The organism is Vibrio sp. 10N.286.48.F5 (assembly GCF_041469785.1).
Lineage (GTDB): Bacteria > Pseudomonadota > Gammaproteobacteria > Enterobacterales > Vibrionaceae > Vibrio > Vibrio crassostreae_C.
Genome location: NZ_JBFRLG010000034.1, coordinates 1,353 through 59,023 on the forward strand (window position 1 = coordinate 1,353; position 57,671 = coordinate 59,023).

47 protein-coding genes and 1 tRNA gene are annotated in these 57,671 nt (G+C 44.8%); 28 read left to right on the top strand and 20 right to left on the bottom strand.

Going from position 1 to position 57,671, the window contains the following annotated elements; all coding sequences use genetic code 11:
- The 5 genes from AB4185_RS18085 to AB4185_RS18105 form a co-directional block, all read left to right on the top strand.
- Positions 1–508: LysR substrate-binding domain-containing protein (locus tag AB4185_RS18085; protein WP_372135728.1), on the top strand; the 508-nt coding region annotated here is incomplete at its 5' end.
- Positions 509–709: 201 nt separating this feature from the next.
- The gene (locus AB4185_RS18090) at positions 710–2,518 is read left to right on the top strand and encodes a long-chain fatty acid--CoA ligase (protein WP_017066937.1); all 1,809 of its coding nucleotides are present in this window, start codon (positions 710–712) and stop codon (positions 2,516–2,518) included.
- A 460-nt stretch (positions 2,519–2,978) separates the two neighbouring features.
- Positions 2,979–4,736, top strand: a complete 1,758-nt coding sequence (locus AB4185_RS18095) for an acetolactate synthase 3 large subunit (RefSeq protein ID WP_017062926.1) — start codon at positions 2,979–2,981, stop codon at positions 4,734–4,736.
- 1 nt (position 4,737) lies between these two features.
- Positions 4,738–5,232: an acetolactate synthase small subunit gene (gene ilvN, locus AB4185_RS18100; protein WP_008219984.1), complete on the top strand. Its 495-nt coding sequence runs from the start codon at positions 4,738–4,740 to the stop codon at positions 5,230–5,232.
- 113 nt (positions 5,233–5,345) lie between these two features.
- Positions 5,346–7,229, top strand: coding sequence for a diguanylate cyclase (locus tag AB4185_RS18105; RefSeq protein ID WP_372135729.1), 1,884 nt, complete (start codon positions 5,346–5,348; stop codon positions 7,227–7,229).
- A gap of 582 nt (positions 7,230–7,811) precedes the next feature.
- Here the strand turns inward: AB4185_RS18105 and AB4185_RS18110 are convergent.
- Positions 7,812–8,483 (bottom strand): GntR family transcriptional regulator, encoded by a 672-nt coding sequence (locus AB4185_RS18110; protein ID WP_372135730.1) that lies wholly within the window; start codon positions 8,481–8,483, stop codon positions 7,812–7,814.
- Between the two features lie 176 nt (positions 8,484–8,659).
- Positions 8,660–10,072, bottom strand: a complete 1,413-nt coding sequence (pykF, locus tag AB4185_RS18115; RefSeq protein WP_017061403.1) for a pyruvate kinase PykF — start codon at positions 10,070–10,072, stop codon at positions 8,660–8,662.
- A gap of 429 nt (positions 10,073–10,501) precedes the next feature.
- Here pykF and AB4185_RS18120 point away from each other — a divergent pair, with 429 nt between their 5' ends.
- Positions 10,502–11,272 (top strand): DeoR/GlpR family DNA-binding transcription regulator, encoded by a 771-nt coding sequence (locus tag AB4185_RS18120; RefSeq protein WP_017061404.1) that lies wholly within the window; start codon positions 10,502–10,504, stop codon positions 11,270–11,272.
- A gap of 107 nt (positions 11,273–11,379) precedes the next feature.
- Positions 11,380–13,212 carry a glutamine--fructose-6-phosphate transaminase (isomerizing) gene (glmS, locus tag AB4185_RS18125; protein ID WP_017061405.1) on the top strand — a complete coding sequence of 611 codons (1,833 nt, stop codon included), beginning with the start codon at positions 11,380–11,382 and terminating at the stop codon, positions 13,210–13,212.
- A 102-nt stretch (positions 13,213–13,314) separates the two neighbouring features.
- On the opposite strand, the gene AB4185_RS18130 is transcribed toward glmS, so the two are convergent.
- Positions 13,315–14,583: an O-acetylhomoserine aminocarboxypropyltransferase/cysteine synthase family protein gene (locus tag AB4185_RS18130; protein ID WP_017061406.1), complete on the bottom strand. Its 1,269-nt coding sequence runs from the start codon at positions 14,581–14,583 to the stop codon at positions 13,315–13,317.
- A gap of 779 nt (positions 14,584–15,362) precedes the next feature.
- On the opposite strand from AB4185_RS18130, the gene AB4185_RS18135 reads away from it, so the two are divergent.
- Positions 15,363–15,698 (top strand): hypothetical protein, encoded by a 336-nt coding sequence (locus AB4185_RS18135; protein ID WP_372135731.1) that lies wholly within the window; start codon positions 15,363–15,365, stop codon positions 15,696–15,698.
- A 93-nt stretch (positions 15,699–15,791) separates the two neighbouring features.
- Positions 15,792–16,112 carry a hypothetical protein gene (locus AB4185_RS18140; RefSeq protein WP_372135732.1) on the top strand — a complete coding sequence of 107 codons (321 nt, stop codon included), beginning with the start codon at positions 15,792–15,794 and terminating at the stop codon, positions 16,110–16,112.
- A gap of 88 nt (positions 16,113–16,200) precedes the next feature.
- On the opposite strand, the gene AB4185_RS18145 is transcribed toward AB4185_RS18140, so the two are convergent.
- Entirely contained in the window at positions 16,201–17,379 is a 1,179-nt protein-coding gene (locus AB4185_RS18145) for a tyrosine-type recombinase/integrase (protein WP_372135733.1), read from the bottom strand.
- 9 nt (positions 17,380–17,388) lie between these two features.
- On the bottom strand, positions 17,389–17,751 hold the full coding sequence (locus tag AB4185_RS18150; protein WP_372135734.1) for a hypothetical protein: 363 nt from the start codon (positions 17,749–17,751) through the stop codon (positions 17,389–17,391).
- Between the two features lie 168 nt (positions 17,752–17,919).
- Here AB4185_RS18150 and AB4185_RS18155 point away from each other — a divergent pair, with 168 nt between their 5' ends.
- Complete coding sequence (locus tag AB4185_RS18155) at positions 17,920–18,483, top strand: hypothetical protein (RefSeq protein WP_372135735.1); 564 nt, start codon at positions 17,920–17,922, stop codon at positions 18,481–18,483.
- An 883-nt stretch (positions 18,484–19,366) separates the two neighbouring features.
- Here the strand turns inward: AB4185_RS18155 and AB4185_RS18160 are convergent.
- The 5 genes from AB4185_RS18160 to rpsU all read right to left on the bottom strand — a co-directional run bounded on the left by AB4185_RS18160 (position 19,367) and on the right by rpsU (position 24,105).
- Positions 19,367–19,442: transfer RNA gene (locus AB4185_RS18160), tRNA-Ile, on the bottom strand.
- Between the two features lie 163 nt (positions 19,443–19,605).
- Entirely contained in the window at positions 19,606–21,450 is a 1,845-nt protein-coding gene (gene rpoD, locus AB4185_RS18165) for an RNA polymerase sigma factor RpoD (RefSeq protein ID WP_017061407.1), read from the bottom strand.
- 99 nt (positions 21,451–21,549) lie between these two features.
- Positions 21,550–23,301: a DNA primase gene (gene dnaG, locus AB4185_RS18170; protein WP_017069474.1), complete on the bottom strand. Its 1,752-nt coding sequence runs from the start codon at positions 23,299–23,301 to the stop codon at positions 21,550–21,552.
- 119 nt (positions 23,302–23,420) lie between these two features.
- On the bottom strand, positions 23,421–23,864 hold the full coding sequence (locus AB4185_RS18175) for a GatB/YqeY domain-containing protein (RefSeq protein ID WP_017061409.1): 444 nt from the start codon (positions 23,862–23,864) through the stop codon (positions 23,421–23,423).
- A gap of 25 nt (positions 23,865–23,889) precedes the next feature.
- Complete coding sequence (gene rpsU, locus AB4185_RS18180) at positions 23,890–24,105, bottom strand: 30S ribosomal protein S21 (protein ID WP_004396009.1); 216 nt, start codon at positions 24,103–24,105, stop codon at positions 23,890–23,892.
- A 258-nt stretch (positions 24,106–24,363) separates the two neighbouring features.
- On the opposite strand from rpsU, the gene tsaD reads away from it, so the two are divergent.
- Both tsaD and AB4185_RS18190 read left to right on the top strand, forming a co-directional pair.
- Positions 24,364–25,380: a tRNA (adenosine(37)-N6)-threonylcarbamoyltransferase complex transferase subunit TsaD gene (tsaD, locus tag AB4185_RS18185; protein ID WP_017061410.1), complete on the top strand. Its 1,017-nt coding sequence runs from the start codon at positions 24,364–24,366 to the stop codon at positions 25,378–25,380.
- Positions 25,381–25,486: 106 nt separating this feature from the next.
- A complete protein-coding gene (locus AB4185_RS18190; protein ID WP_372135736.1) occupies positions 25,487–26,302 on the top strand; it encodes an alpha/beta fold hydrolase in 816 nt (271 codons plus the stop codon).
- 43 nt (positions 26,303–26,345) lie between these two features.
- Here the strand turns inward: AB4185_RS18190 and plsY are convergent, their stop codons facing one another.
- A complete protein-coding gene (plsY, locus tag AB4185_RS18195; protein ID WP_004735970.1) occupies positions 26,346–26,942 on the bottom strand; it encodes a glycerol-3-phosphate 1-O-acyltransferase PlsY in 597 nt (198 codons plus the stop codon).
- 138 nt (positions 26,943–27,080) lie between these two features.
- On the opposite strand from plsY, the gene folB reads away from it, so the two are divergent.
- The 3 genes from folB to AB4185_RS18210 are packed head-to-tail and all read left to right on the top strand — an operon-like array spanning position 27,081 to position 28,738.
- The gene (gene folB / locus AB4185_RS18200; RefSeq protein ID WP_372135737.1) at positions 27,081–27,440 is read left to right on the top strand and encodes a dihydroneopterin aldolase; all 360 of its coding nucleotides are present in this window, start codon (positions 27,081–27,083) and stop codon (positions 27,438–27,440) included.
- Entirely contained in the window at positions 27,437–27,919 is a 483-nt protein-coding gene (gene folK / locus AB4185_RS18205; protein WP_017062921.1) for a 2-amino-4-hydroxy-6-hydroxymethyldihydropteridine diphosphokinase, read from the top strand. Before folB ends, folK begins: the two co-directional genes overlap by 4 nt.
- A 15-nt stretch (positions 27,920–27,934) precedes the next feature.
- Positions 27,935–28,738, top strand: a complete 804-nt coding sequence (locus AB4185_RS18210; RefSeq protein WP_010434624.1) for an undecaprenyl-diphosphate phosphatase — start codon at positions 27,935–27,937, stop codon at positions 28,736–28,738.
- 91 nt (positions 28,739–28,829) lie between these two features.
- On the opposite strand, the gene AB4185_RS18215 is transcribed toward AB4185_RS18210, so the two are convergent.
- The gene (locus tag AB4185_RS18215) at positions 28,830–30,146 is read right to left on the bottom strand and encodes a multifunctional CCA addition/repair protein (protein ID WP_102428402.1); all 1,317 of its coding nucleotides are present in this window, start codon (positions 30,144–30,146) and stop codon (positions 28,830–28,832) included.
- 36 nt (positions 30,147–30,182) lie between these two features.
- Here AB4185_RS18215 and AB4185_RS18220 point away from each other — a divergent pair, with 36 nt between their 5' ends.
- Positions 30,183–31,853 carry an ExeA family protein gene (locus AB4185_RS18220; protein ID WP_229647471.1) on the top strand — a complete coding sequence of 557 codons (1,671 nt, stop codon included), beginning with the start codon at positions 30,183–30,185 and terminating at the stop codon, positions 31,851–31,853.
- Positions 31,853–32,845, top strand: a complete 993-nt coding sequence (locus tag AB4185_RS18225; RefSeq protein ID WP_017061416.1) for a general secretion pathway protein GspB — start codon at positions 31,853–31,855, stop codon at positions 32,843–32,845. The genes AB4185_RS18220 and AB4185_RS18225 overlap by 1 nt, the downstream gene beginning before the upstream one ends.
- A 105-nt stretch (positions 32,846–32,950) precedes the next feature.
- On the opposite strand, the gene AB4185_RS18230 is transcribed toward AB4185_RS18225, so the two are convergent.
- The 3 genes from AB4185_RS18230 to AB4185_RS18240 all read right to left on the bottom strand — a co-directional run bounded on the left by AB4185_RS18230 (position 32,951) and on the right by AB4185_RS18240 (position 35,839).
- Complete coding sequence (locus tag AB4185_RS18230; protein ID WP_017062917.1) at positions 32,951–33,562, bottom strand: TIGR04211 family SH3 domain-containing protein; 612 nt, start codon at positions 33,560–33,562, stop codon at positions 32,951–32,953.
- A 205-nt stretch (positions 33,563–33,767) separates the two neighbouring features.
- Entirely contained in the window at positions 33,768–35,030 is a 1,263-nt protein-coding gene (locus tag AB4185_RS18235) for an inorganic phosphate transporter (protein WP_017061418.1), read from the bottom strand.
- A gap of 128 nt (positions 35,031–35,158) precedes the next feature.
- On the bottom strand, positions 35,159–35,839 hold the full coding sequence (locus AB4185_RS18240) for a TIGR00153 family protein (RefSeq protein WP_010434644.1): 681 nt from the start codon (positions 35,837–35,839) through the stop codon (positions 35,159–35,161).
- A gap of 207 nt (positions 35,840–36,046) precedes the next feature.
- Between AB4185_RS18240 and AB4185_RS18245 the strand changes: the two genes are divergently transcribed.
- Positions 36,047–37,564, top strand: a complete 1,518-nt coding sequence (locus AB4185_RS18245) for an inorganic triphosphatase (RefSeq protein ID WP_017062915.1) — start codon at positions 36,047–36,049, stop codon at positions 37,562–37,564.
- Positions 37,565–37,615: 51 nt separating this feature from the next.
- On the opposite strand, the gene AB4185_RS18250 is transcribed toward AB4185_RS18245, so the two are convergent.
- The gene (locus AB4185_RS18250; protein ID WP_017061420.1) at positions 37,616–38,365 is read right to left on the bottom strand and encodes an ion transporter; all 750 of its coding nucleotides are present in this window, start codon (positions 38,363–38,365) and stop codon (positions 37,616–37,618) included.
- A gap of 97 nt (positions 38,366–38,462) precedes the next feature.
- Here AB4185_RS18250 and AB4185_RS18255 point away from each other — a divergent pair, with 97 nt between their 5' ends.
- From AB4185_RS18255 to hldE, 3 genes are all read left to right on the top strand, one after another.
- Positions 38,463–39,719, top strand: coding sequence for a methyl-accepting chemotaxis protein (locus AB4185_RS18255; protein ID WP_017061421.1), 1,257 nt, complete (start codon positions 38,463–38,465; stop codon positions 39,717–39,719).
- A gap of 225 nt (positions 39,720–39,944) precedes the next feature.
- Positions 39,945–42,794: a bifunctional [glutamate--ammonia ligase]-adenylyl-L-tyrosine phosphorylase/[glutamate--ammonia-ligase] adenylyltransferase gene (glnE, locus tag AB4185_RS18260; RefSeq protein WP_372115699.1), complete on the top strand. Its 2,850-nt coding sequence runs from the start codon at positions 39,945–39,947 to the stop codon at positions 42,792–42,794.
- A 121-nt stretch (positions 42,795–42,915) separates the two neighbouring features.
- The gene (gene hldE / locus AB4185_RS18265) at positions 42,916–44,346 is read left to right on the top strand and encodes a bifunctional D-glycero-beta-D-manno-heptose-7-phosphate kinase/D-glycero-beta-D-manno-heptose 1-phosphate adenylyltransferase HldE (RefSeq protein ID WP_017062912.1); all 1,431 of its coding nucleotides are present in this window, start codon (positions 42,916–42,918) and stop codon (positions 44,344–44,346) included.
- 167 nt (positions 44,347–44,513) lie between these two features.
- Here hldE and tolC read toward each other — a convergent pair whose 3' ends face one another.
- Positions 44,514–45,839, bottom strand: coding sequence for an outer membrane channel protein TolC (gene tolC / locus AB4185_RS18270; RefSeq protein WP_017062911.1), 1,326 nt, complete (start codon positions 45,837–45,839; stop codon positions 44,514–44,516).
- A 227-nt stretch (positions 45,840–46,066) separates the two neighbouring features.
- Between tolC and nudF the strand changes: the two genes are divergently transcribed.
- The 6 genes from nudF to parC all read left to right on the top strand — a co-directional run bounded on the left by nudF (position 46,067) and on the right by parC (position 53,045).
- Positions 46,067–46,696 carry an ADP-ribose diphosphatase gene (gene nudF / locus AB4185_RS18275; RefSeq protein ID WP_372057800.1) on the top strand — a complete coding sequence of 210 codons (630 nt, stop codon included), beginning with the start codon at positions 46,067–46,069 and terminating at the stop codon, positions 46,694–46,696.
- Between the two features lie 4 nt (positions 46,697–46,700).
- Positions 46,701–47,141, top strand: coding sequence for a DUF1249 family protein (locus AB4185_RS18280; protein WP_010434670.1), 441 nt, complete (start codon positions 46,701–46,703; stop codon positions 47,139–47,141).
- A gap of 60 nt (positions 47,142–47,201) precedes the next feature.
- Positions 47,202–48,026 carry a 3',5'-cyclic-AMP phosphodiesterase gene (gene cpdA / locus AB4185_RS18285; RefSeq protein WP_010434672.1) on the top strand — a complete coding sequence of 275 codons (825 nt, stop codon included), beginning with the start codon at positions 47,202–47,204 and terminating at the stop codon, positions 48,024–48,026.
- Between the two features lie 31 nt (positions 48,027–48,057).
- Positions 48,058–48,663, top strand: coding sequence for an esterase YqiA (yqiA, locus tag AB4185_RS18290; protein ID WP_102332767.1), 606 nt, complete (start codon positions 48,058–48,060; stop codon positions 48,661–48,663).
- 239 nt (positions 48,664–48,902) lie between these two features.
- Entirely contained in the window at positions 48,903–50,783 is a 1,881-nt protein-coding gene (gene parE / locus AB4185_RS18295; RefSeq protein WP_017061428.1) for a DNA topoisomerase IV subunit B, read from the top strand.
- Positions 50,784–50,786: 3 nt separating this feature from the next.
- Entirely contained in the window at positions 50,787–53,045 is a 2,259-nt protein-coding gene (gene parC / locus AB4185_RS18300; protein ID WP_017067236.1) for a DNA topoisomerase IV subunit A, read from the top strand.
- Between the two features lie 102 nt (positions 53,046–53,147).
- Here the strand turns inward: parC and degS are convergent, their stop codons facing one another.
- From degS to zapG, 3 genes are all read right to left on the bottom strand, one after another.
- Positions 53,148–54,212 (bottom strand): outer membrane-stress sensor serine endopeptidase DegS, encoded by a 1,065-nt coding sequence (degS, locus tag AB4185_RS18305; RefSeq protein ID WP_017061430.1) that lies wholly within the window; start codon positions 54,210–54,212, stop codon positions 53,148–53,150.
- 158 nt (positions 54,213–54,370) lie between these two features.
- Entirely contained in the window at positions 54,371–55,726 is a 1,356-nt protein-coding gene (locus AB4185_RS18310; RefSeq protein ID WP_017061431.1) for a Do family serine endopeptidase, read from the bottom strand.
- A gap of 126 nt (positions 55,727–55,852) precedes the next feature.
- Positions 55,853–56,308 carry a Z-ring associated protein ZapG gene (gene zapG, locus AB4185_RS18315; RefSeq protein ID WP_372135738.1) on the bottom strand — a complete coding sequence of 152 codons (456 nt, stop codon included), beginning with the start codon at positions 56,306–56,308 and terminating at the stop codon, positions 55,853–55,855.
- A gap of 219 nt (positions 56,309–56,527) precedes the next feature.
- Here zapG and zapE point away from each other — a divergent pair, with 219 nt between their 5' ends.
- Positions 56,528–57,631, top strand: a complete 1,104-nt coding sequence (gene zapE, locus AB4185_RS18320) for a cell division protein ZapE (RefSeq protein ID WP_017061433.1) — start codon at positions 56,528–56,530, stop codon at positions 57,629–57,631.
- Positions 57,632–57,671: the final 40 nt, after the last annotated feature.

The following is a 57,671-nucleotide window of genomic DNA, read 5'->3' on the forward strand; positions in this document are numbered from 1 at the left end:
TCGTCAGCTTTCTGAGCGTATGCGCTACCAAGAAATCGACTTCGTGATCGATTACGCTCGCTTTGATGAGCAAGGTTTCTCAAGCACTGAAATCTTCCAAGATGAGTTGGTTGTTGTCGCTTCTGCTTTTCACCCACGCATTAACGGTGAAGTAACAGCGGCAGAGCTGCTTAACGAAAAGCACGCGAAATTGTCTCGCATTCACGGTCAACGTAGCTTCTCTGAGCAAGCTTACCGTGACCTAGACTGCATGCCTTTCTACGAAGGCACGAGCCTAAGCAACGTTCTTTACGTTGTAGGTCAGTCTGAACTAGTAACGATTGCTCCTCGTTGGATGGTAGAACATGCAGCAAACAAAGAGCAGCTTCAGATTCTAGATTTCCCATTTGATAATGCGGCAATTTCAGGCTTCCTAAGCTGGCACGAATCAAGTGAAAAGGACAAAGGACACATTTGGTTACGAGATCAGTTAATGATGATCTGTGGCGAAGTAGTGGCACTTAACTAGACACTAATCCCTATGTTTTATAAGCCCTAAGCTAGGAGTCTGGCTTGGGGCTTTTTTGTACCTGCTATTTTTGTTGATAGAAAACTTAGCGTGAGACGTACTATTACTTATAACTTTGAGCTTCATCAGTTGCCTTTTCCATGATCAGAGGTACACTTGTGCGCTCAAAAAAGCTTACAGGTGTAAGCCAAGGGTAAAGAGATGGCCAATTTAGATTTTCATATCGTAAAAAGACTTCGTGACCAAATTGCCCAAGGCGGCAACCGTACAGCTTTGAAGCACAAAGTAGATAATGTATGGCAAGGTATTAGCTGGCAGCAGTTTGGACAACAAATCGATACGCTTTCATTAGCACTGTTGGCTCAAGGACTGAGAGTTCAGGATAAGATCGGTATCTATTCGAACAATATGCCTCAATGGACCGTGGCAGATTTTGCATCGTTACAAGCACGCCTTGTGACTGTGCCGATTTATCCAACGAATACAGCAGCACAGTCTTCTTACATCATCCAAAATGCAGATGTGAAGATCTTATTCGTTGGTGAGCAAGTTCAATTCGATGCGGCGGTTAGCCTGTTTGAAGAGTGCGAGCAGCTAGAAGTTGTTGTGGCTATGTCTGATGACATCGACCTGCAAGGACACAGCTTTGCCGTATCTTGGAATGACTTCATGGCGCGTGGCGTTGAAGCACAACAAGCTGAACTTGACGTGCGTCTTGCTGATGCAAGCATGGACGACCTGCTGACTCTTATCTATACCTCTGGTACCACAGGTCAGCCAAAAGGCGTAATGCTTGATTACACCAACATTGGCTACCAGTTAGAAGGCCACGATGAGCGCCTTAGCCTGAGCAAAGACGATGTCTCATTGTGTTTCCTACCGTTATCACACGTATTTGAGCGTGCTTGGACGTTCTACGTTCTTTATAAAGGCGCAACCAACTGCTACCTGCAAGATACGATGCAAGTGCGTGATGCGCTAAGTGATGTGAAACCTACTGTAATGTGTGCGGTTCCACGCTTCTACGAGAAGATCTTCTCTGCGATTCACGAGAAGGTATCTAAAGCACCATTTATTCGTAAAGTGCTATTTACTTGGGCGGTGAACATGGGAGCAAAGCTTTCAGTTTGTCACCAAGAAGGTCGTACTCCATCGTTGATGCTGAAGAAGAGCCATGCGCTAGCTGATAAGCTTGTGCTATCTAAACTGCGCGCTCTACTCGGCGGTAACATCAACTTCATGCCATGTGGTGGCGCGAAGCTTGATGAGACGATTGGTCGTTTCTTCCATGCTATCGGCATCAACGTAAAACTTGGCTACGGCATGACAGAAACCACGGCAACAGTATCTTGTTGGGATGATCGCTGTTTTAACCCTGATTCGATTGGTATGTCGATGCCGGGCGCAGAAGTAAAAATTGGTGCTAAGGACGAGATTCTTGTTCGCGGTCCAATGGTGATGCGTGGCTACTACAAGATGCCAGAAGAGACAGCTAAGACATTCGATGAGCACGGTTTCTTGAAAACCGGTGATGCGGGTCATTTTGATGAAAATGGTAACCTGTTCATTACTGATCGTATCAAAGAGCTGATGAAAACTTCTGGTGGTAAGTATATTGCCCCGCAAGTGGTTGAAGGTGCGATTGGTAAAGATCACTTTATCGAACAGATTGCTGTTATCGCTGATACACGCAAATTCGTTTCTGCGCTGATTGTTCCTTGTTATGACTCGCTAGAAGAGTACGCCAAAGAGCTTAATATCAAGTATCACGATCGCGTTGAACTGGTTAAGCACCACCAAATCGTCGAGATGCTAGAAAAGCGTGTGAATGACCTACAGCAAGAACTGGCTAAGTTTGAGCAAGTGAAGAAATTCAAACTGCTACCAAAAGCATTTTCTATGGATGATGGTGAACTGACACCAACTCAAAAATTGCGTCGTAAAGTTATCAACGATAAGTATCAAGACGAAATCGAAGAAATGTACAACGAAAAGCCTAAAGATAAGTAGTTTTCTGCTTAGATAAATTTTCAGTTGTTTAAAAATCCCCCTACGAATGTGATTGCATTTTTAGGGGGATTTTTTGTATCTAATGACACAGCACAATGTGCGAAAGCGCACACCAGCAAGCTCGCGGTTTATCGATAAATAGCGATCTATTAAAATATTAAGTGCTTTTTTTTGTTCGCTAACTAGTGTTTAAACCTAGCGTGGAGGGCTGAGTTGGGTTTTATTTAATGCTTTGAGCTAATAGTTGGTTTTTTGGCATAGTTGCCGAATAACAGGTGTTAGACCAGATGATAATAAAGCGTTAAAGTTGTTTCGTATTACTGTTTGTTGTTATCACGACAGACAGCCATAGCCGAAAAAGTGGAAGTATTTCGAATTAGGCTACGAATAAGCCCTAGACTATGAAAAACCAGCCCAACATGTTCACCAAATATGATTGGAAACTGGTGAGGAGAGCAATATGACAACAAAACCTGAAACAGCCATGTCATCCGGCGCTGAAATGTTATCCGGCGCTGAGATGGTGGTGCAGTCTCTAATTGAAGAGGGTGTAGAACAAATCTTTGGTTACCCAGGTGGTTCTGTACTTGATATCTACGATGCGTTGCATGCTAAAACTGCTGAAATTAAACACGTATTAGTGCGACACGAACAAGCCGCTACCCACATGGCAGATGGCTATACTCGTTCTACCGGTAAACCGGGTGTAGTACTTGTGTGTTCTGGTCCAGGTGCGACCAATACCGTTACTGGTATTGCAACCGCCTACATGGACTCAATCCCAATGATTGTTATTTCTGGTAACGTACCAAATAACCTCATTGGTAATGACGCCTTCCAAGAGTGTGACATCGTGGGTGTATCACGCCCGATCGTTAAACACAGCTTCTTAGTTAAGAAAGCGGAAGATATCCCTGAAGTCGTTAAAAAAGCATTCTATATTTCAACGACAGGGCGTCCCGGTCCTGTGGTTATTGATCTGCCGAAAGATATCTTAAACCCACAAATCAAGCTTCCTTATGAATACCCAGAAACGCTCAAAATGCGTTCGTATAACCCAACGGTTACGGGTCATAAAGGTCAGATCAAAAAGGCGCTAAAAGCCCTTCTTGAAGCGAAGAAGCCGGTACTTTATGTCGGTGGTGGTGCGGTTATTTCTGAGGCAGATAAGCCGCTGTTAAAATTAGCAGAGGCACTGAATTTACCTGTGGTAAGCACCCTAATGGGGCTTGGCGCTTTCCCTGGCACCCATAAGAACTCTTTGGGTATGTTAGGCATGCATGGTTTATATGAAGCCAATATGGCGATGCACAATGCGGATTTGATCTTTGGTATTGGCGTACGTTTCGATGATCGAACGACTAATAACCTAGATAAGTACTGCCCTGATGCGAAGATCATGCACATTGATATCGACCCATCTTCGATCTCTAAGAACGTAAAAGTGGATCTACCGATTGTAGGTTCTGCTGAAAAGGTTCTAGAGAGCATGGTGAACTTGCTCGTTGAGCAAGGCGGCACTAACGATGCAGAAGCGATTGAAAGCTGGTGGAGTGAAATCAAGCAGTGGCAAGAGCGTGACTGCCTAGCTTACGAGAAATCGTCTGAGCGCATCAAACCTCAACAAGTAATTGAAACACTGCATAAAGTAACCAATGGCGATGCCTATGTTGCTTCTGACGTAGGTCAACACCAAATGTTTGCTGCTTTATACTACCCGTTTAACAAGCCACGTCGTTGGATTAACTCTGGTGGTCTAGGCACGATGGGCTTTGGTCTGCCTGCTGGTATGGGCGTTAAGTTTGCAAAACCAGACGAAGAAGTGGTTGTAGTAACCGGTGACGGCAGTATTCAAATGAATATCCAAGAGCTGTCGACTGCGCTGCAATACAATATTCCCGTTAAGATTATTAACCTTAACAACCGTTTCCTAGGCATGGTAAAACAGTGGCAAGACATTGTTTATCAAGGTCGTTACTCTAACTCATATATGGACTCTGTTCCTGATTTTGCTGCTATTGCTGAGGCTTATGGCCACGTTGGTATGCGTATTTCATCTCCGGATGAACTGGAATCAGGTTTGGAAAAAGCACTAGCGATGAAAGACCGTTTGGTATTTGTCGATATTAGTGTGGATGACACTGAGCACGTATACCCAATGCAAATCAAAGGCGAGGGTATGGATAACATGTGGCTAAGCAAAACGGAGAGAACATAATATGAGACACATTATTTCACTACTAATGGAAAACCAACCTGGTGCGCTTTCTCGTGTAGTTGGCTTGTTTTCTCAGCGTGGCTACAACATCGAGTCTTTGAACGTATCGCCAACCGATGATCCGACGCTGTCTCGTCTTAATGTAACCACTAACTCGAGCGAAATGCAGCTTGAGCAGATCCAGAAACAGCTGCATAAGCTAATCGACGTACTAAAAGTGCAAGAAGTGTCTGAACTTGAACACATTGAACGTGAGCTGTTGATGGTAAAAGTACGTGCGAGCGGCTTTGCTCGTGCGGAAGTGAAGCGCACAGCGGATATCTTCCGTGGTCAGATCGTTGATGTTACGGCTTCTCAATATACGGTTCAAATGGCGGGTACTAGCGAGAAACTGGATGCCTTCATTCAGGCGCTGTCTGAAGTGACGGAAGTGCTTGAAGTAGCTCGAAGTGGTGTTGTTGGCATCGCACGAGGCGAACGTGCGTTGAAAGCCTAGACGATAAGTCTTTAAAAAATAACTTTAAAGCCGCTTTTTTAAGCGGCTTTTATTTTGTTAATTTTTTAGAGTGCTATAATCCCGCGCTGCACTTCCATTCATCTGAGTTAGCAATGCGAAATAAAAAATCAATAATTACATTGCTGATTATCTCTATCATATTGTCTTCTGCAGTATGTCTGTATTATTTGCAGCGCTACAAAGAAGTAAAACAGCAGAGCTTTGACTACTCAGCTAAGCAAGCCGTTCATCAGTTAGTGTATGCCAAGCGAGATTATGATCTTCTCAAGACTCAGTTAGTCTCGGTCATGGAGCTACTCAGTCATAGCCAGAGCTTGGTTAACTTTGCTTCCTCTCCCTCAGACCAAACCAAACATCTACTTGAAGAGGTCTGGCAATCTGTTCTCGTGAACCAGAAGTGGTATACACAAATCCATCTGTTAGATGTCACTGGCAAAGAATTGGTGCGTGTTAACTACTCCTCTGATACCGGTAGAGTGACGTTTCCTCAACAGCTGCAAGATAGGTCGGATTCTAACTACTTCCAATACGCTCAAAAACTAGAAGCCGAACAGATTGGCGGTTGGGGTATTGAGCTTGAAACTGAGCATGGTGAAGTCACCTTCCCTTATTCGCCGGTAATCCGTGTCTTTACCCCAGTAGAAACCCCTGACGAAAGAGTAGGCTACCTCGTCATCAATCTTGATGTATGGGGCTTATCGTCGCGTCTGAGCTTTTCACCAGATAACGATCTTAGAGCAGAAGTTCTCAATGACGCGGGTTACTTCATCGCGAGTAACAACAGCGGTAAGTTGTTCGGAGACTCTATTCCTGAAAGAAAAGGCTATAACCTGAAAAATATCGCGCCGAAGACGTGGGATGCGATCTCCAATGATCAGGTGGGATACGTTTTTGAAGATGGTAATTTGTTTGCCTTTAACACGGTTATGCTCGCGAACAGTCAAAAGGTCCATTTACTGATTCAACTTAATCAAAAGCAACTGATGGATCGGGCTGAGCGTGATCTAGATGATTTGGCCCATGAAGAGATCATTGTTCTGATTACGGTGCTGATATTCGCTTTCCCGTTTGCTTACCTGGTGACGCACTGCCGACGCCGAAGCCTAGAGAGTAAATTGGCACGCGCCGCATTGAATGGTATGTCGGCAGTGATGATCTCTGACAAGCAGCACCGCACAATGATGATCAACAACGAATTTGAGAACATGACTGGGTACTGCAAAAAACAGGTGATCGGTCAAAATGCATTGCAGTTGCTGCTTGAGAATACCGACCAAGTGCTCTCAAGCTCGGCTATTTGGAGTCATTTAGAGCAAGAAGAAGTATGGGAAGGGGAGGTTCAGTGTAAGAACAAGCTGCGTATTCCTTTTACTGCGATCATGCGAGTGCATGCGGTCAAAAACAATTCAGGCAAAGTCAGTTACTACATCACCTCGTTGGTTGATATTTCCGTAAGGAAGGAGCTTGAGGTGCGTTTGAGGATCTTAAGTGAACGTGACTCTTTGAGTAACCTCTGGAACAGACGAAAGTTCGAAGAGCAGTTGGCCTACTATTCTCGCTTGGTTGAGCGTTACCCGAACGAAACGACCACTTGCTTAGCCTTAGTCGACATCGATAACTTCAAGCGAATCAATGATGAACTTGGCCACGACGAAGGTGACCGTGTGATTGCTGGTGTTGCTAAGCTTCTGCAAGACAGTCTTCGTGGGACGGATTTTGTTGCACGTGTCGGAGGGGAAGAGTTTGCACTCTTGATGCCACACACCTCACTGCCAGAAGCAAAGCGCGTATTGGATCGCTTGCGAATTGAGATTGAGCTAGCTGCCGGAACTAAGATAACGGTGAGTGTTGGCTTTACGGATTTAACCAGTAACAGCACTCGCTCATACAAGTGTGCGGATGTTGCGCTTTACGAATCTAAATCGTCTGGCCGTAATACGGTCTCTATGTGTCCTAGCTACGATGATGTCGCTTAGGTTCGCTTCTATCTAGTCCTGTCTTCTATTTGCTTCACCTCTTCAAGTCGCGCCCCGACTCCTTTTTCCTTTCCCTCTTTTTATTAGGAATCTCACTTTTGAGCGACCTGTGTCACAAAATCTATACAGTTAGACTAAAGTCTAATGTTGGTGGAAATTTGAGCTAAAATTAACAGTAAGTAAACTACTTTGCTTCAGATTACATCGTGTTAAACGATGTAATAAATAGAGTGTTTACCAGATGTAAAAGGATGACACCGTTAACTTAATTCAGCTGGTTAGCTAGCCTTATCAATAACTTGAAAGGCAGCAGTAGAATTAGGTTAGCTGGAGCAAGAGTTTGGGGATCATACAGTCTGTTTAAAAGAGGCGTGGTATGTTTGTCGATTTTTTAGTGAGGTTAACCATAGGCACATTAGCCATTCTTGGCTTTCAATTGAGTGCTTTGTATTTTTTACCTATGGTTGTGCTACTCAATACTCATCACAAAGAGTTTTTTGGGTGGTAGTTCAGTCGTAATACTGGAAACAAAAAACGGAGCCATTGGGCTCCGTTTTTATTTGGTTAGAAGCTACTTTAGCGTTATGCCGCTTCGATAACTTCTTCAATTCGTTTCATTGAACCTAGCAGGTGTTGATCAAGCAGTTCAGTCGCTTGTTCTACATTCTTAGAGAGTACTAGTTTCATGATCATTTCGTGTTCATCAATATTGAACAGATCATCTGATGCGCTTTCTGCAGACATAGCGAGGAAGCGGTAACGTTTCACTTGGTTAATTAGGTCATCAAAGAACTTAAACATGTTCTCTGAATCTGCACCTTCAAGCAGTGCGACATGGAATTGCTGGTGGCGCTCTTCCCATTCTACACAGTCAAACTCTTCAGATACGCACTGTACTCGCGATAGTTTATGGTAAGACGTTAGTACATCCAGTTCCCAGCTCTCATCACCTGCTGCAATCGCTTTTTTAAGCAGAACCGATGATACAACACGAAGGCTTTCGTATAGGTCATTCAGTTCTTTCTTTGATACAGGAGATACCCAGCAGCCTTTTTGTGGCTCTAGCTTTACGTATTTGCTCCAAGATAACTGTACCAAGGCTTCGCGAATAGGGGATGCGCCAACGTTGTAGCGTGCTTTTAGATCAGCAACAACAAGCTTTTGGCCTGGGGTTAACTCACCATTAAGAATATCTTGGCGAATCATCTTTGATACTTTGTCAGTGAGCGTAGGACTAGACATTACAAACCTCATCTATATATGATTTCTAGTCTGCTAATCCGTCTCTTAGAAAGAGTCAGTTGGAGGTTAACAGTACGTAGTTCTATTGTGATTGATAATACAGCGTACTGAAAAGTTAGGCAAGATTTTGTTTCATAAAAAAAGAGGGCCGAAGCCCTCTTTTATATTTTATGCGAATCGGTTCATTCCTATAGAACGTGAACAGATGCCGTGTTTGTAGTACCAGAAGCTACTAGAGCACCAGAAACCATAACTACGATGTCGCCTTTGTTACCTAGGCCAGATTGTAGAGCGATTTCTTTACCGTTGATGTAGAACGCGTCTGTGTTCTCGATAGAGTCAACAAGAACTGGCTTAACACCTTTAGTAAGAACTAGCTGTGCAGCTGTCTTTTCGTTAGTTGTTAGAGCTAGGATGTTTGCAGTTGGGAAGTACTTACGTACTGAACGTGCAGATTTACCGCCTTCAGTTGCAACAACGATTAGAGGAGCAGCTAGCTTCTCTGCTGTGTCTACGGCGCCTTTACATACTGCTTCAGTGATACGTAGACGTGGGCTGTCTAGACGAGAACCTAGCTCAGCTTTAAGAGCTGAATCAGTACGGTTCGCGATTTGAGCCATGATAGTAACAGCTTCAACTGGGTACTTACCTTTAGCAGTTTCACCAGAAAGCATTACTGCATCAGTACCATCCATGATTGCGTTCGCAACGTCACCCGCTTCAGCACGAGTTGGACGTGGGTTGCTGATCATAGAGTCAAGCATTTGAGTTGCAGTGATAACCATCTTACGTGCACGGTTACACTTCTCGATCATCATCTTCTGAGCGAAGATTACTTCTTCAGCTGGGATTTCAACACCTAGGTCACCACGAGCAACCATGATGCCATCAGAAGCTTCAAGGATTGAATCGAAGTTATCTACACCTTCTTGGTTTTCAATCTTAGAAATGATGTGGATGTTCTCGCCGCCGTTAGCGTTTAGAAGCTCACGGATTTCTTTAACGTCTTCTTCTTTACGGATGAAAGAAGCAGCAACGAAATCTACGCCTTGCTCACAACCAAACTTAAGGTCAGCTTTGTCTTTCTCAGAAAGAGCAGGAAGTTGAACAGAAACGCCAGGAAGGTTAACACCTTTGTTTTCGCCTAGAGCACCGTTGTTAAGAACTTTACACTTAACTTCAGTTTCTGTTGTTGCGATAACTTCCATTTCGATTAGGCCGTCATCAACAAGGATAGTGTTACCTGCTGTTAGGTCTTTAGCGAAACCTAGGTAAGTTACTGCTACTACGTCTTTGTTACCAACAACTGTTGCGTCAGTTGTGAAAGTGAACTCTTGACCAGCTACTAGATCTACGTCGTTACCATCTTCAAGTTTGATAGTACGGATTTCTGGACCTTTAGTATCTAGAAGGATAGCAAGTTGCTCACCTTTGTTTTCCATTACTTTACGGAAGTTCGCGATACGAGTGCCGTGCTCTGCGAAATCACCGTGAGAGAAGTTAAGACGCATAACGTTCATGCCAGCATCTACTAGTTCAGTTAGCTTCTCTACAGATTCAGTTTTAGGGCCAATCGTACATACGATTTTGGTCTTTTTCATGGAAGGTACTCTCCGGTAAGTATTGTTACAATTTGAAATTTATTTAAGTTCTGAAGATTGGTCCGCTACATCAACATTTTGTGCCTGTTGTGTAAAAGCGCGGGACTTCCAATATGTCCTTCAGAGTTGTAAGTCTTTCATCAATTTTAGTCATTTTATGACTAAAAGATTTTGATTCAATATCGGTTTTCTGTGACTTACCCCACTATATAGGGGGTAAGTTGCAAAAAAATAACAGTCAGTTTTGTAATTTTTTTTCTTTTCGGGTGCGGATTCTACCACCTAATGAGTTCAATATCACTGCTTAACAATTGTCTTAGGACAAGGTTTTATCGCTATTTATTAATTTTTTGGATCAAAATAAATGGACTAAATAGTTTCGTTGTAACTATAATATGTTTCATATCGAAACTTAATGGCCTTTTTTAAATGTCGAAACGAAACACCCAGCTCAGAAGGCATGCAATTTCTAACCTAGTGAATGAAAAAGGGGAGGTTAGTGTTGATGAATTATCCGCTAAGTTCGAAACCTCAGAAGTCACTATTAGAAAGGACTTGGCGTCTTTAGAGAAAAACGGTCAGCTTTTACGCCGTTATGGTGGTGCGATTTCGTTACCGAAAGAGGTTGTCAACGAAGAGCTGGGTCAACAAGTTTCGACTCGAAAGATTTCATTGGCAAAAGCCGCTGCAGATTTAATTCGCGACCATAACCGCATCGTGATCGATAGTGGCAGTACGACCGGTGCTCTAATTCAGCAGCTTAATGCTAAGCGTGGCTTGGTTGTTATGACCAACTCATTGCACGTTGCTAATGCGCTTAATGAGCTTGAAAGCGAGCCGACGTTATTAATGACTGGCGGCACTTGGGATACCCATTCGGACTCTTTCCAAGGCAAAGTTGCAGAGTCGGTACTTCGTGCTTACGATTTTGACCAACTATTTATTGGGGCTGATGGTATCGACCTCGATAGAGGCACAACCACGTTTAACGAACTGGTTGGCCTGAGCAAAGTAATGGCTGAAGTGTCACGAGAAGTGATCGTGATGGTTGAGTCGGAAAAGGTGGGACGAAAGATCCCGAACTTAGAGCTGGCATGGGAACACATTGACATCTTAATTACCGATACAGACTTAGGCGAAGAATCCAAAGCAAGTATCGAATCACATGATGTTCGAGTGATCCTGACCGATCCAGCGTAAAAACAAATTTAAGTATTATGCATTTACCTTCCTATAATTGATCTTAATGAAGATTTGGCCTTTGCTTGCTGCCAATAGGAATAAAACAAAATTGATGGAGTGAAACTATGTGTGGAATTGTTGGTGCAGTAGCGCAGCGTGATGTAGCTGAAATTTTAGTAGAAGGCCTTCGTCGTCTAGAATACCGTGGCTACGATTCAGCTGGTGTCGCTGTAGTCGATACTGAATCTAACCTAACTCGTGTACGCCGCCTAGGTAAAGTACAAGAGCTAGCTGACGCAGTAGAAGAGCAACAAGTGATTGGTGGTACAGGTATCGCTCATACACGTTGGGCGACACACGGTGAGCCGTCTGAAGCGAACGCACACCCACACATGTCTGGTGATATTGCCGTTGTACACAATGGCATTATCGAAAACCACGAAGCACTGCGCGCTATGCTGCAAGAGCGTGGTTACGTATTTACTTCACAAACGGATACAGAAGTTATTGCTCACTTAGTTGAGTGGGAACTTCGCACTTCAGCTTCTTTGGTTGAAGCGCTACAGAAAACAGCAAAACAATTAGACGGTGCGTACGGCACGGTTGCGGTTGATCGTAAAGATCCTAGCCGTATCGTTGTAGCTCGTTCTGGTAGCCCGATCGTTATCGGTTTTGGTGTCGGCGAGAACTTCCTTGCTTCTGATCAACTGGCGCTACTGAGCGTAACTCGTCGCTTCATGTACCTAGAAGAAGGTGATGTTGCTGAGGTAACTCGTCGTGATGTTACGGTATTTGATGTAGCGGGTGAGCGTGTTGAGCGTGAAATCGTTGAGTCAAACGCTGAACACGACGCAGGTGACAAAGGTCAATACCGCCACTTCATGCAGAAAGAGATCTTCGAGCAGCCAACAGCGCTGATCAATACAATGGAAGGCCGTATCTCTGACACTTCGGTTATCACTAACGCGATCGGCGTTAAAGCTGAAGAGATCCTAAGCAAGGTTGAACACGTGCAGATCATCGCATGTGGTACGTCTTACAACTCAGGCATGGCAGCGCGTTACTGGTTTGAATCTCTAGCTGGCGTAAGCTGTGACGTAGAGATTGCTTCTGAATTCCGTTACCGTGATTTCGTTGTTCGTCCGAACAGCCTATTGGTGACTCTGTCTCAATCTGGTGAAACGGCGGATACGCTTGCTGCACTTCGTCTTGCAAAAGAGAAGGGTTATATGTCTGCAATGACTATCTGTAACGTTGCGGGTTCTTCACTGGTTCGTGAATCTGATTTTGCCTTCATGACTCGCGCAGGAACAGAGATCGGTGTTGCTTCTACTAAAGCTTTCACAACTCAACTAGCAGCGATGCTGATGATGGTAACGTCAATTGGTCGTCTACAAGGTCGTATCAATGAAGAAAAAGAAGCGGAAATCGTTCAAGCACTTCACCAACTGCCTGCTGATATCGAGAAAGCATTAGCGTTCGATAAAGAGATTGAAGCACTGGCACCTGATTTTGCTGATAAGCATCACACACTGTTCTTGGGTCGTGGTGAGTTCTACCCAATCGCGATGGAAGCGTCTCTTAAACTGAAAGAGATCTCTTACATCCACGCAGAAGCATACGCAGCTGGTGAGCTTAAGCACGGTCCTTTGGCTCTTATCGATGCAGATATGCCTGTAGTCGTTATTGCACCAAGCAACGACTTGCTAGAGAAGCTGAAATCGAACGTTGAAGAAGTGCGTGCTCGTGGCGGTCTACTTTACGTATTCGCTGATGAAGATGCGGGCTTTGAAAGCGATGAGAACATGAAGATCATCAAGATGCCTCACGTAAGTGAAGTAACAGCGCCTATCTACTACACAGTACCGATGCAGCTGCTGTCTTACCATGTCGCACTAATAAAAGGTACCGACGTTGACCAACCTCGTAACCTAGCGAAAGCGGTAACAGTTGAGTAATCGACAGCTTACCTAAGATATAGATAATAAGAAGCCCATCCTGTGATGGGCTTTTTTATGTCTGTTAGTTAACGATCAGTGTTAGAGCTAGCTGTAGCGTCATTAAGCGCTCAGTGCTTGCTCTAGGTCAGCCAAGATATCGTCAATGTGCTCGATACCTACTGATAGGCGAATCATCTCCGGTGATACACCGGCTTGTTTCTGTTCAGCTTCGCTTAGTTGACGGTGTGTCGTCGAAGCTGGGTGACAAGCGAGAGATTTCGCATCGCCAATGTTAACTAAGCGCTTGAAGATTTGCAGTGCATCATAGAAGCGAACACCGGCTTCATAACCGTCTTTTAAACCAAAAGATAGAATGGCCGATGGCTTACCTTGCATGTACTTTTCAGCGAGTGGATAGAATTCTGAATCAGGCAGGCCAGCGTAACTTACCCAACTGACTTTCTCGTGTTGCTTGAGGTATTCCGCTACTTTCAAGGCATTCTCTGTGTGTCGCTCCATGCGTAGCGACAACGTCTCCAAACCTTGCATCAACATGAAAGCATTCATTGGTGACAGTGCTGCACCTGTATTACGTAGGGGAACCGTTCTAGCACGACCAATAAACGCAGCCTCACCAAAGGCCTCGGTATAAACCACGCCATGATAAGAAGGCTCTGGCTGATTAAACACAGGGAAGCGGTCCTTGTGCTGTGCCCATGGGAATTTACCTGAGTCGACAATCACGCCACCTAACGTTGTACCGTGACCACCCACGTATTTAGTTAGTGAGTGCACCACGATGTCAGCACCAAAATCGATAGGTTTACACAGTACAGGCGTCGCCACCGTGTTATCAACAATCACAGGTACACCTTGTGCGTGAGCAAGTTCAGCAACACGCTCTAAGTCGATAATATTACCTGCTGGGTTACCGATACTTTCGCAGTAAACCGCCTTGGTTTTTTCGTCAATCAGTGCCGCTAAGCTTTCTGGTTTATCGTCTTTAGCAAAACGAACTTCGATCCCTTGGTTTGGCAGCATATGAGCAAATAGGGTGTAAGTACCACCGTAAAGCTGAGGTGTTGAAACAATGTTGTCACCGATTTGCGCCAACGTCTGAATCGCATAGTTGATCGCAGCACTGCCCGCACTTACCACTAAGCCTGCGATACCTCCTTCTAAGGCGGCCATGCGTTTTTCTAACACATCATTGGTTGGGTTCATTATGCGAGTGTAGATATTGCCTGGCACCGCAAGGTTGAAGAGGTCGGCGCCGTGTTGTGCGTCATCGAATTCGTACGCGACGGTTTGGTAGATTGGAGTGGCAACCGATTTGGTTGTTGGATCAGTGTCGTAACCGAAGTGAATCGAGAGTGTTTCGTCTTTCATGAGTCTTCCCTGAACTATTGAGCGATTTATGTACTCTCATATTGCCGATTTTTTTATAAAAGAAAAGTATGTTTAGTCACAGAGAGGCAATTGGAATTGTGTGCGGGACGATTCGTTTTTGGTTCGGAAGTGCAGGGTGTGATTGGTACTGAATCAGAAAAGCAAAAAGCCAGAGCAGCATGAACTGTTCTGGCTTTTCTAATTTGGTGGCCCCTCCCAGATTTGAACTGGGGACCGAACGATTATGAGCTAAGCTTCAGCCCTGTAATCAACATAGTAACCCTGCCCCGAATCACTCTGAAATCCACCAGCAAAATCACATCACCTGATTATCCGCATGATTTCTCTGACGTCGACGACGAGGTTGATGGGGTTGATGGGGATGTCGGAGTTGGAAGGGTTAACAGGGTTACTGAGGTTGGTTCTGAAATAGATGATGAATCCGTTCGGCAACTCCCCTAACTCTATCAACCCTAGAATTGAATCGAAAGACCGGATTAGGACCGGACCGACGACGCCGTCAACGAAACCTAGGAAAAGTAATTACTGAAGAAGTCAGCTAGAGCAAGGGCTAGAGAGAGATTACAGGGCCAGTCTAGAGTGACCGACCCAGCGACTTAGGATTTTAGGTTGGGGATGAAAGACAGTGTTTTAATTTTCACAAAGAATTTTTAAACGATCCTGAAAGTGCTTATATCGTAGACAGTTATCTCTGGACAAAGATTGATGAATTTAAGATTAACCAGAATCCAGCTTCAATTTTCGCCCTGTACGATACTTTGCTAAAGGTAAAGGTTAAAGCAAAGAATAAATATGGTGCATATGTTGATACCTTACTCGTTTGCCCCTTAGTTGATGGAAACTTCGATAAGCTTGCTGCTTTAATTTTAAAGTCTGGCGTACCAGAGCAGACCGTAACTACACCTCTAGAAATCACTGAACAGTTAAAAAAAAGTTACCCCAGTTTGTTAAGTAATAAGCTAATAGAACTAGGGTACACTGGTACTGGTTCGGTCAGGTACTTTATAGATAATTTATTTTATAATGATAAATCGATATCACTAAAAGAATATCAGTCATTGGTTCAAATGCTTGAGGAGCATAATATCGATTAATGATAAATTCGTTGATAATTAATGATGACTTTGAACCGGTCCACTTATCGTGCCGACTCCCCTTAACAACTTATGCTTTTAAAGGAGAGCTTTATGAAAAAAACTATAGCTTTGCTTATGATAATATTCTCCCCACACTTGTTTGGTGCTTTAGGTTCAAATGCTGAAGCAATAGATAAGGGAACTATATACGTAGATTTTTTTATGTGCTCTTACTTAGTTGATGACTATATCGTTAGTAAAAAACTGGAAGATATGGCTCAAGATTTACTAGATGAAGCTAATAATAGCAGTGAAAAGTATAGGAGCGTATTTAAAGGTGTCTATGACGAGAAGTTATTACTTTTCGCTTCAGAAACTAATAAAGTTGATTATTGCAAGGATACCTATAAACAAGCAATGAATGCTAAATAGCCACTTCGAAATCAGCTACCATAAATGGGACTTGTAATTAAACAAGTCCCATTTATGCTTAATTTTTAGTACTTTTTTATAGATTTATCTAACTACTCACATCCCCCACCAACTCAGAAACATTAGCACTTACCTCTCTTAGCCTAGAGCTAGCCAAATGAGCATACCTAGTCGACGTTTGAGGGCTCTGATGCCCAAGTAGATGCTGAACATCATAGAGCGTAGCGTTACCACTATTGATTAAAATTGAAGCGAAAGAGTGCCTTAAGTCATGTATACGGAAGTCATCATAGATCCCTGCTGCTTTCTTGATTCGAGCGAATGCCTTCTTTGGATGTGCGATAGGTCTACCGGGTGCATCTCCGGCAAAGATATAGGGGTTCTTACGTATCTGAAATCGTCGTTGGTCATTTATTACCTCCTTAGCTAAATTATTGAGTAAAACCGTCCTTGATAACCCCGATTTTGTGTGGGGAAGAAATAGGCTCCAATTGCCGTCGTCGACGACGGTAAGACAGTCCCACTTAGAGTTAGTAATTTCACCAATTCTCATTCCGGTAAGCAGGGCGAATTTTAAGGCGTTGCCTTGAGTACGATTGGGTTCCTCGTTGCATGCCTTGATGAAAGATGAAACTTCTTTGCGGTTCAGGAATCTGTTTCTTAAATTATTCTCCTTAAGCTTCCTTATGTACTGCCCCGGATTCTTGTCCACGAATCCCCACTCCATCGCTAATCTGAACATTCTAAGGGCTAAGGAACGTAATCTATTCACTGTTGATGGTTTCCTTGTTTCTAGGACCCCATCGAGTAGCTTTTGAATGTCTTGTTGGCTGATATCGGTGATACTTTTCTTGCCCCATTTGGGGTAGAAATGAAGCTTTAAGTTACCAATATCATTCTTAGCAGTGAGTTTGTTCATTCGGGCATAGGGTAAGTAGTGTTCTTCCGCAAACTCGAAGAAGGTTAGTACATTGGATTTTTCATCCCTCATAGCCTTAGGGTCATTACCCAGAGCTATCTCTCGCTTGTGGTCATTAGCTATCTGCCTAGCGGTATTGATATCTAGCGCTGGATATTCGCCAATTTGTAACGATTTTTTTTTGCCAAAATAGGTGTACCTGAATAGGAATCTGCGTCTCCCTTGTCTGTTGATAATTATTTTCAGGCCGCTACAGAGCTCATCCGTATACTCTGTTTCTTTGCTTCGACTTGTCGACGGTAATGAATCAAGTTGGCGTTTATTGAATTTGAATTTACGAGATTGCATCAGTCCCCCTTACTCATCAGAGATTGAGAAATGCTGGTGTAATTCAGTACGGAGTGTCTTAGGCATCAGTAGGTAAATACCCTTGCCGTTATCCTCGACAATGCTTAGGGATATAGAAGCTCCGTAATCTAGTTCATCTTCGAATTCGATATAGGTTAGAGCTCGTTTCAGCAGTTCAATATCGTCGACAACGACAGCGCTTAGGTCAGTAATTGAAGTAAGGAACCAAAGTTCACATTGCAGTTCGTCCCATGCCTGCTGGGTTTCAGTTTCATCGTGGAATGGTTCGGTGAGTATGGCTTTGACTTGTTCTTGTAGGGTAGTAGTGGTTGGTAGGGTTATGATTTGTTGAAGGTTGGTTATTTTGAACACAATTAACTCCTTTATTATCAACATCATAAATTTAATATGAGTCTGACTTTCAAGAAGGTTCGGGTGCAGCCAAAAACATTTTATTGGACAAATCATCAATTAAACATTGAAATCATAATTAAATCATATATGATTGTATTTCTTCCTTTTATGATTTTATGGTGATTTATGAAGATCGATATTTCCCAAAAAACATACGAACGTTTGTCCGAGCTAGCGAAAGGCTTTGACACCCCAGATACTGTGATTAATCGTTTACTGGATTCAGTGTCCAAAACACCTGAACGTAAGCCTGGCATTACCTTTAACCCAAACAATGAGTCGGCTTTTAAAGCTGCTCTACTGGATACTCGGCTGGCTGAAGTCTGTATCACTTACAGTGATAAGCCATCTCTCTTTTTGGTATGGAACGCCGATAAGTTCAAGGAATCATCAAATCTGAAGGCTAACCTGTGGTCAGGATTTCTTAGAGGCTGGAAAGAGAAAGGTATTACCGGAATCACCCTAACTGTTTTGGATTCTAATTCTGATAAAACCGTTTTAGAAATAGGGCATGCATTGGGACTTAGCTATGCGGATGCGGTAATTGTTCAGCCACGATTCCACAGAGAAAATGCAGATACTTATTTGATTTGGTTCGAAAATGAAGATTTTTCTATCATCGATAAAGTGCAGCACAAAGTTAACAATGACATCAATGTGTACTTACCATCTTTCATGCTCGATCTGTAACCATCCCCAACCTAAAATCCTAAGTCGCTGGGTCGGTCTCTCTAGACTGGCCCTGTAATCTCTCTCTAGCCCTTGTTCTACCTGACTTCTTCAGTAATTACTTTCCCTAGGTTTTGTCGACGGCGTCGTCGGTCCGGTCCTAGTCCGGTCTTTCAACCTGATTTTAGAACCCAATGAGTGGACATCAACCCTATTTAAACTTCCTATTTAGGTTTTCTGTCCAGTTTGCTGTCGTCGACGGGATACCCACGCTAGATTTCCATCTGATTCCAGTAGTCCATTCCCTCAACCCAACTTCTCGCCCTAACTCATACGAGATTCGCCCTAGAACCACTCCTAGCGTTGAGATTACCGATTCCAGTATGAATACCAGTCCAGTGATTAATAGCTGCTTCTGGTGCTGAGGTTCACTGCTGCTGACTACTAACCTAAATCACTTAAGAGATATCAGACCAATTACCACTGAGGGTAATTGGTCATCATTGTTCAACAGTCATCTGGTTCTAATCTTCGGTGCTGAGTCTCCTGACTGATCTCAGCTAGAACTCCATTTAGGTATCTCATTTATATCTATTATTAATTAACTTCAGCTAATGGACAGGATGTTGGTTATATTTTTGTTGGTTTAGTCGGGAAGTTTTTCTGGGGTTCTACTCTGGTGTTGAGTGGTATGTATTTAGCGAAGAACCTTGCTGTACAGATGAGAGAGGTTACTGATGGTCGATATCAGCCTGAGATAGATTTACGGGTTCTGTGGTGATTAGGTGGAGTGTTTCACTGGCGCTAATGGAATCGTGCTTACAGGAAGTAATCGAAGACCGGATATGGAAAGGACTAGAAAAGATAAAGGCCCATGAATTTCTTCATGAGCCTTATCGGAATTTGGTGGCCCCTCCCAGATTTGAACTGGGGACCGAACGATTATGAGTCGTGCGCTCTAACCACTGAGCTAAGGGGCCGTAGGGCATAGATTATAGGGGAAGCGTTCAATGGTGTCTAGACACTATAAGGGGCAATTCCGCTTACATCTTAGCCACTTAAATCACACGGATAAAAAAAAGGTGAGCCAACGCTCACCTTTTCTTATTTATGCTTAAAAGCTAACCGCACTAAAGTGTGTGATTACTCGTCTAGGAAGCTACGCAGAGTTTCTGAGCGGCTTGGGTGACGAAGTTTACGCAGTGCTTTTGCTTCGATCTGACGGATACGTTCACGAGTTACGTCGAACTGCTTGCCCACTTCTTCAAGAGTGTGGTCAGTGTTCATGTCGATACCGAAACGCATACGCAGTACTTTAGCTTCACGAGGTGTTAGGCCAGCAAGAACGTCTTTAGTTGCACCGCGTAGGCTTGTTGCCGTTGCAGAGTCTAAAGGTAGTTCTAACGTTGTATCCTCGATGAAATCACCTAGGTGCGAATCTTCGTCGTCACCGATTGGTGTTTCCATTGAGATTGGCTCTTTAGCGATTTTCAGTACTTTACGGATCTTGTCTTCAGGCATTTGCATGCGTTCAGCCAGTTCTTCCGGCAGTGGTTCACGACCCATCTCTTGTAGCATTTGACGAGAGATACGGTTTAGTTTGTTGATCGTTTCGATCATGTGAACCGGAATACGGATAGTACGAGCTTGGTCGGCAATCGAACGAGTGATTGCTTGACGGATCCACCAAGTAGCGTAAGTAGAGAACTTATAACCACGACGGTATTCAAACTTATCTACCGCTTTCATCAGACCGATGTTACCTTCTTGGATTAGATCCAGGAATTGTAGACCACGGTTTGTGTACTTCTTAGCAATCGAGATTACTAGACGTAAGTTCGCTTCAACCATCTCTTTCTTCGCACGACGAGCTTTCGCTTCACCGATAGACATACGACGGCTGATATCTTTGATGCTTTGAACAGTAAGAGACGTTTCACGTTCGATCATATCCAGTTTTTGGATAGAGCGACGGATGTCGTGCTCGTTACGTTTGATCTTTTCTGCGTATGGCTTGTCTGAAGCAAGAACTTCATCCAACCATGCTTCGCTAGATTCGTTACCAGTAAATAGAGCAATGAAAGATTTCTTCGGCATTTTGCCGTACTCAACCGTTTGACGCATGATTAGGCGTTCTTGAGTACGTACGCGATCCATAGAGTTACGCAGTTCGTTTACTAGGTAATCAAACTGTTTTGGTGTTAGACGGAACTCTTTGAATACGTCTTGCATCATTGTCGTTGCAAGCGTTGCTTTCGGGCTTTCATGGCCGTACTCGTTGATCGCTAGTTGACGATTCTGGTAGCTAGTACGAAGCGCTGTGAACTTCTCAAGAGCAAGCTCAGGATCGATACCTGTATCTTCTTCTTCCTCTTCCTCGTCGTCTTCAGCGTCTTCTTTGTCTTCGTCTTCCAGATCAGTTTCAGCAAGTTCTGAACCGATGTGAGTCGCCGTTGGCGCAGCTGTGCCATCGTCGTCTGGGTCAACAAAGCCATTGATTAGGTCTGTTAAGCGAATCTCTTCTGCTTGTACGCGGTCAAACTGTTCCAAGATGTATGGAATAGTGCCTGGGTACTCAGCAACCGATAGTTGAACTGTATTGATACCATCTTCAATACGTTTCGCAATGTCGATTTCGCCTTCACGAGTCAGTAGTTCAACCGTACCCATTTCACGCATGTACATACGAACTGGGTCAGTAGTACGGCCAATCTCGCTTTCTACGCTTGAAAGCGCAGCAGCTGCAGCTTCGGCTGCATCTTCATCTATATTGGCATCGTCATCATTAAGTGCTAGATCATCAGCATCAGGTGCAGTTTCAACTACCTTGATACCCATGTCGTTGATCATTTGAATGATGTCTTCTACCTGTTCAGAATCCACGATTTCTGCAGGTAGGTGGTCGTTTACTTCGGCGTAGGTCAGATAGCCTTGTTCCTTGCCTTTAATAACAAGTAATTTAAGCTGTGACTGCGGATTTTGATCCATAGATGATATCCAACTTCAGGTCTGGTGAAGGACGTTGCATTCTCAAATGCAAACCAATTATGTTAACAAATTTATTAAATGCTGACTAATCAAACAGGGTTACGCTTTTAGATCTAGCATTAAAGCTAGTAGCTCCCTTTTTTCTTCGGCTGATAAACCGACGCTTCTTGCTTTGGCCTGCAGGTTTTCAATTTGTTTTTCAACGCACTGGGCAAGTATGTTGTCCAATGAGTCTAAAAATATGTCTTCTTGATTGTCTTCGTCGAGGGGGATTTCCCAGCTCGCGAGACGAGACAGAAGAGCCTCATGTTTATTGTGTCGCCAATGCTCTAATAATTGGCCTGTGTTGATATGGGGATGCGCGTGGCATTTATCAAGTACTTCGACGAATAAACTTAGCCCAGGCAATTGTAAGCCTTTGACACTTGATAAATCCGGTACCATATCAGCATAGCTCGGATTTTGGATAAGCAAAGCGATAACTTCACGCATTGGAGTGCGTTTCAGCTCTTTATGCGGTTGAGGTGTCGGGTTCTGTGTATGAACACGCGCACGTCGCAATTGATTATCAAATCCAGTTCGCTCATCGAGCAGTTTTTCGAGTAATTCTTGGAAGTAACTGTCTGGAATTTTGTTAATCAAGGCGCTGGCGTGTGCACGCAGTGCCGATTTTCCTTCGGTTGTTCCCAAGTTTAACTTGTGTATTTCAATCAGGTTATCGAACAAATAGGTCGAAAGCGGCGTCGCATTGTGGACCAGTTGTTCAAAAGCGGCTTTGCCATGCTCTCTAATATAGCTGTCTGGGTCTTCACCGTCGGGCAAGAACAGAAACTTAAGCGTGTTACCGGTTTTCAGGTACTCAAGTGCGTTTTCTAGTGCGCGCCATGCGGCCTCTTTACCTGCTCGGTCACCATCGTAACAACAAACCACAGTGCTGGTTTGACGGAACAACATTTGAACATGGTCGCCGGTTGTCGAGGTGCCCAGTGATGCTACTGAGTAATCGACACCATATTGCGCGAGTGCCACGACATCCATGTAACCTTCAACCACAAGTATTTGCGGCGGTTCACGGTAGGCTTGCAGCACTTCATAAAGGCCGTAAAGCTCTTTACCTTTATGGAAGATAGGCGTTTCTGGTGAGTTGAGGTATTTTGGTGTGCCGTCTTCTAATACACGACCACCAAAACCAATCACACGGCCACGACGATCACGAATTGGGAACATTACGCGTCCACGGAATCGGTCGTATCGGTTACCTTTATCGTTCTCAATTAGCATGCCGCCAGTCACGAGCATGTCTTGGGCTTCTTTCTGTTGGCCAAAGTTCTTACGAACTAAGTCCCACTCATCGGCCACATAACCAATACCAAACTTCTGGACGATCTCGCCCGAAAGGCCACGATTCTTTAGGTAATCAATCGCAGGTTTGTTGGCTGATATTTTCAGTTGAGAGCGGTAAAAATTACTGATGCCGCCCATCAAATCGTAGAGGTTACGTTTTTGTTCGCTGTTGGCTCTTGGTGCTGTTGATATCTCGCCGCTGCGCTGTTCTCTAGGAACGTCGAGGCCTAAGAAAGAGGCTAGCTCTTCAATAGCTTCAACAAAATCGAGGCGTTCGAACTCCATAATGAAGTCGATAGCATTACCGTGTACGCCACAACCAAAGCAGTGATAAAACTGTTTTTCTTGGCTTACGCTAAAAGAAGGGGTCTTTTCGTTGTGGAATGGGCAACAAGCACCATAGTTTTTGCCTTTTTTCTTAAGTTTCACGCGTGCGTCCACAATGTCGACAATGTCGAGACGCGCTAGGAGATCATCGATGAAACTACGCGGGATGTGTCCTGCCATAAAACCTTAGAAAAATGCACTAACTGAGAGTGTGGATAATAATAGTTTGAATAGGTTACAGATACAAACAAGCCGTGCGTTCCGAAGGATTGCACGGCTTGTTGCAATTTGATTTGGGATTAAGCGAGTTTAGAACGAACTAAACCACTAACTTTCCCCATATCTGCACGCCCTTGAATTTGTGGTTTCAAGATAGCCATTACTTTACCCATGTCTTGCATGCCCGCTGGTTGAGCTTCGGCGATTGCGCTATCAAGTAGTGCAATAACTTCTTCATCACTTAGCGGTTGAGGCATAAAGCCTTCAAGTACCGTAATTTCTGCTTTTTCCACGTCAGCAAGATCTTGACGATTTGCTGATTCATATTGAGCAACAGAATCGCGACGTTGCTTAACCATTTTAACTAATACAGCAAGAATGTCGTCGTCGTTCAGAGTGATCCGTTCGTCAACTTCACGTTGCTTAATTGCTGAAAGAGCTAAGCGGATAGTGCCAAGGCGCGGTTTGTCCTTGGCTTTCATCGCTAATTTTTGCTCTTCTTTGAGTTGTTCAATAAGAGCCATAACTCAGTCCTTATGGATTAAGTTATTAGTACAGGCGAACGCGACGTGCGTTTTCGCGAGCTAGCTTCTTAGCGTGACGCTTTTGAGCTGCTGCTTTAGCGCGTTTGCGAACTGTAGTTGGCTTTTCGTAGTGCTCGCGACGGCGAACTTCAGAAAGGATACCTGCTTTTTCACAAGAGCGCTTGAAACGACGTAGTGCAACGTCGAACGGTTCGTTTTCACGTACTTTAACTATTGGCATATGCCTTTCACCTCAGGGGTTATTCATTATCGCTGGCTACTCAGTACCAAATCAGAGAAGTTACCCATCGAGCTAACTCTCTATTCGCGTTTGGCCATTAACCAGCTTGATCAAAAATGGTGCGGAATTTTAATCCGATCACAGTGGCTTTGTAAAGCACTTTGTCGATTATAGTCTGTACAATATTTGTTTGAAGAGCTTAGGCAGGGTAATATTGCGCTAATTTCCCATTTTAGACGAAAGCGTGCCGAGAAAATTATGCGCATTATTGGTATTGAAACCTCTTGTGATGAAACAGGAATCGCGATTTATGATGATGAGCAAGGGCTGCTTTCTCATCAATTATATAGCCAAGTAAAGCTGCACGCCGATTACGGTGGTGTGGTACCTGAGCTAGCTTCACGTGACCACGTGAAAAAAACAATTCCTCTTATTAAAGCGGCATTAGCTGAAGCGAACCTAACGTCGAAAGACATTGATGGTGTGGCTTACACGGCTGGCCCTGGTTTAGTGGGTGCACTGCTGGTTGGTGCAACGATTGGTCGCAGTATTGCTTATGCGTGGGGAGTGCCTGCAGTGCCTGTTCACCATATGGAAGGTCACCTTCTTGCGCCAATGCTAGAAGATAACCCACCACCATTCCCATTTGTGGCTCTGCTGGTTTCTGGCGGCCATACCATGATGGTAGAAGTGAAAGGTATTGGTGAATACCGAATCCTTGGTGAATCGATTGATGATGCAGCGGGTGAAGCGTTTGATAAAACCGCGAAACTGATGGGCTTAGATTACCCTGGTGGTCCACTGTTATCTCGTTTGGCGGAAAAAGGCACTCCGGGTCGTTTTAAGTTCCCGCGTCCAATGACCGATCGTCCGGGTTTAGATATGAGCTTTTCTGGTCTGAAGACGTTCGCAGCGAATACCATTCGTGATAACGATAATGATGACCAAACTCGTGCTGATATTGCTTACGCGTTTCAAGAAGCCGTTTGTGCAACCTTAGTAATCAAGTGCAAGCGTGCCTTGGTTGAAACGGGCATGAAACGTATAGTGATTGCTGGCGGTGTAAGTGCCAACAAACAACTGCGCGTTGAGCTTGAGGCGCTTGCTAAGAAAGTCGGTGGTGAGGTGTACTACCCACGCACTGAGTTCTGTACAGATAACGGTGCGATGATCGCTTATGCGGGCATGCAGCGCCTAAAGAATGGCGAAACGGCTGATTTGTCTGTTCATGCCACACCGCGTTGGCCTATTGACCAGCTAGAGCCAATTGCGTAATTGACTATAGTGTTTCGATAAACGGTCGCCTTGTGCGGCCGTTTTTATATCCTAGCTTACCGACTGTATGTCGATAAATAATTGCTGATAGAGATTAGGGAAGAAAATGAACAAGTTCACAGTAGACAATCAATCGATGGCGTACCTAGATGAAGGTCAAGGCCCTGTTGTTGTACTCGGCCACAGCTACCTTTGGGATAGTGCAATGTGGAAGCCGCAGATCGAAGCGTTAAAAACTCAGTATCGCTGTCTTGTTCCAGAGCTTTGGTCTCATGGTGAATCTCAAGCAGCACCCACTTCGATGCGTAACTTGAAAGATTACGCTCAGCACGTTTTGGCTCTGCTTGATCATTTAGAGATCGAAGAATTCTCAGTGGTTGGCTTATCGGTTGGCGGTATGTGGGGGACTGAGTTAGCGGAGCTTGCACCTGCACGTATTAAGTCTTTGGTTCTAATGGATACTTTTGTGGGTTTAGAACCAGAAGTTGCTCACGCAAAGTACTTCAGCATGTTAGATACCATCACTCAAACCAAGACGGTTCCTCAGCCAATTGTTGAAGCGGTTGTTCCACTGTTCTTCGCTAATGATACGCAAACCAACACGCCAGCTTTAGTGGAAGGGTTTACTCAGCAGTTGTCTGCTCTTGAGGGTGACAACGCTGAAGAAGTGGCACGAATTGGTCGAATGGTGTTTGGACGTCGCGATATGATTGAATCGGTAGAGAACTTTGCTCTGCCTGTTTTGATTGCTGTAGGACAAGAAGATAAACCACGTCCGGTACTTGAGTCATACTTAATGCACGATTGCATTACGGGCAGTGAGTTAGTGGTGATTCCTGGCGCAGGTCATATTAGCTCGTTAGAGCAACCAGAGTTTGTGAACACAATGCTGAAGACGTTTTTAGATAAACATCTGCTATAAGCTTTAAATACTGAATATTATGGTTCGGCTTAGACGTGACAGTTTAAGCCGATTTTTTTTGTCCGAGTTTTGGTTCGCTGCCATCGAGTAGGCGGCGGATATTCTGATGGTGACGCAACACGATCAAACAACACAACATGGCTACAGGCAGTGTGTATTGAGGTTTGACTAACCAAGCGTAGAAAGGTGCGAGCAACACAGTAACCAGTGCCGCTAAAGAAGAATAACGAAACAAAAATGCCACAACCAACCAAGTCGCCATGATCATGCCCGTTAGATCAAATCCAATTGGGGCGATGGCTCCGAGTGCCGTTGCGACGCCTTTACCACCTTTAAAGTGGAAGAATATTGGGTACATATGACCAAGGCATGCAGCAATCGCCACGACGCCTAAAATGATCGAGTCGATGTTGAGGTAGTAGCCAAGCCAGACTGGAATGGTGCCTTTAAGCATGTCACAAAGTAGCACGGCTGCAGCGGCGCCTTTACCGCCAACACGCAGGACATTGGTTGCTCCTGGGTTGTTAGAACCTACTGTTCGAGGATCTGGGAGCCTCAAAACTCGGCATATCAAGACCGCACTAGAGATTGAACCTAGTAAGTAGGCAGCAATGATCATGATAAGTGCCAATGGGGTCATGTCTGTCCTTTAACGGTTATACGCCTAACGATGGGAAAATAATGCTCAATCCAAGAGTAATTGATATCATATCTCGAATTACGCAAATAATACGTTTTTTTCCCCAATTTGGGTATCCGACCTCTAAAAGGACAAGTCATGGCACTGGATAAAGTTTTCATTGAGCAGCTAGAAGTAATTACAACGATCGGTGTTTACGATTGGGAGCAAGAGATCAAACAGAAACTGGTGCTTGATATTGAAATGGCTCATGACAACCGCCCAGCAGGCAAGAGTGATGATGTGGTTGATGCTTTGGATTATTCGAAAGTGAGCAGTGCAGTACTTGAGCACATTGCAAATGGCCGTTTTCTACTCGTAGAACGTGTTGCTGAAGAAGTCGCAGAGCTTATTATGACTCAGTTCTCTGTGCCGTGGATTAAAATCCGATTGGCTAAACCTGGCGCAGTGCCACAAGCAAAAGCCGTTGGTGTGATCATCGAACGAGGTCAAGCATGACAGTAGCCTATGTTGGTGTTGGCACGAACATAGACCGCGACAAGCATGCAAGGGTGGCATGGACAGAGCTTCAATCGTTAGGGACTAACCTTAAATGCTCTAAAATCTATCACTGTGAGCCCGTCGGTTTTAATAGCCATCCGTTTTATAACTTTGTGATAGAGCTCGACACGTCACTCTCATTGACTGAATTTTCACAGCAGCTGCGTAAAATTGAGTTTAAATGGGGTCGCTCTCAAGATGCGCACAAACTACAAGATCGAAAACTCGATCTTGATATTGTGCTGTTTGGAGAGGAGGTTTCTGAGTGTGAACCAGAATTACCACGCAGTGATATCTACAAATATCCTTTTGTAACACAGCCGCTTTATGATCTTTGTCCTGCGCGAGTGATCCCGCAAGACGGAAGAACCGTCAGTGAAATATGGCAGAAGATGCAGCAATTAGACTCGCTCTCTGTCGTAGATATAAAACTATAATTTTTAAGGTAAGTAATGAGTTATTTTGAAGCGTTTATATTGGCGTTGGTGCAAGGCTTTACAGAGTTTTTACCTATTTCCAGTTCTGCACACCTAATCCTTCCTTCAGCTGTTTTAGGCTGGGAAGATCAAGGTTTGGCTTTTGATGTTGCTGTCCACGTTGGTACTTTGGCAGCTGTTGTTATCTATTTCCGTAAAGAAGTGGTCTCTCTGTTGAGCGCATTCTTTGGTTCAGTGTTTAAAGGCGATCGTAGTAAAGAAGCGAAGTTAGCGTGGATGATCATTCTCGCGACGATTCCTGCGTGTATCTTTGGCTTGTTGATGAAAGATATTGTTGAGCTTTACTTACGCAGTGCGTGGGTGATCGCGACGACAACGATTATCTTTGGTCTATTGTTATGGTGGGTGGACAAGAACTCAAGCCTGCGCGATGACGAATACCAAGCGGGTTGGAAAAAGGCGCTGTTTATTGGTCTTGCTCAAGCAATGGCGATCATTCCGGGCACGTCTCGTTCTGGCGCAACCATTACCGCGGCGCTTTACCTTGGTTTCACACGTGAAGCGGCGGCTCGATTCTCTTTCTTGATGTCTATCCCAATCATCACTCTGGCTGGTGGTTATTTAGGTCTTAAGTTGGTGACAAGCGGTGATCCAATCCATGTTGGCACTTTGCTAACGGGCGTTGCGGTGTCTTTCATCAGTGCTTACATCTGTATCCACTTTTTCTTGAAGCTTATCTCTCGTATGGGCATGACACCGTTCGTTATCTACCGCCTGATTCTAGGTTGTGGTCTGTTTGCTTTCTTAATGATGCAGTAACAGACACAGGCAACGGTCTCGCTGTAAGAATTGAAACAAAAGGCCCGCTTAACTGCGGGCTTTTTATACGTTTTAGGTAGAGCGGCGACGATTAACTGCTAGCGAGTTCTGATAGGGCGTTTTCAATTGCGATGGCTCTGCGTTTCTCTTGTTCTTCTCGAATATCTTTGCCTTTAAAACCATCGGTAATGATCGCTTTTACTTCGACTTGAAGCGCCGCTTGGTAGGCGACTTCAAAGCGCGCTTTTTGAGGATAAGGCTGATCTTCTAATCCTTTTCGGCCTGCGTGGTCGGCCTGGCAGCAAAGTAGTATATCGTCGAGCCTATCTGGCTTACGCCAAACATCGAACTTGTTGAGAACCTTGAGAAAGGTGGTTGGTTTGAGCTCGCCTGCGCGGTGGATATTAGAATGTTGCTCGCACACTAACAACGCAAGGTCTCTGAATTCATTGGGCACTCTGACTCTTTCACACAGCTTCTTAATGATTTTTAAGCCTGTATGGCAATGCATTTTGTGGCTTGGCCACTCGCTTTCTGGCGTGACGCCTTTACCTAAATCATGTACTTGAGCGGCAAAACGCACGGGTAACGATGAGCTTAATCGCGCAGCTTGCTGAGCAACCATCAGAGTGTGAATGCCCGTGTCGATCTCAGGGTGCCACTTTTCCGGTTGAGGTACACCAAACAGCGCGTCAATTTCAGGCAACACAACAGCCAATGCACCACACTCTTTAAGTATCGAAAGGAATACTTCAGGGTGCGGAGTACTAAGGGATTTATGCCACTCTTGCCAAACTCGTTCGGCAGTGAGATGTGCCAGTTCACCGGATTGAACTATCTCGCTCATCATCACCATGGTTTCTGGTGCAACCGTAAAGTTGAGGTGATGGAGTTTGGCGGCGAAGCGAGCCACACGCAGCACACGAAGAGGATCTTCAACAAAAGCGTCCGAGACGTGCCTTAGAATACGATCAGAGAGATCTTTTTGGCCATGGTAAGGATCGTAAAGCTGGCCTTTATCGTCTTGAGCAATGGCGTTGATGGTCAAATCTCGACGCATGAGATCTTCTTCCAAACTCACGTCTGGCGCGAAGTAACATTCGAAACCTGTGTAACCCGAACCTGACTTTCTTTCGGTGCGAGCCAGTGCGTGCTCTTCTTTGGTTTTTGGGTGTAAGAATACGGGGAAGTCTTTGCCCACTGCAGTAAAGCCAAGGTTTTCCATCTCTTGAGGGGTACTCCCTACCACAACCCAATCTCTATCATAGCTATCAATGTTGAGCAGCTTATCGCGCACCGCTCCACCGACTAGGTAGCGCTGTAGCCCATTGTCTTTTGGTAGGCTATCGTATATTTGCAACTTATCACCTCGAAATGTTTTATCACTGCTGGACTTTACTGCAAGCAATGGTACTTTCCATTAATCGTAATTATAGGGCAGCACATGTATAAGGAATATTTTGGCTTCGTTGAGATGCCATTTTCGATTGTACCAAATTCTCGCTACTTGTTTTTGAGTCAGCGCCATCAAGAAGCGATGCAGAACCTACAAGCCGGTTTAGGCGAGGGTGGGGGCTTTGCGATGCTTACTGGTGAGGTTGGTACAGGGAAAACAACGGTCGCTAAGGCGATGTTGTCTTCATTGGATAGTCATACTCAGGCTGGCCTTATACTTAACCCTACGTTTTCAAATACGGATTTACTAGAAGCTATCTGCGATGAGTTTGAGGTCGAGTACCCAGAACAAGCATCGTTGAAACAGCTCAGTCAGGCTATTCATTATTTTCTACTTGATAGCCATGCCGAAGGCATTCAAACCCTATTGGTGATCGATGAAGCCCAACACCTCGCTGCCGATGTGTTGGAGCAGTTACGCCTTCTAACAAACTTGGAAACCGACAATCGTAAGCTGTTAAAAGTACTGTTGGTCGGCCAGCCGGAATTACAACAGCACTTACAAACCACGCAGCTACGTCAGCTAGCACAGCGCATTACTGGTCGTTATCACTTACTGCCTCTTAATACCGAAGAAACGGGCAAGTACATCGCGTTTCGTTTGGAGACGGCGGGTGGCGAGCAGATGTTGTTTTCGAACCGTTCTATCAAGCTGATTGCTCAATATACGCATGGTATTCCAAGGCTCATTAACTTGGTGTGTGATAAAGCACTGCAGTTGGCTTTTCATGACGGTGAGCAGCTACCGAGCAATGAAACGGTTAACCGAGCGTGTCAGCAGGTTATGTCCTTTCAGGCCGATGTGTATCACGTCGAGAAAGCTCTAACTTCTCGTGTCGCGCCTAAGTTATTCCAATACGCAGGGATTGCGACGTTAAGCGTTGGTCTTGCAATAGCGACCTTTAACTTCGCTCCAAGCTATATCAATGCTTGGTTGCCTACGGATGCATCAAATGAAGCAAAGACGGAAGTGTTAGCACGTACTCAGCGTTCTTTGGTATCAGATGTTCCTAAGTTGGTTGCTGAGCCAAAACCTGCCAAGTTTGAATTGCCACAACACATTCAACAACATTTGATGCAGGGGACCAATCGTTCTCTCGCTATCAAAGACTTGTATACGCTGTGGGGATATCAATCTTCACTGCGTGATGGATTGTGCTTAAGTGAGCCACAAAGTGTTTTTGTGTGTGAGCAGCAGCAGGCCAGTTTGGATACCTTGTTAGAACTTGGTGTTCCTGTGGTACTTAATCTCGACATAGACCAAAAACCAGTGTTTGCTGTGCTGTATGGCGTGTCTAAGGATTCTGTCGAGTTGCTGGTTAATGAAAAGCTGTTGGTGATGCCGAAGCAATCCTTAGAGCAAATCTGGCAAGGCGATTACGTCGCTATTTGGAAGCAGCCGCTGCGAGAGACCCTTAAAGAGGGCTATCAAGGTGAAGCGGTTGCTTTGCTTGATCTACTGCTTTCTGAAGTATTAGGAGAGGTTGTTTCCGGTAGTGATGTATTTGATTATGAGTTAAAAATGAAAATCGAAGCATTTCAAACGTGGCAAGGTATGTCTGTTGATGGCATTGCAGGTAAGCGCACCTTAGCAAGATTGCAGAGATTAGCTCAACTCGATTCGCCTAAGCTGATGTCACTAGAAGGGGGCGAAAGCTAATGTCACGTATTATGCACGAACTTAAACAGCCGTCTCACAAGCCATCTTCTATTAATCAGCACTCTCTTAGCAAACCAAGCTTCAAAGGCTACCAGAATCATCATGTTCCTAATTCTGCAAAAGGGATGAGCAACAAGCGAGGTTCATCGTTAGCGATGGGGCTACTCTTAATCTTGGTTCCTTCTTTGTTGGTGGGTGGCGTCTTGGCTTATCAATCGTATATCCAACAACAAGAAGCCGTGAACCAAGCTGCCAATGTCGCTCTGCCAGAATTTAAAACCGAATCAGACATTGAGCCTGAAATTGCGGATGCTGATATAGCAAGCATGGATGCCGTGTCTGAGGAAGAAGATGCCTTGTTCACCGTTCGCCCTGCACCGGCGAGCCAACCGTTGAAAGCATTGCCACGCCAAGAGATGTATGCACAGATTGATTCTGGCGCTAATCGTGCAAACACCGCTGGTGGCTCAGCAGTGATCTTCGCTAATGCTGATAACAACACTCAAATGACAGCCAGTTCTGAATCGTCATCCGTTCAGCCAGGCGCGAGTGATGAAACGACTGCTCTGCAATCAAGCACTGATCAGCAATCAAATAGTGACTTACAATCGGACAGTGATCTGCTGCAAGGGCTAGACCTCAGTGAGTTGCCACCTGATTTGGCATTGAAGCTTGAATCCATTATGGGGGAGCAACAAAGCGCTCCTGAGCCGATGGATTCTAGACCCTCAGGGCAAAGGGGTTCTCAGGTCATTGAGTTGGAAACGCACACCAATAGCTTATCAGGCGTCCTTCCTAAGTTAGACCTACAAACCCATATGTACTCGAGCAGCGAAACCAAGCGTTGGGTAAAAGTGAACGGTCAAGAAGTGGCGCAAGGAGATTGGATTGGACAAGACATTCAATTGCTGGAGATTAAGCCACAATCGGTGATCATAGAGTTCAATCAGCAGAAGATAGAAATCCCAGCTCTGTACGAGTGGAAAGGCTAGCGAGCTCTAAAGGTATCTAGATAACAGACAAATAAAAAGGAGCACCTCGGTGCTCCTTTTTGATCTTCGATACTGAATTTACTGTACCTAATACAAGCGTTACGTCTACGCCCAACCGTTTGGTGATTTTCTGCGACGAGGCATGATGTGTGGCAGAACAAGGCCTAGAAGTAGACCAATACCCGCAACACCACCACCGTACATGAAGTACTTCAATAGTAGGTCGTCTTTTTGAGTGTCTAGCTTAGCGCGCAGTTCACGGTTCTCTGTTTGAGAACTCGTTAGCTGTTGGCTAATTTCACTGTAGTTCTGTTCTAGTTCAGCAATCTGCTTGTTACGAGAATCTAGAGAGCTTGCTAGGCCAGCTTTTTCGCTGTCAGCACTCTGACGAGCATTCGCTAGCTTGCCTTTAACTTCCGTCAGCTCTTTCTCTAGCTTAGGCATACGCAGTGCCATGCTTTCTTGAGTGCTTACAAACTTGCTTTCAACCCAACCTTTACGGCCACGGTTGTCTTGAATTTGGGTGTAACCCGTACTCTTGTTAGTTTGTAGGAATGTAATCTTTTCACCAGCATCAACACTACCGATGATACGGAATGTGTTGTTTGGGCCAGAATGCATATAAGTAAATAGTTTGTCAGCAATATAACGGTCTTGTGCAAAGGCAGCTGGAGCCGCAAGCATTGCGAACAAAACTAAGCTAATCAGTTTTTTCACAGTAAATCCCTTAACGATTCAAATTGGGTAGGCGTATGAGTCAGCCTCAATCAGCAAATAATATTTAGTTTCTTTATGCGGTGCAACAAAGAAGGGAGGCAAAGCCTCCCTTTCTGTGCGTTTGAGTCAATAATGACATGGCATTTACATATCGTTACTGAAGCTCACACTGTTCTGACGCTAGTATTCACTAACGCAGTCGCGATTACATAGTAAACGCAGCTTGAATTCCGTAGAAGAACACAACAGCAAGTAGAGCACCTGCAGGTAGTGTCACAATCCAAGAAGCCACGATATTACGTACAACGCCTAAGTTTAGTGCTGCGATACCACGAGCAAAACCAACACCTAAAACAGCACCAACGAGTGTTTGTGTAGTAGAGATTGGAAGGCCAGTACCTGAAGCTAGTACAACCGTACATGCAGTTGCAAGTTGTGCAGCAAAGCCACGGCTTGGTGTTAGTTCTGTAATACCAGTACCAACGGTTGCCATTACTTTATGACCCATTGTTGCAAGACCAACAACGATACCGAATCCACCTAGAGGAAGAATCCACCATGCGATAGTACTCTTACCTGTGATTTCACCCATGTGCTCAACGGTTGATACAACAGCAGACAGTGGACCAATCGCGTTCGCAACGTCGTTTGAACCGTGTGCAAATGCCATCGCACAAGCTGTGATAACCATGAGTACAGAGAAGATGCCTTCAACACCTGCAAAGCCGTGGTCTTCTTCGCGGTTAGCGAATTTCTTCTGGATGTATAGGTAACCGCCGATCATTACAAGCGCAGAAACGCCAGCAGCCCAAACCCATGCTTCAGTGTTGCTTAGGTGAAGACCAACGTGCTTAAGGCCTTTCTTGATGGTTACAAGTGCAATTACCATTGTTGTAATGAACATGTATACCGGTACAAAGCGTTTCGCGTTAAATAGCGGGTTCTCTGTATCAAAAATCAGTCGTTGAGCACTTACAAATATGACGTAAGCGAAGAAGCCGGAAATAACGGGTGTGATAATCCAACTACCCACAATACCTTGAACACTGTTCCAGTCTACAGCTTCAGTACCTACAGAAATACACGCAAAACCGATGATTGCACCGATGATTGAGTGAGTCGTAGAAACCGGCCAGCCCATGTAAGAAGCGAGAAGTAGCCATGTACCAGCAGCAAGAAGTGCTGACATCATGCCGTACACAAGTACATCTGGTTGATGAGCGAATAGAGACGTTTCGATAACACCTTTACGGATCGTGTCTGTTACTTCGCCGCCCGCAAGGTAAGCACCTGCGAATTCAAAGATCATTGCGATAATGATCGCTTGTTTAACGGTTAAAGCTTTAGAGCCTACTGAGGTGCCCATTGCGTTCGCAACGTCATTTGCACCAATACCAATAGCCATCAAGAAACCGAAAGCTGCTGCAACAATAATCAGGACAGTGCCGTAGTTAGCAAGGATATCCATCGTAATACCTAGTTGTTTGATAACAAGCGGAACAAATTTAGACGCAAAAAACCGCTCAGCGAGAGGAATACTCAGCGCATAAGTGGTTTGTTCAAAAAATGCTCTTCGTTATATGGTTAACGTATGATTTAAGATCGAGAAAGCATTACTTCAAGACGAGCGCCTACACGCTGTGCTTGATCTGCAATACCACCAACCCATTCAAGAATTTTGTATAAGAACATGATATCAACTGGATTCAGATCGCCTTCAATTGCCATTAGTTGTTGGCGTAGTTCGATCTGCATCGCATCCGTGTCATCTTCAATTACATCTAATTGATGAATCATTTCGGCAACGAGTGTTACTTCACGGCCTTTAAAGCCAGTCTCAAGTAATTCGTCTAATTCATTGATTACGTTTTGTGCTTGGTTCGCTGCATCTAGACAACGTTTAACGTAAGCGATGAAGTTTTCTTGCATAGGAGCAGGAATGACAAGTTGACGACCATATACACGGCCAGCAATGTCTTTCGCTAGGTTTGCGAGTTTGTCTTGTTGAGTTAATAGCTCCAACATATCGGTGCGATCAACTGGCATAAACAAACCACGAGGAAGTTTAAGGCGAATTTCACGTTTTAGTACGTCAGCTTCTTTCTCAAGGTGAGAAATTTGAGCTCGAATTTCTGATGCTTTTTCCCAGTCACCTTTTGAAGAAACTTCAAAGAAATTAACTAGGTGAGAACAACATTCGTTCACGCATACTACGTGACGCTGCAAAGGTTTAATTGGGGACTTTGCAAATAACCCCATAATTGTATTTACTGGCATGGTCATCCAACCTAATAAATAATAACCTTAAAACAACATACACCATATTCATGGTGAAATGTTAAGCGATGGCTACAAAGTCGCGCATGTTAACCTAATCAATCTCTCATTAAAACTGTTTTAGATCATCATAAGGGCGATATTTCTGACTTGCCGACTTTTCAAATTGGCAATATCCTGTCCCTATCTTCACAGAAAGGTATAACTATGGAAACCGAGATAGAACTGAAGTTTTTTGTTTCTCCTGAATTTTCAGAGACTTTACGCAATAAAATTGCTGAAACTAAAGTACTTCAGCACAGTTGTCGTGAGCTAGGTAACATCTACTTTGACACCGCTGACAACTGGCTACGTAAGCACGATACAGGCTTACGCATTCGACGCTTTGATGACGTATTTGTACAAACCGTAAAGACTGCTGGTCGTGTGGTTGCTGGCCTGCATCAAAGGCCTGAATACAATGCAGAACACGACAGCAACGAACCTAAGTTAGCCCTGCACCCAGAGGATATCTGGCCAGCAGGTAAAGACATCGAAACGTTGCAAGCTGAGCTGACTCCTCTGTTCTCTACCAACTTCACGCGTGAGCAGTGGTTGATTGGTATGCCTGATGGTAGCCAAGTCGAGGTCGCATTCGATCAAGGCTTTGTTGAATCAGGCGACCTGCAAGAACCGATTTGCGAAGTCGAATTGGAACTTAAATCCGGTCAAACGGATGCGCTATTTACATTGTCTCGCCAATTCTGCGAACAAGGTGGCATGCGTTTGGGTAACCTAAGTAAAGCAGCTAAGGGTTACCGTCTTGCTCAAGGTTATCAAGGAGATGAAGTTACTCCTTTGACCTTAGTTGATACTGACAAAAGTGATACCGTTGAATCGTGTTTTATTCAATCTTTAGAGCATGCTCTCGCTCATTGGCACTATCACGAGCAGATTTTCACAGAGCGTCAATCGATTGAAGCTTTGCATGAGATCAGTCACTCGCTGAGTTTTATTCGCCAAACTTTCACTATCTATGGCGGCATTGTTCCAAGACGAGCAAGTGCGATTTTACGTCAAGAGTTAAAGTGGCTTGAGCAAGAGCTTGAGTGGCTAAAAAGCTATGACCACTTCGAAGATTTGCTGGAAGATAAAGGCCATGTGCTGCGTAAACTCGATGCGCGTAAGTTCTTAGTCGCTGAGCTGAAAGAGATGCAAGAGCAACTTCCAGATCGTGAAGAGCTGCTTACCTTGCTGAGTTCGGCTCGTTACACAGGTTTATTGCTAGACCTGAGCCGTTGGATTCTGTCTCGTGGTTGGCAGCCTTTCCTAGATGAAAAAGCACGTGAGCAAATGGCTAGTGGTATCGAATGGTTTTCGGTGAAGCAGCTTGATCGCACATGGGCGGACTTGATGGAAGCTTTCCCACCTGAACGTGTGATGACTAGCCAAGCGTATATTGATCAGCAATACCGTTTGATGCGCAATCTATACTCTGGTGTGGGTTTTGCGAGCTTGTATGACGATGAAGAGCGTAACAGCTTCCGTTTGCCATGGGCTGACATGGTACAAGGTATTGATGATTTGCTGGCACTTAAAACATTAGAGCCGTTAACTGAGAAGTTAGAAGGCGATGAGAAGGTTCAGCTAGAGCGCTGGTTGGCTCGTCAAGAAGTGTCCATTCTGCATGCGATGGAACAGACACGCCAAATCAGTGTTGAGGTTGAGCCATACTGGCAAGACTAAACTCGATACCTGTATCAATAGAAGTATGAATTTGAAAATAGGGCTCCGGCCCTATTTTTTTGTTTGTTGCTCAAGTTTTTCGAGTCGCTCTAAGATTTTCTGTTGCTGCTCGATGATCTTCTCAAGGTGTTTCTCTTTGTTTTCCGCTCGTAGATTCTCATGATGAGTTGGGGAGGTGATCAAAGAAGTAATCAAGCCTGAAATCATACCAAACACACCGACACCACAGATGATCACCATTGAAGCCACTAACTGACCGGAAGTTGTCACTGGGTAATGGTCGCCATAACCCACAGTACTGATGGTCACAAACGCCCACCATAAAGCATCATGACCTGTAGTGATGTTGGCGTTCGGATCTTTGTGTTCCAATAGCAGGATCGTGCCAGCACCGATAGTCAGTAAGATCACCAAAAGCAGAATGATGGAAGCGAAAGTGGTCTCTTTCCTATTACGAAATAACTCTCTGAAAATACGTTTACTTGAACGCAGAACTAAGATGACTCGCAGAATTTGAAAAATACGGGCGAAACGAAGAGGCTCGATCATTGGGATACTTGCTAAGAAATCGATCCAGTGTACTTTTAGAAATTCTTTTTTGTTTTGTGATCTAAATAGATCAATTGTGAGCTGAAAAAGAAAAACACTACAGATTATAAAATCGAGGCCGATAAGGACTTGTTTCGATTCTTTATCGATCGGTACGAACAATAAGCCTGAGATCACAAATAACGCTAAGAAAGAGAGAATCAGTGACAATAAGCTCATCGGCTTGGTGGCGTCTTTGGTATTATTCAACATTCATACGAGGCTCAAAATAAATCGCGAACTTTGACTGACATAGCCAACTCGCGGATATAGAAGCCATCAATATATAAGAATTAATGGAGAACTGACAATGACTAAACTGTCATTCAAGCCGTGGGAAAGGGTAATCTCTGACGTTCGTCTCGTTCCAAAAATGGTCATGTTGATGATATTCAGCACTATCTTGATCATTTCGAAGCAGCTATGGGACGCAAGTACGTTTTACGATTCATTGCTTGCTGTAACGAACAATGCGCAAGTCGCACAACAGCATTACGAGACTTACCTAGTTCAAGTGGCTTGGCAAACAGCCTTGATGATCATTGTGTTTGTGGTTCTTCTGTTAGCAGCGGCGCGCGTTATGCTGCGCCAGACTCAATACCTTAATGACGCCATTAAAACCATGGCCGACAAGAACTTATCAGTGCCGATTCAAATGGACTGTAAAGATGAATACGGCGATGTGGCACGCGAACTTGAAAAAACTCGCGTCCAACTGAACGACATGATCAAAACTCAGGTGGCCTCTTCTGATGAGCTGTTTGCTCTGACGGAAGTGATGACCATCAGCATGTCTGAAACCAAAGAGTCAGCTCAAGAAGAGTTCAACGAGATCGATCAACTGGCAACAGCAATGAGTGAGATGACGTCGACGGTGCAAACTGTCGCTGAGCATGCACAAAGCGCTTCGTCATTGACGGAACAGGCATCAGGCCAAGCTCTTACTGGTCAGAAGTTCGTTCAAGGATCAGTGTCTAAGATGAGTGAGCTATCTTCAGATATCGCAGCATCTGCAGCAGCGGTAAACCAAGTAGAAGAACGCGTTGACTCAATTGGCAGTGTGGTTGGTACTATCCAAGGCATTTCAGAACAGACAAACCTACTAGCATTGAACGCTGCAATTGAAGCGGCACGTGCCGGTGAAGCGGGTCGTGGTTTTGCGGTTGTTGCTGATGAGGTTCGTAACCTTGCACAGCGCACTCAGCAAGCGACGGTAGAGATTCAAGACATGATCAGTCATCTACAAAGCAGCGCTAACTCTGCGGTAGAACTGATGGAGAAGAGTGTTGTTGAAGCGGCTGAAGGTGTTGATCTGGTGACTAACGCGGGAAGTGAGCTTGACGGCATTGTAAGCCAAGTCAATCAAATCAATGATATGAACTTCCAGATCGCGACCGCTGCAGGCCAACAGAGCAGTGTTGCTGAAGAGATGAGCGTCAACCTGACCAATGTACGCGAGCTTGTTGAAGCTTCAGTTGTGGTGGTTGGTGAACTGCTCGAGACCTCTCAGCTTATGGAAAGTAACGCGCAAGAACTCGACGGTAAGATTAAGCAATTTAAGGTTTAGTCCTCAGCACCCAATCTTCATCCGTCAAAGGCTAATTCCCAGAGACTGTTTCTCGGTTGTAAGCTCAACCAGATAAGTTAATCGATAAAACGCCCACATTGCTAATGTGGGCGTTTTTTATTGGCGTAACTTTGGTATAACTTATCTTTAGTTATGAAAACTCGTTATTGAAGAACTGAATCGATAAACCGATTGTTCGGCGCGCAGCTTATACAAGGAAGAAACATGCCATTGCCTTCTCAACTCATCACTCACTCCCAGTCTGCTTTTGAGCAATTATTAGAGCATCAAAGTGAAGCCATCAATACTTGGTCTGAGCCACTGACTGAAGATCTTAAACGTGTACTCGGTTTAAGCTGTTTTATTGGTGATTGCCTGCAGCGTGATACGGTTTTATGTGGTGACTTACCTAATATGTTGGCATGCGAAGAACGCGCTGAAGGATACCGAGAACGCTTGGCTGAATTACTTTCTAGTTGCACCGATGAAATGAGCGGTCAGCGCGTGCTGCGTCAATTCCGAAATCGAGAAATGACCTACATTGCTTGGCGTGATTTTATGGGTTCGTGGGAGCTAGAGCAGAGCCTAAATCATCTATCGATGTTGGCTGAGGCGATGATCTTCGAAACCTACCAATGGCAGTACGATATTTGTTGTAAAGAGTGGGGCACACCTTGTAATGAACAAGGCGAAGCACAGCCGATGTTGATCATTGGTATGGGCAAGCTAGGGGGCGGTGAGCTTAACTTCTCTTCCGATATCGATCTGATCTTCACCTACCCAGAGAATGGTGAAACCCAAGGTGCAAGACGCAGCATTGCCAATGCGCAGTTCTTTACACGTCTCGGGCAACGTATTATTAAGGCGCTTGATCAGCAAACCTTCGATGGATTCTGTTATCGAGTAGACATGCGCCTGCGTCCATTCGGTGAGAGTGGTCCACTGGTCATGAGTTACGCTGCGCTAGAAGATTACTATCAAGAACAAGGTCGCGATTGGGAACGCTACGCTATGGTCAAAGCGCGTGTGATGGGCAGTGAGATGTACCCTGAGTATCAAGAGCTTCGCCAAATGCTACGCCCGTTTGTGTTCCGCCGTTATATTGATTTTAGTGCGATTCAATCTCTGCGCCGAATGAAGTCTATGATCAGCAGCGAAGTGCGTCGTCGTGGTCTCTCGAACAACATCAAGCTTGGCTCTGGTGGTATTCGTGAAGTTGAGTTTATCGCACAAGTCTTCCAATTGATTCGTGGTGGACGCGAGCCTAGCTTACGCGGTCGAGGGTTACTCGAAACCTTAAGTGCGATTGAATCCCTTCATCTGCTAGAGTCTGAAGAGGTGGGGCACCTACGTGAAGCTTATCTGTTTTTGCGTCGCCTTGAGAACCTGTTACAAGCCATGGCTGATAAGCAAACTCAAACCTTACCTGACGGTGAATTCGAACAACTGCAGCTTGCGGTTGCCATGCAATTTTCCGATTGGGATAGCTTGATTGTGGCAACTCGCGCCCATATGGCGAATGTACATACCGTGTTCGAAGACCTAATTGGCGTTGATGAAGATGACGCTAATCCGATCGCGAGCCACTTTAGCGAGTTGTGGGATATGGCCCATAAACCCGATGTAATTGAGCACGTGTTGGAACACGACATTGCGGTCGCGAGCCCGCCTGATGCGGCGAAAACGATCATTCAGTTTAAAGCCGATTTGGCTAAAAAGACTCTTGGCCCTCGTGGGCGGGAAGTCCTCAATCGACTGATGCCGAAAGTGTTTCAAGCGCTGTACACCGCTAAGGATGCCGAGTTTGGTTTGTCGCGAGTACTGCATCTGCTGCATAAAATCGTTACGCGTACCACTTACCTTGAACTACTAGATGAACACCCTGCCGCGTTGACTCAGCTAGTTCGCCTGTGTACGGCAAGCCCGATGATTTCGGAGCAGTTGGGTCGTTATCCAATTCTGTTAGATGAACTTATCGACCCTCAGCAACTCTACAATCCCGTGCCTTTAGAGTCTTACAAGACCGAGTTGCGTGATTATCTAGCCCGTATCCCTGAAGATGATATGGAGCAACAGATGGAAGGTCTGCGTCAGTTTAAGCAGACCTGTATATTGAGAATTGCAGCCGCGGATATTGCGGGTGCTCTACCTGTCATGAAGGTCAGTGATCACCTGACCTACTTAGCAGAAGCCATTGTGGAGGCGGGGGTCAATCAAGCTTGGTTACAAGTATCCGCCAAGTTTGGTGAACCGACCCATGTTAAAGATCGCGAAGGTCGCGGTTTTGCTGTCGTTGGTTATGGCAAAGTCGGTGGTTGGGAGCTTGGTTATAACTCCGATCTTGATATCGTGTTCATGCACGACTGCCCGGTACACATCTATACTGATGGAAAGAAAGAGATCGATGGACGCCAATTCTACTTAAGATTAGCGCAGCGTATTATTCATATTTTCTCGACCAGAACTGCTTCTGGCATTTTGTACGAAGTCGATACTCGCCTACGCCCTTCTGGTGCATCTGGTCTATTGGTGAGTCCAACCGATGCCTTTGACGAGTATCAGCACAATGACGCGTGGACATGGGAGCACCAGGCCCTCACTCGTGCTCGTATGATTTACGGTGATGACTTATTGGTATCTGCGTTTAACAAAACTAGGCATGAGGTTTTGTGCTTGCCACGAGATGAGGCAACACTCAAAAAGTCAGTTGTGGATATGCGTGAAAAAATGCGCGGCCATTTAGGCGGTAAAAAAGTCGATAGATTCATGCTTAAACAAGATGCGGGTGGTATTACCGATATTGAATTCTTAGCGCAATATTTAGTGCTTAGATACAGTAATGAGAAGCCAAAGCTTACTCGTTGGTGTGACAATGTGAGAATCTTTGAAAGCTTGTTGTCGCAAGGAATAATGGACGAGCAACAAGGTATGGCATTGACCAATGCGTACACCACATTAAGGGATGAAATCCACCACCGTAATCTACTTAACCTTGATGCGGATGTGGCGATCGATAAGTTTGAAATGGAAAGAGAGCATGTCGTGCAAGCATGGAAGCAGTGGATGGAAGCGTAACCCAGCCATTGCGTAGTGGCTGCTGTGTCTATCTTGATAAGCTTTTACCCATTTATCTATAGTTTAGCCACTGTAATCAGTGTGCTAGACTCTAGCCAGATTTGATTTTTGGAGATCAATAATGAAACCAATTCTACCTGACTACAGCCAATCAGGTGTTCTTATTGTCGGTGACGTCATGCTTGATCGTTACTGGTATGGCCCAACTGGCCGTATTTCACCTGAAGCACCTGTGCCCGTTGTTAAAGTAGAAAATAACGAAGAGCGTCCTGGTGGTGCTGCCAACGTAGCAATGAATATTGCGTCTCTCGGTGGTCACGCTCATGTTGTTGGTTTAACTGGCAAAGATGAGCCTGCTGAGGTGTTAAAAAATACCTTAGGCGCACTAAAGGTTAAATGTGATTTCGTTGAGTTAGAAGATTACCCAACCATTACTAAATTGCGTGTAATGAGCCGTGGTCAGCAGCTGATCCGTCTTGATTTTGAAGACAAGTTTGAGAATACAGACCCTGAGCTTATTTTGTCTCGCATGGAGCAAGCGCTTCCAAATGTACGTTCGGTCATTCTTTCTGATTACGCGAAAGGTGCGTTAGAGCATGTGCAAAGTTTTATTCAAAAAGCTCGTGCGGCAAAGGTTCCGGTATTTATCGACCCGAAAGGTGCTGATTTAGAACGCTACCGTGGTGCGACTTTGCTTACGCCAAATATGTCTGAGTTCGAGTTGGTTGCAGGTAAGGTTAAATCGGAAGAAGATCTTATCGAGAAAGGCATCGCCTTAATCGAAAAATACGACTTTGAAGCTCTATTGGTGACTCGTAGTGAGCATGGCATGACCTTACTTCGTAAAGGGCAGGCGCCGTTCCATTTGCCGACTCAAGCGAAAGAAGTGTATGACGTGACCGGTGCGGGCGATACGGTTATCTCAGTATTGGCTGCTTCGGTGGCTGCGGGCAAACCTCTAGATGAAGCGTGTGCACTCGCGAATGCGGCGGCTGGTGTGGTAGTTGGCAAACTTGGTACATCGACACTGTCTACAATTGAGTTAGCGGAAGCGATTCACGGAAGCCAAGATACCGATTACGGCGTGATCTCTGAAGCGGCATTAGTTGAAGCGGTGAAACGTGCTCGTGAGAAAGGTGAGAAAGTGGTTATGACTAATGGTTGCTTTGATATTCTGCATGCCGGACATGTTTCTTACATGAACCATGCCGCTGAGTTGGGTGACCGTTTGATCGTTGCCGTTAATACTGATGAGTCAGTGAAACGCTTGAAAGGCCCAGGTCGCCCAGTGAACCCAACCGATCGTCGTATGGCGGTATTGGCTGGTTTAGGTGCGGTTGATTGGGTTGTTCCGTTTTCTGAAGATACGCCTCAACGTTTGATCTCTGAAGTATTGCCAAGCATTTTGGTGAAAGGTGGGGATTATAAACCTGAAGATATTGCTGGCGGTGCGGAAGTGATTGCGGCTGGTGGCGAAGTTAAAGTACTTAACTTTGAAGATGGTTGCTCTACAACTGAAATTATCAAAGCGATTAAAGGTGGTCGAGGTTAACCCTTCGCCTTCGAGTATAAAACCTTTAGCCTCAAGCTCATAGTCAGATTGTAAATCTAACTTTTGATAGATAATAAAAATGCCGCTCAATGAGCGGCATTTTTGTAACGGTAATCTAGTCGCTTTATTAAAGACTTTGATTAGAGTCTTTAACTAGGATTTAAGAATTACTTGCTTGCTACTTTTAGACCTGCGTTTACATCAACGATGTCTTGTTCGCTTAGTGTACCAACCGCTTGACGAAGCTGAAGAACACTTAGGATGTAGTTGTAACGAGCATCTGAAAGGTTTTTGTTCGCATCATATAGACGGCGAGTCGAATCTAGTACGTCAACGATAGTACGAGTACCCACATCAAAACCAGCTTCTGTTGCTTCTAGAGCAGACTGAGCTGAAACAACAGACTGTTCGTAAGCGCGTAGAGCACCAATAGAAGCTGTGATGTTGTTGTTGAAGGCACGTACGTCTTTTACAACGCTACGGTAAGTTGCTTCTAGATCTTCACTTGCTGCAACGTAGTTGTATTCAGCCTGTTTAGTCAAAGAAGTTGTGCTACCACCCGTATATAGAGGTACCACTAAGTTCAAGCCTAGGTTTAGGTTATCTTGATCATAATCAGTTGAGCTGTTTGATTGATCTGTAAGAGCGTAACTACCATCAAGAGTTAGGCTAGGTAGATGACCAGAGCTTGCTAGAGAGATGTTATCTTTTGCTACGTCTTGAGAGATACGAGCAGCAAGTAGACTAAGGTTCTTTTGCTCTGCTTGTTCAACCAGTGCAATCGCAGACTCAGAAGATTTGCTTGCTGAGAAACGGTCAGTGTCTAGGATGCTTAGGTTAGAGTGTTCTTGACCTGTAATCTCACGTAGACCTTCGTAGTTATTAATCAGAGTGTTCTCTGCTAAAACTTCATCAGCTAAAACAGCATCGTATTGAGCTTGCGCATCATGTACATCGGTGATTGCTGAAAGACCTACTTCAAAGCGCTGTTTTGTTTGCTCTAGTTGGCGAGCAACCGCTGCTTTTTCTGCACGAACGAACTCTAGGTTATCTTGAGCACGCAGTACTTCGAAGTATGCTGTTGCTACACGCAGGATCAAAGCTTGTTGCTCTGCTGCATACGCTGAATCAGCCTGACGAGCGGTTTTCTCTGCTGTATCTAACGAGATCCATGAAGAGCGTTGATAAAGTTCTTGAGTGAAGCCGATCGCTGCTCCCCAAGTGTTATTATCAATACTTGAGCTACCTGAACCAGAAGTATCTCTGTCACCACGGTTAATGTCGTAGTTCGCTGTTAGGTTAATTTGTGGTAGCAAATCACTACGGCTTGACGTTACTGCTTCAAAAGCGGCATCGCGCTGCGCTGCTGAACGAAGAAGTTGTGGATCGTTCTGTTTTGCTTGGTCGTAAACTTCAGCTAGCGTATCAGCGAAAGCTGACGAACTCAGGCTGCCAATTGCTGCACTGATAAATAGTGGAAGCAGTTTTTTCATTTTCCTATTCCTGCCTTTAATAGAATTTTCTCTGAAAGAGTTTAACCCAGTTTGATGGTAATTTACTCGAAACTTTGCACTTTTTTACATTTAACTGTCCACTTGTGCAATATTTATTTTTTAAAACTTAACTTTAATTATAAAATTTATACAAAAAGTTGAACCTTATCCTTGGTAGTTAACTCGGACAATGAGTAAACTATAAAGATCACTTAGTGAGGTACCAAATGCAACAGTATGATAATCAACGACACGAGTTTACTCCTCAAGATGTGGAAATAGTCTCAAAAGAGACGCTGTTTCGTGGTTTTTTCAAAATGGTTAAATACACATTTAAACATAAGCTGTTTGAGGGGGGCTGGAGCCAACCTATAGAACGCGAGATGTTTGAACGTGGTCATGCTGCCGCTTTGTTACCTTATGATCCTATTCGTGACGAAGTGGTGATCGTAGAACAGATCCGTGTCGGCGCTCTAGAGCATGAGAACCCTTGGCAATATGAAATTGTGGCCGGGATCATTGATACGAACGAATCATCACAAGATGTTGCTCGTCGTGAAGCGATGGAAGAAGCGGGCGTTGAAGTCGGATCTGTATTGCCTATCACTTCGTATTACCCTTCATCTGGCGGTTGTTCAGAAAAGCTCGACGTCTTTGTTGGCTGTGTTGATGCAACCACAGCAAAAGGTGTACATGGTTTAGATTACGAAGGTGAAGATATTCGCGTACAAGTGATGAGTCGCGAAGCGGCTTATCAGTTAGTAAAAGAGGGTGTGTTTGAAAATGGGGCCACAATTATTGCGCTGCAGTGGCTACAATTGAACTACCAAGAATTACAGTCAGAGTGGATAGATTAACGTTATGCCAAATATAGCAGTCAAGAAACCGTATCATGTTGATCTTGCTGAACTGATGCGAGTTTACGAGACTAACTATGCCAAGCTTAACGCTCTGTTGCCGGTAGGGCATGAGGTTGGTGATGTTCGCTGTTACCAAGCCGTTAATATGGTGTATCAATTGACAGTGAATGAGGTCACAAAATACACCACATTAATAGACATATGTCAGAGTGACGAGACGCCAGTGTTTCCTTTGCCAAAAATGTCTGTCAGGCTATATCACGACGCTCGAGTTGCAGAAGTGTGCGCTAGCGGGGATTTTTCACGAGTCAAAGCGAAATATGACTATCCCAACACTAAGCTTCTGCAAAAGGATGAGAAATTTCAGTTGAACAAATTTCTTGGAGAATGGTTAACGTTTTGTTTAAAAACGGGTATCAGCCGTTCGCCAATTCCTTTTTAATTGAGCCCCATTGTAAAAACACTTTAAAGTTTAAACAGTAACGTATCTGGATTTGGTATTTTGGAATTATCACACACTTCAAAATTTGATGAGAGCAGTATTAAGCTTGTACAGCTAACGGACACGCATTTGTTTGCGCCGAGCAATGGCAGCTTATTAAGCATCAATACTCAAGATAGCTTTCGTGCTGTAGTTGATGGCATTGTTAACCAAGGCTTCGATTATGAGGCGATCTTGGCGACGGGTGATATCTCTCAAGATCACAGTGCTGAGTCGTATCAAAAATTTGAATCAGGTATTCAACCTCTGGAAAAGCCATGTTATTGGTTGCCAGGAAATCATGATTTCAAGCCTAATATGGGCAGTGTCTTACCATCACCTCAAATACAGTGCGTTGACCATGTCTTACTGGGTGATAACTGGCAGATGGTGATGCTGGACTCGCAAGTGGTTGGTGTGCCTCATGGGCGTCTAAGCGATCAACAACTTGATCTGTTAGAACAAAAATTGATCGAATTCCCTGAGCGTAATACCTTGGTTTTACTGCACCACCACCCGTTATTAGTGGGCAGCGCATGGCTGGATCAACATAACCTAAAAGATGCGGATCAATTTTGGGATGTGGTTCAGCAGCATACCAATGTCAAAGCGGTACTGTGTGGCCACGTTCATCAAGACATGAATCGAGATCATCATGGTGTGCAAGTCATGGCAACCCCGTCGACTTGTGTGCAATTCAAACCTAATTCAGATGACTTTGCCGTTGATACATTGTCTCCGGGTTGGAGAGAGATTGAATTACATCAAGATGGCACAGTAAGCACTCAAGTGCGCCGCTTGCCTAATGGGCAGTTCTTACCTGATTTTGAAGCGGGTGGTTATTGATGTTAGTGATTATTGTTGTAGGAGGCTATTAATGTCCGGTTCTAATCAGCAAGTCGCTAAGCCATCATTGCTTCTCTATATTCATGGGTTTAACAGTTCATCTCGTTCTCATAAAGCGAATGTGATGGCTAATTACTGTGCGGAGCATCGGGCTGATATTAAAGTCGTCACTCCTCAACTGCCGAGTTTCCCTCAGCAAGCGGCACTTCATCTGCAACATCTGGTGGAGCAATACAAAGAGCAATATCAAATAGCGTTGGTCGGTAGCTCGCTGGGTGGCTATCTTTCAACATGGCTGAATAGCCACTATGGTTTTAAAGCGGTGGTTGTAAACCCAGCAGTGAAGCCGTATGAGCTTCTTGCTGACTATTTAGGTGAACAAGTAAACCCATACACAGATGAACGATATGTACTGGAAACAAAACATATTGATGAACTGAAGGCGTTAGAGGTTTCGGCTATCGCTAAGCCGAGCGACTTCTGGTTACTTCAGCAAACGGAAGACGAAGTTCTGGATTACCGACAAGCGGTAGAGAAGTACCAAGGTGCAACACAGACAGTAGAAGAGGGCGGGGATCATAGCTTTGTTGATTTTGAACGCTACCCACAACAAATCATCACCTTTCTAAATCTTTAATCTGTTCCACCAACCAAGTGATTTTCTCTTGTTTGCCTGTTATTTCATCTATCAATGGTGAAATATCATAGTTTGATGTCTTAGTTTTTGAACTAGCTTGACATCATTACTCAGCTTCCAGACTATATTCCCCAATACTTCGCTCGTTCGCTCTACTATGACGGTTCATAGTAATGATTCTGCTTTAGTGAAACTGGAGCCAGCGAACTGACGCAAACTTTTTGAGTAAACTCCGTATTATGACTGAACAATATAATGCAAAAGACCTCGAGGTACTTGAAGGTCTCGACCCTGTGCGACACCGCCCGGGAATGTATACCGAGACAGAAAGACCTAACCACCTTGCCCAAGAAGTCATTGATAACTCGGTCGATGAAGCACTAGCGGGACACGCTAAGAAGATCAAAGTGGTACTTCATGCAGACCAATCGTTAGAAGTTACCGATGACGGCCGTGGTATGCCTGTCGATATCCACCCTGAAAAAGGGATCTCAGGTGTTGAGCTGATTTTAACTAAGCTCCACTCTGGCGGTAAATTCTCGAATAACAACTATAAGTTCTCTGGTGGTCTGCACGGTGTAGGTATCTCGGTTGTAAACGCGCTGTCAAAACGTGTTGAAGTGACCGTACGCCGAGAAGGTCAGGTTCACGAGATCGCACTTGAAGGCGGTCATGCAGTAACAGAGCTTACTGTGACGGGCACTTGTGGTCATCGTAACAGTGGTACATCAGTACATTTCTGGCCTGATCCTAAGTACTTCGATAGCCCTAAATTCTCGACACTTCGTCTGATTAACAACCTACGTGCAAAAGCAGTGCTTTGCCCAGGTTTAGAAATTACCTTTATCGACAAAGTCGGTGGTGAAGAGCATAAATGGTTCTATGAAGATGGTCTAAAAGACTACCTTGCCGAAGGCGTGAAAGGTTACACCTTGCTGCCTGAAGAACCGTATGTTGGCGAATTCGTTGCTGAAACAGAAATGGCAAACTGGGCGATCATCTGGCAGCCAGAAGGCGGCGACATGATCACCGAAAGTTACGTGAACTTAGTACCGACTAAACAAGGTGGTACACACGTAAACGGTCTTCGCCAAGGTCTTCTTGATGCAATGCGTGAGTTCTGTGAATTCCGTAATTTGCTGCCGCGTGGCGTTAAGCTAACGGGCGACGATATCTTCGATCGCTGTTCGTACGTACTGTCGGTGAAGATGCAAGATCCGCAGTTTGCTGGTCAAACAAAAGAGCGCTTGTCTTCACGTCAAACTGCTGCGTTTGTGTCTGGTGTGGTAAAAGATGCGTTTAGCCTGTGGTTGAACGAAAAGCCACAACTGGCAGAACAGCTAGCAGAAGCTTGTATTGCGAATGCCCACCGCCGTATGCGCGCAAGCAAAAAGGTTGTGCGTAAGAAAATCGCTTCAGGCCCAGCACTGCCGGGTAAGCTAACTGACTGTTCAGTTCAAGACTTAAGCCGTACCGAAATCTTCTTCGTGGAAGGGGACTCGGCGGGTGGTTCTGCTAAACAAGCACGTGATCGTGAGTTCCAAGCAGTTATGCCACTTCGCGGTAAGATCCTAAATACATGGGAAGTGTCAGCAGACCAAGTATTGGCTTCGCAAGAAGTGCACGACATCTCGGTGGCTCTAGGCATCGACCCGGACAACGATGATTTATCCGGCCTGCGTTACGGTAAGATCTGTATCCTTGCCGATGCGGACTCGGATGGTCTTCATATCGCGACACTGCTGTGTGCTTTGTTTACTCGCCATTTCCATGCATTAGTTGAAGCGGGTCATATCTATGTGGCAATGCCTCCTCTGTATCGTATCGATTGCGGTAAAGAAGTGTTCTACGCACTCGATGACGCAGAGAAAGACGGTGTGCTTGAGCGACTATCGCAGAAGAAAGCCAAGATCAACGTGCAACGATTCAAAGGTCTGGGTGAAATGAACCCACTTCAGTTGCGTGAAACCACCATGGATCCAAACACTCGTCGCCTTGTGCAGTTAACGATTGATGACAGCGAAGCAACCAACGAGATGATGGACATGCTGCTTGGTAAGAAACGTGCAGATGATCGCCGTACATGGCTACAGACTAACGGTGATATGGCCGAGGTATAATGGATGTCTAACGAAATTACATATGATGGCGTTGAACAGCTGCCAATGCGCAAGTTCACCGAAGATGCCTACTTAAATTACTCAATGTACGTGATCATGGATCGTGCATTGCCGTATATCGGTGATGGCTTGAAGCCAGTACAGCGTCGTATTATCTACGCGATGTCTGAGCTAGGCTTATCGGCTGCATCGAAATACAAAAAATCAGCACGTACCGTTGGTGACGTATTAGGTAAGTATCACCCACATGGTGACTCTGCTTGTTACGAAGCGATGGTATTGATGGCGCAGCCTTTCTCTTACCGCTACCCATTGGTAGATGGTCAAGGTAACTGGGGTGCACCTGATGATCCGAAATCGTTCGCTGCGATGCGTTATACCGAAGCGAAATTATCTAAGTTTGCTGAGGTTCTTCTAGGTGAACTAGGTCAAGGCACTGTTGACTGGCAACCAAACTTTGATGGCACGATGAAAGAGCCTCAAATGTTGCCTGCTCGCCTACCTCACATCCTACTTAACGGTATTACAGGTATCGCGGTAGGTATGGCGACCGATATTCCACCACACAACGTGCGTGAAGTCGCTAATGCAGCCATTCACCTAATTGATACGCCTAAGTCTGAGCTTTCAGACGTGATGGGTTTCATTCAAGGTCCAGATTACCCGACTGAAGCTGAGATTATCTCCCCGAAATCGGACATCGAAAAGATCTACCGTACTGGACGTGGCAGCATCAAGATGCGCGCGGTTTGGCACAAGGAAGGCTCTGATATTGTTATCACGGCTTTACCTCATCAAGTGTCAGGTGCGAAGTTACTTGAGCAAATCGCTAACCAGATGCGCGCTAAGAAGCTGCCAATGGTTGACGACTTGCGAGATGAATCGGATCACGAGAACCCAACGCGTATCGTTGTCGTTCCTCGTTCGAATCGTATCGACTGTGACCAATTGATGAGTCACCTGTTCGCGTCGACGGATCTAGAGAAAAACTTCCGCGTTAACTTGAACATGATTGGTTTAGATAATCGTCCTCAAGTTAAAGGCTTAGTTCAAATCCTGAAAGAGTGGATCGAGTTCCGTCGCACAACGGTTCGCCGTCGTTTGCAGTACCGTTTAGATAAAGTACTGGCACGCTTGCACATCTTAGAAGGTTTGCTTGCTGCTTATCTTAATATCGATGAAGTGATTGAGATCATTCGTACAGAAGACGAACCATGTCCTGTCCTAATGAGCCGTTTCAACATTTCTGAAATTCAAGCCAATGCGATTCTTGATATTAAACTTCGTAACTTAGCTAAGTTAGAAGAGTTTAAAATCCGAGCGGAACAAGAAGAGCTTGAAGCTGAACGTGAGAAGCTTGAAAAGCTACTCGGTTCAGAGCGTCGCTTGAATACGCTGATCAAGAAAGAAATCCAAGCAGATGCGGATAAATACGGCGATGATCGTCGTTCACCTCTGATTGAGCGCGCTGAAGCGAAAGCGCTAACAGAGCGCGACTTAGTACCAAGCGAACCAATCACGGTTGTGTTGTCTGAGAAAGGTTGGATTCGTCATGCCAAGGGGCATGAAGTTGACGCTGAAGGTTTGAACTACAAATCGGGTGATAAATTCTTAGCGAGTGCTAAGGGTAAGAGTAACCAACAAGCGGTGTTCCTCGGCAGTGATGGTCGAAGCTACTCCCTTGAGTCACATTCATTACCGTCGGCGCGAAGCCAAGGTGAGCCAATTACAGGCCGCTTGAACGTCAGCCCAGGTACTTCTATTCGCCAAGTGGTGATGGGAGAGAATGAACAATTATGGTTAGTCGGTTCTGATGCAGGTTATGGTTTTGTTTGTAAGGGTAGCGATCTGCTGTCCAAGAACAAGAGCGGTAAAGCCTTGGTTAACTTGCCACAAGCTTCTGAAGTGATGATGCCAAGCCCTATTGCTGACTTGGACAGTAATCAGATTCTGGCGATTACTAACCAAGGTCGTATGTTGTTGTTCCCGATTAAAGATCTCCCTCAGCTGAGCAAAGGTAAAGGCAACAAGATCATCAACATCCCTTCTGCGAAAGCAAAAGAGCGTGAAGAGTTTGTCTCACATCTTATGGCTATCCCAGAGAATGCGACGCTGACTATCTACGCCGGTAAACGTAAGCTTGGTTTGAAACCTGCGGATCTTGAAAACTTCCGTGGTGAACGTGGTCGTCGTGGTGGTCTACTGCCTAGAGGACTACAGCGAGTGACTCGCATCGATATCGAAGAGCAAAGTGAATCGTAGAGATACTTGAAACAATCTTTAGATAAAAGAAAACCCAGCCTATGAGCTGGGTTTTTTGTACTTGTGTATTAGCAGCTTGAATCATTGCTTACAGAGTTTGCTCTACAGGCGAGTATCTTCGGCGATGGTCACCTTTAAGGTTTTGCTTTCACCTTGGCGCAATATACCCACATCGATAACTGTACCAGGTCGCAGGTCGGTAACGATGTCCATTACACTCTGGCGACCATTTACTTGGTTATCGTTGATACTGACAATAATGTCTTGAGCTTCAAAACCCGCATCGGCAGCCGGACCATTAGGGTCTATCCCCAACACAACGATCCCGCCGATATTCTTAGTACCCAACATGCGTGAGGTGACTGAGTTGATGTCTTGTCCATCGATACCAATATAGCCACGAATCACACGACCATCGGCGATGATCTTTTCCATGATTTTATTAGCAAGCGGATAGGGGATAGCGAATGAGATCCCATAGGTTTCCATGTCGGTAGCTTGCTGGAAAGAGGCGGTATTGATACCGACTAGCTCACCTTGTGAGTTCACCAGTGCGCCACCTGAGTTACCTTCATTGATTGCCGCATCGGTCTGGATAAAGGCTTGATGGCCATCGGCACTGATCGAAGAACGGCCGGTTGCAGAGATGATACCAAAGGTTGTTGTTTGACCTAGGTTGTATGGGTTACCGATAGCCAGTACAACATCACCGACATTGGCTTTGTAATTAGGATTGAGTGGGATCACCGGTAGATTATCACCGCTGACTCTAAGTATCGCGATATCGGTGCGCTTGTCTGAACCGACAAGTTGCGCAGCTGCTACTCGGCCATCTTGAAGTGCCACAACTATTTGGTCTGCTTGAGCCACCACATGGAAGTTGGTAATGATGTAGCCTTTCTCGCTAACAATCACCCCAGAGCCCAAACCTTGTGTGAGCAGTTTGTTTCGATCGCTTTCAGCGTATTTACGGCTATAAATGTTAACCACTGCAGGCGCCGCGCGGCGAACTGCTTGGTTAAATGAAATCTGAAGAGAGCCAATATTATCGACTTTAGGGCTAGTGACGTCAGCGACAATCGCTGGTCTTAAGCTCGGGAAGGCGAGAAGAATAAGCGCCGCTGAAACGAGTCCAAGGGAAATAGAACGAAATAGAAAGGACAGCATGTTTCCCTCTTCAACAAGTAAGGTGTGAAGCCTCCATCAATGGATGACTGATTTGATTACAAGTGAAGCATAGCATTTTGATTGATCTAAAGAAAAGGGAGACTGAGTAAGTTTAAAGCAAACTTACTGAGCCTCCCTGTAATTGCGCTGACGTAAGACTATCGAATCACAAGATAGATAGTTCGGTCGCCTCGCTGGATATTAAGCGCCAGTACACCAGGTTGTTTTTCAAGAATCTCTCTAAACTCAGCAAGGTTCTTAACGGGCTGGCGGTTTACTCCGATGATGATGTCATCTTTCAGGAGTTGATAGGCTTCGGCTGGTGAACCTTGAGCAACATTCGATACCTTGACGCCCGTTGCAGAGTCACTCTCTGTTGTGTTGGTTAACTCAGCACCAGCTAGTCCTTCATGGAGCTTCTCAGCTTGTGTTTTATTATTGGTGGATTCACCAAGCGTCACATCAAAGGTTTTGCTCTTACCGTCACGAACCACACCCAGTTCAATCTGCTTACCAGCGCCGAGTGTTGCGACCTTAGCTCTTAACTCGCTGAAGGTATCAATGCGTTTGCCATTAATAGAGACAATAATATCGCCCGCTTTCAGTCCTGCTTTATCGGCTGCGCTGTCAGGGACGATTTGGCTAACAAAGGCGCCCTTGCTTGATTCATAACCGAGTGCTTCTGCCAATTCAGAGGTCACTTCTCCGCCTTGAACGCCAAGCATGCCGCGTTTTACTTCACCGAAGTCGAGAATTTGTTCTGTCAGGTTTGTCATCATATTAGAAGGGATTGCAAAGCCGATACCGACATTACCTCCGTTAGGGCCAAGAATGGCGGTGTTGATACCAATTAGCTCACCGTTAAGGTTCACTAGCGCACCACCAGAGTTGCCGCTGTTGATTGCTGCATCGGTTTGAATGAAGTTTTCAAAGTTTTCTAGATTCAGGCCGCTACGGCCGAGTGCAGAAACAATACCGGATGTCACGGTTTGCCCAAGTCCGAATGGGTTACCGATCGCGACACTAAAATCACCAACTCTTAGTTTGTCTGAGTCTGCGACTTTTATCTGGGTCAGGTTTTTGGCTTCTTCTAATTTTAGCAGTGCGATATCAGACATCTGGTCGCCGCCGATTAGCTCAGCATCGTACTCTCGACCATCATGCAGTTTTACTTTGATATCGTCCGCACCATTAATGACATGGTAATTGGTCACGATATGACCTTTCTCGGCGTCAATGATGACACCAGAGCCTAATCCGCGGAAGGGACGCTCTCGTGTTTGTTCTGGACCAAAAAAGAATTGAAATTGTTCAGGGATTTGCTGACGTTGTACCTGTTTGCCTTCTACGGCAATACTAACCACAGCGGGGGTCACTTGTTCAAGCATAGGAGCAAGGCTCGGTAATTGTTCATTACCCACACTTAATGGCAGTGCGGCTGTTGCTTTAATGGGGGTGATGATTGAACTTAAGCTTAAAGTTAGCACTGATAAAGCAAGCAAAGGTTTTTTCATCATAAACTCCTCTCTAGTTAAGGTCTTAACCCTCTTATACGTTTAATAAGTATGATAAGTTTCAAATGACCTGAGTGAAAGTTATGACTCAAAAACCTTTGTAAAGTTCACAGAAGTGTTAAATGTTTACGATGCTTTTGCTGTAACAACATCGGGAGCATTCATGATTTCTTTCTTCTGCTCTGTAAATAAACCGGTTGCGCCATTAGCGTAATCTTTCGGTTGTTCCTCAAGTGTCGCCTCTTTTAATGAAGGCTTCTCTTGTGGCTTGTCCGAATGGGCAGCGGCTGTTTTCACAAACGGGTTATCTTGCTCTGGCAGGTTAGGAATCAGCTCTGAGCTTGTTTTTTCCATGTGTTGGTACAGTTTTGTGTAGTCTTTACCTAATGTGTCCAACATTTCTGCTGATTTCGCAAAGTGATCAGCCAGCTCTTGTCGCTGCTGCTCAAGGGCAAACTTTGCGCTATCCAATTCTTTCTGTACGTTCTTTTGTTTTTTGTATTCAGGTGTCATGAGACGAGAAATAGCGACCCCTAAAATAACTCCGACTAGTAAACCGGCAACGGCATACATCCAAGGCATAACAGCTCCTTATTATTGTTTTTTAACATGTTTGTTACTGCTTAGTTACACGTGATACGGCTCCATGGTACTATGAGAAAGCCGCAGTATAAAGAGAAATGCGTGTGCGCTAGTTAGCAGTTTGATGCTGCATTATTCACCACATCACGTTATTCCTCGTACTGTTTGGGCTCATTTTTAGTTGTTGTCTGATATTGCTTTCATTGTGGAAATGTCGTCATGAATCCCATTAAAAAATACGAACAAGATATAAAAGAACATGGATTTCAAAGAGATCCAGCACAAGAGCAAGCCGTAAAATCTTTAGATGAACTCTTTCATCAATTTCAAGATTACATGAATACGCCCATTCCTCAACTGACTCGCTTCCAGAAATTACTAGGCAAAAAGCCAGAACTGCCACAACCACCGAAAGGTCTCTATTTTTGGGGTGGCGTAGGGCGAGGAAAAACGTACCTAATGGATACGTTCTATGATGCCTTACCGACCACTAAAAAAATGCGTGTTCACTTTCACCGCTTTATGTATCGAGTTCATGATGAGCTAAAGGCGCTAGGTAATGTGAGTGATCCATTGCCTTTAGTCGCAGACAAGTTGAAGGAAGAAGCGGACATTATCTGTTTCGACGAATTCTTTGTTTCAGACATCACCGATGCGATGATCCTAGGAACCTTGTTCCAAGAGTTATTCGCTCGAAACGCTATCTTGGTTGCGACCTCTAATATTCCACCTGCGGATCTGTATCGCAACGGGTTACAGCGAGCGCGTTTCTTACCTGCCATCAAGCTCATTCAAGACAACTGTCATATCCTTAATGTCGATAGTGGTATTGACTATCGTCTACGTACCTTAGAACAGGCTGAGATTTACCATTACCCGCTAGATAGCCAAGCGAATATTAATCTCGAAAAGTATTACGCTCAGCTCGTTGGTGAAGATAAAGAGAAGCTTAAGCAGATAGAGGTTAACCACCGTCAATTAGATGTAGTCGAAGCGAGTGATGGCGTACTGCATGGCACCTTTGCTCAGCTTTGTCAGTCGGCTCGTAGCCAGAACGACTATATTGAGTTGTCTCGGGTTTATCACACAGTTCTATTGGCGGATGTATTGCAAATGGGCGCGACTTCAGATGACGCTGCGAGGCGCTTCATTGCATTAGTTGATGAGTTCTACGAGCGCAATGTGAAGCTGATTATTTCAGCGGAAGTGGAGCTAGAAAAGCTATACACCCATGGTCAGCTAGAGTTTGAATTTAAACGTTGTCAGTCGCGTTTAATTGAAATGCAGAGCCATGAATATTTGGCAAAAGAACACTTAAGTTAGCTTTGATTATCTCGAATAAGAAATAGAATTAAAAAAATCG

Excerpts from the sequence above, each read along its gene's own strand:
- AB4185_RS18090 (WP_017066937.1), top strand. The coding sequence starts at position 710 with ATGGCCAATTTAGATTTTCATATCGTAAAAAGACTTCGTGACCAAATT.
- AB4185_RS18095 (WP_017062926.1), top strand. The coding sequence starts at position 2,979 with ATGACAACAAAACCTGAAACAGCCATGTCATCCGGCGCTGAAATGTTA.
- ilvN (WP_008219984.1), top strand. The coding sequence starts at position 4,738 with ATGAGACACATTATTTCACTACTAATGGAAAACCAACCTGGTGCGCTT.
- AB4185_RS18105 (WP_372135729.1), top strand. The coding sequence starts at position 5,346 with ATGCGAAATAAAAAATCAATAATTACATTGCTGATTATCTCTATCATA.
- AB4185_RS18110 (WP_372135730.1), bottom strand. The coding sequence starts at position 8,483 with ATGAGGTTTGTAATGTCTAGTCCTACGCTCACTGACAAAGTATCAAAG.
- pykF (WP_017061403.1), bottom strand. The coding sequence starts at position 10,072 with ATGAAAAAGACCAAAATCGTATGTACGATTGGCCCTAAAACTGAATCT.
- AB4185_RS18120 (WP_017061404.1), top strand. The coding sequence starts at position 10,502 with ATGTCGAAACGAAACACCCAGCTCAGAAGGCATGCAATTTCTAACCTA.
- glmS (WP_017061405.1), top strand. The coding sequence starts at position 11,380 with ATGTGTGGAATTGTTGGTGCAGTAGCGCAGCGTGATGTAGCTGAAATT.
- AB4185_RS18130 (WP_017061406.1), bottom strand. The coding sequence starts at position 14,583 with ATGAAAGACGAAACACTCTCGATTCACTTCGGTTACGACACTGATCCA.
- AB4185_RS18140 (WP_372135732.1), top strand. The coding sequence starts at position 15,792 with ATGAAAAAAACTATAGCTTTGCTTATGATAATATTCTCCCCACACTTG.
- AB4185_RS18145 (WP_372135733.1), bottom strand. The coding sequence starts at position 17,379 with ATGCAATCTCGTAAATTCAAATTCAATAAACGCCAACTTGATTCATTA.
- AB4185_RS18155 (WP_372135735.1), top strand. The coding sequence starts at position 17,920 with ATGAAGATCGATATTTCCCAAAAAACATACGAACGTTTGTCCGAGCTA.
- rpoD (WP_017061407.1), bottom strand. The coding sequence starts at position 21,450 with ATGGATCAAAATCCGCAGTCACAGCTTAAATTACTTGTTATTAAAGGC.
- dnaG (WP_017069474.1), bottom strand. The coding sequence starts at position 23,301 with ATGGCAGGACACATCCCGCGTAGTTTCATCGATGATCTCCTAGCGCGT.
- AB4185_RS18175 (WP_017061409.1), bottom strand. The coding sequence starts at position 23,864 with ATGGCTCTTATTGAACAACTCAAAGAAGAGCAAAAATTAGCGATGAAA.
- rpsU (WP_004396009.1), bottom strand. The coding sequence starts at position 24,105 with ATGCCAATAGTTAAAGTACGTGAAAACGAACCGTTCGACGTTGCACTA.
- tsaD (WP_017061410.1), top strand. The coding sequence starts at position 24,364 with ATGCGCATTATTGGTATTGAAACCTCTTGTGATGAAACAGGAATCGCG.
- AB4185_RS18190 (WP_372135736.1), top strand. The coding sequence starts at position 25,487 with ATGAACAAGTTCACAGTAGACAATCAATCGATGGCGTACCTAGATGAA.
- plsY (WP_004735970.1), bottom strand. The coding sequence starts at position 26,942 with ATGACCCCATTGGCACTTATCATGATCATTGCTGCCTACTTACTAGGT.
- folB (WP_372135737.1), top strand. The coding sequence starts at position 27,081 with ATGGCACTGGATAAAGTTTTCATTGAGCAGCTAGAAGTAATTACAACG.
- folK (WP_017062921.1), top strand. The coding sequence starts at position 27,437 with ATGACAGTAGCCTATGTTGGTGTTGGCACGAACATAGACCGCGACAAG.
- AB4185_RS18210 (WP_010434624.1), top strand. The coding sequence starts at position 27,935 with ATGAGTTATTTTGAAGCGTTTATATTGGCGTTGGTGCAAGGCTTTACA.
- AB4185_RS18220 (WP_229647471.1), top strand. The coding sequence starts at position 30,183 with ATGTATAAGGAATATTTTGGCTTCGTTGAGATGCCATTTTCGATTGTA.
- AB4185_RS18225 (WP_017061416.1), top strand. The coding sequence starts at position 31,853 with ATGTCACGTATTATGCACGAACTTAAACAGCCGTCTCACAAGCCATCT.
- AB4185_RS18235 (WP_017061418.1), bottom strand. The coding sequence starts at position 35,030 with ATGGATATCCTTGCTAACTACGGCACTGTCCTGATTATTGTTGCAGCA.
- AB4185_RS18240 (WP_010434644.1), bottom strand. The coding sequence starts at position 35,839 with ATGCCAGTAAATACAATTATGGGGTTATTTGCAAAGTCCCCAATTAAA.
- AB4185_RS18245 (WP_017062915.1), top strand. The coding sequence starts at position 36,047 with ATGGAAACCGAGATAGAACTGAAGTTTTTTGTTTCTCCTGAATTTTCA.
- AB4185_RS18250 (WP_017061420.1), bottom strand. The coding sequence starts at position 38,365 with ATGTTGAATAATACCAAAGACGCCACCAAGCCGATGAGCTTATTGTCA.
- AB4185_RS18255 (WP_017061421.1), top strand. The coding sequence starts at position 38,463 with ATGACTAAACTGTCATTCAAGCCGTGGGAAAGGGTAATCTCTGACGTT.
- glnE (WP_372115699.1), top strand. The coding sequence starts at position 39,945 with ATGCCATTGCCTTCTCAACTCATCACTCACTCCCAGTCTGCTTTTGAG.
- hldE (WP_017062912.1), top strand. The coding sequence starts at position 42,916 with ATGAAACCAATTCTACCTGACTACAGCCAATCAGGTGTTCTTATTGTC.
- tolC (WP_017062911.1), bottom strand. The coding sequence starts at position 45,839 with ATGAAAAAACTGCTTCCACTATTTATCAGTGCAGCAATTGGCAGCCTG.
- nudF (WP_372057800.1), top strand. The coding sequence starts at position 46,067 with ATGCAACAGTATGATAATCAACGACACGAGTTTACTCCTCAAGATGTG.
- AB4185_RS18280 (WP_010434670.1), top strand. The coding sequence starts at position 46,701 with ATGCCAAATATAGCAGTCAAGAAACCGTATCATGTTGATCTTGCTGAA.
- yqiA (WP_102332767.1), top strand. The coding sequence starts at position 48,058 with ATGTCCGGTTCTAATCAGCAAGTCGCTAAGCCATCATTGCTTCTCTAT.
- parE (WP_017061428.1), top strand. The coding sequence starts at position 48,903 with ATGACTGAACAATATAATGCAAAAGACCTCGAGGTACTTGAAGGTCTC.
- parC (WP_017067236.1), top strand. The coding sequence starts at position 50,787 with ATGTCTAACGAAATTACATATGATGGCGTTGAACAGCTGCCAATGCGC.
- degS (WP_017061430.1), bottom strand. The coding sequence starts at position 54,212 with ATGCTGTCCTTTCTATTTCGTTCTATTTCCCTTGGACTCGTTTCAGCG.
- AB4185_RS18310 (WP_017061431.1), bottom strand. The coding sequence starts at position 55,726 with ATGAAAAAACCTTTGCTTGCTTTATCAGTGCTAACTTTAAGCTTAAGT.
- zapG (WP_372135738.1), bottom strand. The coding sequence starts at position 56,308 with ATGCCTTGGATGTATGCCGTTGCCGGTTTACTAGTCGGAGTTATTTTA.
- zapE (WP_017061433.1), top strand. The coding sequence starts at position 56,528 with ATGAATCCCATTAAAAAATACGAACAAGATATAAAAGAACATGGATTT.